Origin of the sequence: Pseudarthrobacter sp. 902506025 (genome assembly GCF_040702325.1) — a bacterium.
In the GTDB taxonomy this organism is placed as follows: domain Bacteria; phylum Actinomycetota; class Actinomycetes; order Actinomycetales; family Micrococcaceae; genus Arthrobacter.
The window spans coordinates 1-57,085 of sequence record NZ_JBFBKW010000008.1 but is presented as its reverse complement, the minus strand read 5'-3'; the positions used below and the strand labels follow the sequence as shown (position 1 = coordinate 57,085).

Sequence of the window (57,085 nt, the reverse complement as noted above, 5' to 3'; positions counted from 1 at the left end):
CCCTGGCGGTGACGTTTCTCGAAGACATGGCGCTAGCGGACTCCTGCGAGGCTGAGGGACGGCAGGAAGCCCATGCGCTGGTATACCTGGCCCAGCGTGACGGAGGCAATTTCCCGGGCCCGTTCCGCACCGAGGGCCAGCAGCCGGTCAAGCTCGGCGGGATCAGCCATCAGCTCGTTGGTCCGGTTGCGGAGCGGGGTGATGAAGTCCACCACCACCTCCGCGAGGTCCACCTTGAGGTGGCCGTACATCTTTCCCTGGTACTCGGCTTCGAGCTCCGCCACCGACTTCCCGGTCAGGGAAGAGTAGATGGTCAGCAGGTTGGAGACCCCGGGCTTCTCCTCGGCGTCGAAGCGGATGTCCGTGCCCGCGTCCGTCACTGCCGATTTGATGCGCTTGGCGGCGATCTTGGGATCCTCCAGCAGCTGGATGGCACCGTTGGGGGACTCCCCCGTCTTGGACATCTTGGCGCTGGGGTTCTGGAGGTCGTAGATCTTGGCGCTTTCCTTGACGATCGTCGCCTCGGGAACCGTGAAGGTGTGGCCAAACCGGGTGTTGAAACGCTGCGCGAGGTTCCGGGTCAGTTCCAGGTGCTGCCGCTGGTCCTCGCCGACCGGCACCAGATCGCTCTGGTACAGGAGGATATCCGCGGCCATCAGCGTGGGGTAGGCGAAAAGGCCCAGCGTTGCGGCGTCAGCGCCCGACTTCTGGGTCTTGTCCTTGAACTGGGTCATCCGGGACGCCTCACCGAAGCCGGTGATGCAGTTCAGCGCCCAGGCAAGCTGTGCGTGCTCCGGGACATGGGACTGGACAAAGAAGATGCTCTTGTCCGGGTCGATGCCGGCGGCGATGTACTGCGCCGCCACAATGCGGGTGCGCTTGGCCAGTTCGGCGGGATCGAAATCCACCGTGATGGCATGCAGGTCCGGGATGAAGAAGACGGCGTCGTATTCCGCCTGCATGTCCACCCAGTTGCGCACGGCGCCGATGTAGTTGCCCAGGTGCAGGGAATCCGCGGTGGGCTTGGCGCCGGAAAGGATGCGCTTCTTGGCAGTGGAGGGAGTCTGGGTGGTCATGGAAAACTTTCGGGCTTAGAGCTGGTAGTCCACTACCAGCGGGGCGTGATCGGAGAAGCGGGCATCCCAGGTGGCTGCACGGTCAACAACGGCGGAAATGGCGGATGCTGCCAGTCCGGGGGTGGCCATGTGGTAGTCGATGCGCCACCCGGTGTCGTTGTCGAACGCCTTGCCGCGCCAGGACCACCACGTGTATGGCCCGTCGACGTCGCCGGCAAGGTTCCGGTGGACGTCATGCCAGCCGATTTCCTCACCAAAGAACCGGTCGAAGTACGCGCGTTCCTCCGGCAGGTGGCCGGCCTTCTTGAGGTTGCCCTTGGAGTTCCTGATGTCCCTTGGCGTGTGGGCGACGTTCAGGTCCCCCACCACCAGGGCGTGGTCGCTGTGCTTGGTCAGCTCCGGAAGCCGGGTGCTCATGACGTCAAGGAAGCGGTACTTGTCGTCCTGCTTGGGAGTCCCTACCTCGCCGGAGTGCACGTAGGCGCTGGCAACGGTGAGCTGGACGGGGTTTCCCGCAGCGTCAGGGACGCGGAAATCGGCCTCCACCCAGCGCCCGGCGGTGGCGAAGTAGTCATCCCCAATGCCGTTCCTGGTTTCGAGAGGCTCCTGGCGGGAGGCGATGGCGACGCCGGCACGGCCTTTTGCTTCCGCCTCGGCGTGCAGGATATGCCAGCCTTCGCCGAGCAGCTGCCGGACGATCGCGTCAGGGGCGCGCACTTCCTGCAGGCAGAGGATGTCCACTTCGCGCGGTTCCAGCCACGCCGCCATGCCGTTTTTGTAGGCAGCCCGGAGGCCGTTGACGTTGACTGATGCGATGCGAAGGTGGTCCTTGTTCAATGCCGAGCTCACCCGCTCCACTCTAGTCGATGATGGTTCCGGTCACCGGCTCTCCGCTGCCGCCGGAGGACTTGATCATGTCCCGGGCATTGGTGGCCGTGATCTCGATCGTCTCGAGGGCGCGGTTGATGGTGTCCTGGTTGGCGGCGGCGCCCTTGGCCCGTTCCTCTTCCACGACGCGGATCTGCACCTGGACGATTTTGAAGGAGTGGTCCAGTTTCAGGTCGCGTACTTCGTCGGCCTCGGTGCGTTCGTACACTACCCGGGTGCCCCCATGGTCGGCCGATGCCTGTGCCGGGGCGCGGCCGGTTGCGGTGTGGAAGGCGCTTTGTGCCTCGGACAGCTTGGCACCGGCCTTTTTGGCGGCCCGTTGGATGCTGAAGACCACGAACGCGGCCAGTGCCAGCCAGAACGCGGCGATGACGGCAACAACCCAGCCCACGACGTCGTTCTGGTTGGCGGCGAAGATGACGGCAACAATGAACGCCGTCACCAGGACCATCAGGCCCGGCCCGCTGATCCGGAACATCGAAAAACCGGCCCTTGCGGGTTTGGCGGATGACGAGGAGCTGCCCAAAGTTCGCATGGAGCTATTGTCTCAAACCCCGGCCTGTGCTTCGGCCGCCTTCCACCCCCGGCGAACAGCCCCGGGCGGCCCGGGTCACTTCTGCCGCCGGTCCCCGCTGCGCAGGACCTCCAGCCGTTGGCGGTACTCGGTCTCGTCAACCTCGCCCCGGGCGTAGCGCTCACGCAGCACTCCTTCAGCTCCCTGGGCTGCTGCCCAGTGCTGGTTGCGGCGCCAGGTCCTGCGGGCCACGAAGATGAACAGCGCGATGACCAGGATCCAGAAGAGCGGGAACAACAGGAACCAGGGGGAAAAGGCACCGTGCCAGGGTCCGTAGACGACCGTATCGGCCGGCACCTGCGCAGCCGCGGACAGGGCGGTGGTGGACAGTGCGGTCGTGGACAGGGCGGTGGTGGACAGGGCGGTGCTCAGTGAAGCCAACATTTTTTGTTCTCCAGACTTTCTTAACCGGCCGGGGATCCGGCCTTGTATCGAGTCTCGTTGCCGCACCCCGGCCGGCGCGTCCGGCGGCGGGAGTCACCTGTACGGGGCCGCGTACTCCCTGGGGAGTCCTGCTGCTGCATCCCGTGCCGGACTCAGCCGGCCCAGCCGGGCCGGACCAGGCCGGATTCGTAGGCCAGCACCACCAGTTGCGCCCTGTCCCTGACCATCAGCTTCGCCATGATCCGCGAGACATGCGTCTTTGCCGTGAGCGGAGTGATGAACAGGCGCCCGGCGATTTCCGCGTTGTTCAAACCCTCCCCCACAAGCTGGAGGACTTCCCGTTCCCGGTCGGTGATGCGGTCCAGTGCCACCGGCGGTTCGGCGGCGCGGGAGTGCCGCGCCAGCTGGGCCATGATCCGCCGGGTCACCGAGGGCGACAGCAGCGCGTCGCCATCGTGCACAATGCGGACTGCGCGCAGCAGCTCGGCCGGTTCAGTGTCCTTGACCAGGAAACCGGCGGCCCCGGCCCGCACCGCCTCGGCGATGTAGTCGTCCAGCTCGAAAGTGGTGAGAATGACCACCCGGGTACCTGGCAGCGCCGCATCGGAGAGGATCTGCCGCGTAGCCTCCAGGCCGTCACCGTCCGGCATGCGGATATCCATCAGGACCACGTCGGGATGCCACTGGCGGGCCAGCCGCACCGCGTCGCGCCCGGTCCCGCATTCGGCCACGACCTTCATGTCGGCTTCGGCGTCCAGCAGAGCCCGGAAGCCCGCACGGATCAGGTTCTGGTCATCGGCCAGCAGGATGCTGATCATCCTGGTCCCTGCCCTGCATCAGCGGCCAGCGGGAGAACCGCGCGGACCCGCCAGCCCGTACCGGACTGCGCCGGCCCCAGCTCAAGCCTGCCGCCCAAAGCCGCCACCCGCTCCCGCATGCCGGTGATGCCGTTGCCGTCAGGCGCTGTGCCGGCCCCGGCGCCGTCGTCGTCAATGGTCACCAGCAGTTCCCCTTTCGCCGCGTGGATGGAGACCCGGGCCGTCCGCGCCCCGGAATGCCGGACCACATTGGTCAGGGCCTCCTGCACAATCCGGTATGCCGCTTCCTGGGCTGCAGCGGGAACGTGGTCCAGGTCCGGGCCGCCCTGGAACCGGACATCGAGCCCGGCCCGCCGCGCGTTGTCAACGACTTCCGGGACCCGGGCCAGGCTGGGCCGGCTGGTGGGGCTCAACGGCGCATCTTCCCGGAGCACGCCCAGCAGCTGGCGGACTTCAGCCAGTGATTCCCTGCTCGCTGCCTTGATGGTCTCCAGGGCAGGGCGGAACTGCGCCGGATCCTTCTCGCCAAGGTGCAGCGCCACCGAGGCCCGGACATTGATCAGGGACAGCGAATGTGCCACCACGTCATGGATGTCCCGCGCCAGGGCAAGCCGGTATTCATCGCGGGCAGCCTGCTCCGCCGCGGCCTCCTGGCGGCGCCGTTCGGCCACCCGTTCGCCGCGGAACCGCACCCCTTCCCCGATCAGGACGAGGATGGCCAGCCATGAGGACCCGGCGAAGGCGCGGACGAACGCCGCTTCATCGCCGCTGCGCGCGGCGGCCAAAAACAATGCCAGGATTCCCGCCGCGGCCCCGGACCATGCCACAGCGCGCTTTCCGGCCGCCGCCGTCAGGATCAGTGCCAGCGCAAAGGAGAGGACCACCGGGCCCCACGCGTAGCCCAGGGCAAGGTAGGCTGCGGTGGCCCCGGCGGCAACGGGCAGCATCACCAGCGGCGCGCGCCGGCGGAAAGCCAGCGCGGCGGGCCCCAGTAGCAGCAATGCCAGCGCCAGGGGGTCCAGCGGCGCGTGTCCAGGCTGGCGCACCGACGCGAACGCCGACCCCGCCACCTGGATCACGGCGACCACCACCACGATGACGGCGGTGGGTGGTCCCCTGAATCGGCGCTGCATGGTCCGAGCCTATTCCCGCGGGCCGCGAAAGTAATCAGATAGGCGGCGTAGCGCCCGTACTCCCCCGGGAGTAGGTGCACGGCCGCGCCTGGCTCAGCCTGCGCTGCGCTTAAACGGCCGACGGCGGCCCGGCACCTTCCCTGCGAAAGTTACCGTGCCGCCGTCGAGCGGTTTGGGCCGGGACTACTCCCCGACGCCTGCTGCGCGTTCGGCAGCCTCCACAACGTTGGTCATCAGCAGCGCCACGGTCATGGGGCCTACTCCACCGGGGTTCGGTGAGATCCAGCCGGCCACCTCGGCAGCGGCAGGATCGATGTCTCCGTAGACGCGGCTCTTGCCGGTCTCCGGATCGGTCTCGCGGGTGACGCCGACGTCCAGCAGGGCAGCGCCCGGCTTCACGTCCGCGGCCTTGACGATGTGCTTCACGCCCGCCGCGCCCACGATGACGTCCGCCTGCTTCAGCAGCTCCGAGAGGTTGGTGGTGCCGGTGTGGGTCAGGGTCACGGTGGCGTTGACGTCCCGCCGGGTGAGCAGCAGGCCGATCGAGCGGCCGATGGTGACGCCGCGGCCCACCACCACCACGTGCTTGCCGGCCAGGCTGTACCCGTTGCGCTCCAGCAGCTCGATGACTCCCCGTGGCGTGCACGGCAGCGGGGTGGTGATCTTGTTGTTGACGTTCAGCACCAGCCGGCCAAGGTTGGTGGGGTGCAGCCCGTCCGCGTCCTTGGCGGGGTCTATGCGCTCCAGGATGGCGTCCGTGTCCAGGTGCTTGGGCAGCGGCAACTGCACGATGTACCCGTGGCAGGCGGGGTCCGCATTGAGTTCGTCAATGAGGGCCTCTACCTGTTCCTGGGTGGCGTCCGCCGGGAGCTCGCGCTGGATGGAGTTCATCCCGATCTGCACCGACTGCTTGTGCTTCATGGAGACATACAGCTGCGAGGCAGGGTCGGCGCCCACCAGCACAGTGGCGATGCCGGGAGTGACGCCCTTGGCCTTGAGTGCGGCCACGCGTTCGGTCAGCTCGGCCTTGATGGCAGCGGCGGTGGCCTTGCCGTCAAGGATCTGTGCGGTTGTGGTTTCAGTCATTGCTTACCACTGCTCGTGCTGCGGGTAGAGCGGGAAGTCGGCCGCCAGCTTGTCCACGCGGGCCTGGAGGGCCTCGACGTCGGCGCTGCTGCCTGCCTTGAGGGCGGTGGCGATGATCTCGGCAACCTCGGTGAACTCGTTGGCGCCGAAGCCGCGGGTGGCCAGGGCCGGGGTGCCGATGCGCAGGCCGGAGGTGACCATCGGCGGGCGGGGGTCGAACGGCACGGCGTTCCGGTTGACGGTGATGCCCACGGAGTGCAGGAGGTCCTCGGCCTGCTGGCCGTCCAGCTGCGAGTTGCGAAGGTCAACCAGCACCAGGTGCACGTCCGTACCGCCGGTGAGGACGGAGACGCCGGCTTCGGCGACGTCGGCCTGGTTCAGGCGGTCGGCGATGATCCTGGCACCTTCCAGGACGCGCTCCTGGCGCTCCTTGAATTCCTGGGTGCCGGCGATCTTGAAGGCCACGGCCTTGGCCGCGATGACGTGCATCAGCGGGCCGCCCTGCTGGCCCGGGAAGACGCTGGAGTTGAGCTTCTTGGCCCACTGTTCCTTGGCAAGGATCACGCCCGAGCGGGGACCGGCGAGGGTCTTGTGCACGGTGGAGGTGACGACGTCGGAGTGCGGCACCGGGCTGGGGTGCAGGCCGGCTGCCACCAGGCCGGCGAAGTGTGCCATGTCGGTCCAGAGGAGCGCGCCCACTTCATCGGCGATGGAGCGGAAGGCTGCGAAGTCCAGGTGGCGCGGGTAAGCGGACCAGCCGGCAATGATCACCTGGGGCTTTTCGGCGATGGCCTGCTCGCGGAGCTTGTCCATATCGATGCGGAAGTTGTCTTCCTCCACCTGGTAGGCAGCCACGTTGTACAGCTTGCCGGAGAAGTTCAGCTTCATGCCGTGGGTCAAGTGGCCGCCGTGGGCCAGGGACAGGCCCAGGATCTTGTCGCCGGGGGTGATCATGGCGGAGAGCGCGGCGGCGTTGGCCTGCGCGCCGGAGTGCGGCTGGACGTTGGCGAACTCGGCGCCGAACAGGGCCTTGACCCGATCAATGGCCAGCTGTTCTGCAACGTCGACGTATTCGCAGCCGCCGTAGTAGCGGCGGCCCGGGTAGCCCTCGGCGTACTTGTTGGTGAGGACGGAGCCCTGGGCTTCCATCACGGCGCGGGGCGCGAAGTTCTCGGAAGCAATCATTTCCAGGGTGCCGCGCTGGCGGCCGAGCTCCTGCTCAAGGACTGCGGCAATTTCGGGGTCAAGCTCAGCCAGCGGCTGGTTGCTGACGGCTGTGGTTGAGGTGGCTGTAGTAGTCACGAAGAACTCCTGGCTAGGGATACGGGCACTGCTTAGGTCAGGCTACCGGCTGGCGCGCTTCCGCACCGCGTTGATGACAGGGCGTGAAAGCCCGGCATGGTGCTGCTGTGCTGACGCAGGGGCAACCCCAATTCCGGCAAGACATGACCCTCGGCCCAGGCGTACGATCCGTGGTCTTCGTGATTGCCGCTCCCTGGTGGTTAGCCACCCAACGCCAGTTGCGACCCTTCCAGCCTACCAAAACCGGCACCCGCGGCGCGGGTAGGCTATTACGCGTGAATCAAGAGCAGCTGAACCAAGCGTACGTCGTCACCCTGTCCTGCCCGGACCGCCCCGGAATCGTCCACGCCGTGGCCGGAGCCCTGCTGGTTGCAGGGTGCAACATCATGGACTCGCAGCAGTACGGCAGCCCTTCCACCGGCAACTTCTTCATGCGCGTGGAGGTGACCACGGCAGCCCCCAAGTCCGAGCTGCGGGCGGCGCTGGAACCGGTGGCGGAAGCGTTCTCCATGCAGTGGAACCTCGATACCGTTGGTGACAAGGTGCGCACCCTGGTGATGGCCAGCACCTCGGCGCACTGCCTCAACGACCTGCTCTTCCAGCAGCGTTCCGGCACGCTCCCCATTGAAATCCCCGCCATCGTCTCCAACCACCAGGACCTGGCAGGGCTCGCCGAGTTCTACGGCATCCCGTTCCACTACATCCCCGTGACCAGGGACACCAAGGTCCAGGCCGAGGACAAGCTCCGTGCGCTCATCGCCGAACACGACATCCAGCTGACCGTCCTGGCCCGCTACATGCAGATCCTCTCCGACGAGCTCTGCACCGACCTGACCGGCAAGGCCATCAACATCCACCATTCGTTCCTGCCGTCCTTCAAAGGTGCCAAGCCGTACCACCAGGCGCATGCCCGCGGCGTGAAGCTGATCGGCGCCACGGCACACTATGTGACCGCCGCCCTGGACGAGGGCCCGATCATCGAACAGGAAGTCATCCGCGTGGACCATGCGCGCACGCCGGAGCAGTTCGTGCAGATGGGCCGCGACGTGGAGGGCCGCACGCTGGTGCAGGCCGTGCAGTGGCATGCCGAGCACCGGGTGCTGCTGGACGGCAACCGGACGGTGGTCTTCAACTAGGTCGCAGTAGATGCCGTTTTGAAGCCCCAAAACGGCATCTTTTGCTACTCAGTTGGGTGGAGGGGTGGCTTAGGGTGAAGCCATGGCTCCTCTCTACCCTTTCGCCGGCAATTCCCCGGCTGTCCATGAATCAGCGTTCGTGGCCCCGTCGGCCTCGATCATCGGCAATGCCACCCTGGGCCCGGACGCCAGCGCCTTCTACGGCGTCTCCGTCCGGGCCGACACCGCGGCCATCACCGTGGGCGCCGGAAGCAACCTGCAGGACAATGTGGTGCTGCACGCCGACCCCGGCTTCCCCTGCACGGTGGGCCAGCGGGTCAGCGTGGGGCACGCCGCCGTCGTGCACGGCTGCACGGTGGAGGACGACTGCCTGATCGGCATGGGCGCCACCGTCCTCAACGGTGCAGTAATCGGCGCCGGCTCGCTGGTGGCCGCCGGCGCCGTGGTGCTCGAAGGTACGGTGGTTCCGCCCCGCTCGCTGGTGGCGGGCGTACCCGCCAAGGTGCGCCGCGAACTCACCGATGAAGAGTTCGACGGCGTCCGCGCCAATGCGGCGCGCTACGTGGAGCTCGCGGCGAAACACCGCGAGCTCCACGCTTCTGAAGGCTAATCCAGGCTGATCGGCCCGAACTCGTCCAGCAGGTCGCCTGGGCCCGGGTTCCCCGGCGCCGATGACCCGCCCAGGTGCTTCACCACGCCCCACACCGCGTTCAGCCCGGTGGTCACGGCGCCTTCTGCCCAGCCGGCGGTGAAGGAGACGTCGTCGCCCGCCAGGAAGATGCCGCGCTGGGATTCCGGCAGCCTGTCCTGCTTGAAGTGCGTGAACAGCCGCTGCTGGTAGCGGTAGTGTCCGGGGAGGTTGGCCTTGAAGGCCCCCATGAAGTTGGGGTCCGCCTCCCAGGACACGGTGATGGGCTGGCCCACGATGTGCCCGGCGATGTCCACGCCGGGGTAGATCTGCTCCAGCGAGTGCAGCATCAGTTCCACGCGCTCGTCCGCGTCCAGGGCCAGCCACTTCAGGGCGTCGTCATTCCAGGTGTAGGACAACAGGATGACGGCGGGCTGGTCCGGGCCGTTGTCCAGCAGGTAGGTGGCGCGGTTCAGCCTGTCCGTCAGCGTCATGGACAGGACCTCATTGCCCGTTTCGGGGTCGATGTCCTTCCAGAAGGGCCGGTCCACCATCACAAAGGTCTTGGAGGACTGCATGTAATGCGATTTCTCCATGGCGGTCCACAGTTCGGCCGGGAACAGTGCCTCCTCGGTGTGGATGCGGGTGGACAGCAGCCACGACTGGCATGTGGTAACCACGGCCGGGTAGCTGGCCTCGCGGCCCCAACGCTCCCGGACCCGCAGGTTGCCGTCAGGGTCCCGGCTGATCTTCCCCACAGCGCCGCGGGGCGAGCCGGAGTGCAGCGAGGCCAGGGAGGTGCCGGCCGGCCAGTGCGCCAGGTCCGACGGCGCGTGCTGCCAGAGTGCCTCGGGCAGCCGCTGCGCTCCCCCGCGGATGAGCCGGTGCTGGTCGTCTGCGTCGGTGTAGACCACGCGGAGGATTTCCAGGATGGAGTTGGGGAAGTCGGTGTCCCAGCCGCCGGTGCCGAACCCCACCTGGCCAAAGGCTTCACGGTGGGCGAAGCCTGCCTTTTTAAAGGACTCGCTGGCGGCGATGAAACCGTAGAAGGTCTGCTCATCCATGAGCGGGAGCAGCTCATTCCAGAGTTCCTTGATCCTGGCCATGTCCCGCGCCTTGATGGCGTCCTGCATCTCCCCGAACCTGGCGCCGTCGTTGACTGCTGCCTTCCAGGCGTCGGCCACTTCGCGGAAGAACGGCGGAAGGTCGCCCGGCTTTTCCGCGTAGTACTTCTTGCCTGCCAGTTCGATCACCGTGCTGGAGGTGGCCTCGGCCAAGGGGTTGGGGAAGTCCTGGGTCTCCAGGCCCAGCAGGTCCACGTAGTGGTAGAAGGCCTTGCCGGAGACCGGGAACCGCATGCCGCCCAGGTCCGCCACCACGCCGGGGGCCGCCGGGAAGGCTGCGGTGCGGAGACGGCCGCCGATCTGGTCCGCTTCATAGACCACGGGCCGCAGTCCGAGTTTCATCAGTTCATAGGCGGTCACCAGCCCGGACAGCCCGGCGCCGATGACGGCCACCTCCGTGCCGTACAGCTCCGGCGGGACGGTTCCCAGTCCGTCCGGGTGGGCCAGGTAGTGGTCGTAGCTGAACGGGAAATCGGGGTTCAGCATGGTGATGGGAGCTGCCTGTTCTCCGGTGCCCCGCCCTGCCGCGTCCGCCGGCGGCGTGGAGGTGCTGGAGGGGTCGGAGGCAGGCAGTTCGGTGGCGATGGTCATGATTGTTCTGCTTTCACAGGTTCCTGGCCGGGGGCCTTGGCGGTCAGTTCACGGTAGTCGAGCTCGCTCAGGGCCGCTACCTTGGAGTTCCGGCGTCCATAGCCGAAGTAGATGGCGATGCCCACGAGCATCCAGGCGCCGAACACCACCCAGGTTTCGGCGCCAAGGTTTGCCATCAGGTAGGCGCACATGAGCGTGCCCAGGACGGGGGTGATGGGGTACAGCGGCACCCGGAAGCTGCGCTTCAGGTCCGGGCGGTTGCGGCGCAGGTAGATAACGGCGACGTTGACCAGCGCGAACGCGAACAGGGTACCGATGCTGGTGGCGTCGGCCAGGGCGCCGAGCGGCACCAGGCCTGCGGTGAGGGCGACGGCGGTGCCAACGATCAGGGTACCGGCGGCCGGGGTGCCGGTGCGGGGTGAGACGCGGCTGAAGACCGCGGGCACCAGTCCGTCCCGGGACATGGACAGGAGGATGCGGGTCTGCCCGTAGAGGACGGTGAGGACGATGCTGGCGATCGCGAGGACCGCGCCGACGGAGAAGACCAGCGCTATCCACGGCTGGTGCGTGGTCTCCTCGAGGATCTGGACCAGGGCGGCTTCGGTTCCGTCGAACCAGCCCCAGGGGCGGGCGCCGATGGCGGCAACGGCCACCAGGACGTAGATGCTGGTGACGATCACCATGGACAGCAGGATGGCGCGGGGCAGGTCGCGCTTGGGGTTCCGGGCTTCCTCGCCGGCCGTGGAGGCGGCGTCGAACCCAATGTAGGAGAAGAACACCCTGGAGGCGGCGGCGGAGACGCCTGCGGCCCCCATGGGCAGGAGCGGCTCGAAGTTTCCTGCGTTGAAGGCGGTAAAAGCCACGGCGCAGAAGAACAGCAGGATGCCTACTTTGACGATGACGATGGCGGTGTTGATCCAGGCGCTTTCCCGGGCACCGCGGACGAGCAGGATGGTGGCGAGCACGACGATGGCCACCGCCGGAACGTTCACCAGGCCGCCGTCGCCGGGAGGCTGGGACATCGCGTCGGGCAGCACCTGCCCGAACACAGCCAGCGTTTCGTTGACGTACTGGCCCGCGCCGACGGCCACGGCGGCCACGGAAACGGCGTATTCAAGGACGAGGCACCATCCGCAGATCCAGGCCATGCCCTCCCCCATGGTGGCGTAGGAATAGGAGTAGCTCGACCCTGCGGCCGGGACCAGGCCGGCCATCTCGGCGTACGACACCGCGGAGAGCAGCGCGGCCAGGCCGGCGATGATGAATGAAATCCAGATGGCCGGTCCGGCCAGCGGAACCGATTCGCCGAGGATCACCAGGATGCCCGTCCCCAGGGTGGCACCCACGCTGATCATCGTCAGGTGCAGGACGCCGAAGCTGCGCACCAGGCCGGTTCCCCCACCGGCGCCTTCGGCTTCGCTGACCATGTGGCCTATCGGTTTACGCCGGAGCAGCTGGGCCCGGAGGCCGGGCCGTCCGATGGTTGGCGCGATGGGTTTTTCGGTGGTTACAGGCACAGTCACCGTTGACGTCCCTTCAGAGTAGTTGTCGGTTTCCCGTGACCAACATTGGCATGTGAGCCAACTCTCAACCTGGTGCAAAATGACTTATAGTGATCCACCGTGAGACTTTATGCACAAACGCAGCGGATCCCGCAATCCGGCGCCTGCGGCGGCCGGGTGCGCCGGCTGCCGGGTGCCGGTCGATGCCGGTGCGAGCCATGACCGTTGGACCCGCGGAGTCCGGACGGCTGAGCTTCGTCACCCTCCAGCAGTTCCTTGACCAGCTGCCTCCGCTGCTGAAACCGCTCCACGACGGCGGCAGCGGCGGCCGTCTGTTGCGGTGGGTTGAACCCAGCGAACTGGAGGACCCCACACCCTATTTGCCGGAGGGTGAGTTCCTGCTCACCGCCGGGCTTCCCTTCCTGGGCGACGGCGGCACTCCGGCCAGGGTGGATGCGTATGTCCGGCGGCTGGTGGAGGCCGAGGTGGCGGCCCTCGGGTTCGGGATCAGGCCCTACTTCGATGCCGTCCCGGACGTGGTGCTGGACGCGTGCCGGCGGCACAATCTGACCCTGTTCGAGGTGCCTGAGTCGCTTCCGTTCGCGGCGATCGGCCTCCAGTTCTCACAATTCCTGGAGACCGACAATGCCCGGGTTTTCCGGCAGCTGGCGGAGACCAACCGGCAACTCATGCGGGCCGTCCTCTCCCCCAGGCCGGAGCATGAACTGCTGGCCGCCCTGGTCCAGCGCGTGCCTGTATGGGCGGTCATGGTGGGGGCGGACGGCCGGGTCCGGGCACGCGGCACCAGTGCCGGCGGCAGCACCGCCGTCGAACTTTCCCTGCTGGAACCGATGCTGGAACGGCTGCTGTCCGGCCGCGGCCCCCGGGTGGAGATGGACGGCTTTGACCTGCCGGGCTCGGCGCTGGTGGTGGGCCATCCGCTGCGCAGCACCAAGGATGCCAATCTTGGCGCCCTGGTTCTGGGCTCCGACGTTCCGCTGACCCCCGCACAGAACAACGTGGTCCAGTCCGCGGTCGGATTGCTCGAACTGCTGGTGCGGCAACGCACCAGCGGGTCGCTGGCTCCAAGCCAGCTGGCCACCGCCGTCCTGCTGCACCCCGAAAGCCTCACCGCGGGCGGGACCAGGCATGTGAACGGGCTCAAGGACCTGCTGGCGCAGAGCCTTTCCTCCACCCGGTCCGCGCCCATGCGGGTTGTGCAGGGCATCAACGTGGAAGCGCCCCAGTGGCCGGCAGGTGACGGCCCCGTCCGGGAACTGCTGCAGTGGCGGCGGATGCTCGACACAAAACTGGTGGAGATCACTGACTACGGCTTCGCCGCCGTGACCCGGCTCAGGGTGGATGATGCCCTGCTTGCCGATGTGGAGAAGCTCGGGTGGCGCCTGGTGGTCGGTGAACCGACCGAGCTTGCCGGCTTGTCCGCCGCCTACCAGCGGGCCACCTCCCTGCGCGGCCAGGTCCAGAGAAGCGGGCAGAGCATCCGGGCCGAGGAGGTGTCCTGGTCCGTCACCGGCCTGCTGGGCCGTGAGGCCGGGACTTTGCTGGCCGAACGCCTCCTGCAGCCGGTCCTGGCGCTGGAGCCGGACCGGCGCCATCCGCTGCTGGCTGTCCTCCGCGGCTGGCTCAGCGAGAACGGCAGCTGGGACGCGTCCGCCAAACTGCTGGGCCTGCACCGGAACAGCGTCCGGCGGCAGATCGGCGTCCTTGGCGAGTTGCTCCAGATGGACCTGAACCAGGCACAGGTGCGGGCGGAGCTGTGGATTGCGCTGCAGTACGCAGACAGCCTGGCGGGCAGGGCTGACTGAGGGACGGGACTGGCTGACGGGCTGACGGGCAGCGGTTAGGCGCCGCTGCCCCCGGGGTGGCCCGGTTCCCGCAGCAGGGCTGCCTCCCACTCCCGGTACAGCCCGGGCCGGCGTTCCCGCAGGTAGGGGACTGCATTGCGTGCTGCCCGGACGGCGTCCGTGCCCACCTCGGCAAACAGCAGCGCCGGGGCGTCGCCGGCCTCGGCGAGGAGCGTCCCGTCGGGCCCCGCTACCACGCTTCCGCCACCAAAGGCGTAGGCGTCCTCGTTTCCGCAGTGGTTGGCGTACGCCACAGTGAGCTGGCTTTCCAGCGCACGGGCGCGGACAAGCACCTGCGGTACTGCCTCGAAGCCGGCCGACAATGCGGTGGGCACCAGGAGCAGCTCGGCGCCCCGGGCAGCAGCCGCCCGTGCGGCCTCGGGGAACTCGATGTCGTAGCAGATCAGCAGGGAGGTAGGGATGCCGTGGAAATCCACGACGGCGGGAGGTTCCGCGGCTGCGACAAATGCCTCGCGTTCTTCGTTGCCAAAGAGGTGCACCTTGGCGTAGTTGAGGATTTCCATGCCGTGGGCGTCCACCAGGGTGGCTGAAATGTGCCATCCGGCCGCACCGGCGGATGGTGGTTCAGTGCGCACCGGGGCGGGCAGGCTGTAGACGAGCGCGATCCTGTGCCGGCGCGCGGTGTCCGCCAGGCGGGCGCGGATGGCGGGGAGGGCCGCCGGATCCAGTTCGCTGCGCAGCCGCAGCGGGGCATAGCCCACGGGAAACAGTTCCGGCGTGAGCAGCACGTCGGCACCGGCCTGCGCGGCCCGGCGGGCGGCATCGTCCACGGTGCGCAGGTTGGCCCCAATATCCAGGACCACCGCATTCGCCTGCAGGACGGAGAGCAGCATCGTTACCACCTTCTTCATGCCCGGCCACGGGAACAGGGCTGGGCTGGATTGTTTCCGCCTACCAGCCTAGCCAGCCGCAGGCGGCGGATGACGGGTCGTTTGGACCCACCCGCAGGCATGCCGGGACGGAATGCACGGCGATCCGGCGTGGGCCCTGCGTACCGTTGCCAACGGCATTCGACGCAGCCATGCGTTAACTTCTTGACTACAAGCGCAGCGGTAGGGCAATCTTCTTAGCATGTCCGCAACTACGCGCTCAACGAGGAGCAAACCTAAAAATCCCGGATCGCAGTCCGCCCTGCGGCAGCTGAACCAGCAGCGGATTATCGAGACCCTGATGGGCGGCCCGTCCACCCAGGCGGAACTGGCCCGGCAGACGGGGCTGTCCACCGCCACCGTCTCCAACATCGTCAAGATCATGCTCGATTCCGGCCTGGCATCCACCGAGCCGATCACCAGCTCCGGGCGGCGGGCACTGAACGTGCGGCTGAACAGCAACGGCGCCGTGGCCGTGGGCATCGACTTCGGCCGGCGGCACCTGCGGGTGGTCCTCGCCTCGCTCAGCTACCACGTCATCGCCGAAGAATCGATAATGCTCCCCCTGGGCCACCAGGCGGATGACGGCATCCAGGCCGCGGTGGCGCTCCTGGAGAAACTGTTGCGGGAAAGCGGGGTGGAGCGCTCCTCGGTCGTGGGCGCCGGCGTCGGAATTCCGGGCCCCATCGACCGCCGGACAGGGACGGTGGCCCAGGGCGCAATCCTTCCCGAATGGGTAGGCATCAACATCCTCCAGCACCTTGAGGAAACCTTGAGAATCCCCGTCTTTGTTGACAATGACGCCAACCTCGGCGCCTGGTCCGAGGTGACGTGGGGGCAGCACTCCGGGGTCAGCAACCTGATGTTCATGAAGATCGGATCGGGCATCGGTGCCGGCCTGATCCTCAACGGCGCCCCCTACTACGGCAACGTGGGAATCACCGGCGAAATAGGGCACGCGACCATCCATGAGCAGGGCCTGGTGTGCCGTTGCGGCAACCGCGGCTGCCTGGAAACCATCGCCTCCACCACCACCATGATCGAGCTCCTCAGCCGCGGCGAAGACCCGCCGATGACTCCGGCCGACATTGTCCGCAAGGCCCTGAACCGCGACTCCGCCACCCTTAGGGTCGTGGACGATGCCGGACTGGCCGTGGGCCGCGCACTGGGCAATGTGGCCAACCTGATCAACCCTGAGGTCATCGTGGTGGGAGGGCCCTTGGCGGGCCTGGGCGACATCCTGCTGGACCCCATCCGCAGAGGATTGATCCGCCATGCAGTGCCCGTGATCGGCGAGACGACAACCCTCACCATGTCCTCGCTCGGGGACCGGGCGGAGGCGCTTGGCGCCGCCGCCCTGGTGTTCCAGCACGCCGGGATCCGCAAGGCGTAGACCATTTCGTTATCCAGCAATTGCGTTAAAGACTTGACGACAATAGCTGTGATCCAGTTTACTTTTGGTTCAGACGGCCCTGCGCTTTGCCGGCCGGACAAAGAAGTCATTGCATTGGAGGGTTAGGGCTCATGACGTCCCAGACCACGCACGCGGACCCGGTCATTCTCGAGATGCGGTCCATCACCAAGGAATTTCCCGGCGTTAAAGCCTTGTCGAACGTGAGCCTCCGGGTGAAGGCAGGCGAAATCCACGCCATCTGCGGCGAAAACGGCGCCGGCAAATCCACCCTTATGAAGGTCCTGTCCGGCGTGTACCCGTACGGAAGCTACGACGGCGACATCGTCTACCAGGGGCAGGTCCAGCAGTTCCGGGACATCAGGGCCAGCGAGCACGCCGGCATCGTGATCATCCACCAGGAACTGGCGCTGATCCCCGAACTGTCCATCATGGAGAACATCTTCCTGGGCAACGAGCCCACCAAGCGCGGCATCATCGACTGGGGCGAGGCCCGCCTGCGGTCCCTGGACCTCCTGGCCAGGGTCGGCCTGCGGGACGACCCCGATACCCCCATCAAGGAAATCGGCGTCGGCAAGCAGCAGCTGGTGGAAATTGCCAAGGCCCTGAACAAGTCCGTGAAGATCCTCATCCTGGACGAGCCCACCGCAGCCCTGAACGAATCGGATTCACAGCACCTGCTGGACCTGATGCTGGGCCTGAAGGCCAAGGGCATCACGTCGATCATCATCTCCCACAAGCTCAACGAGATCGAGCAGATCGCCGATTCCATCACCATCATCCGCGACGGCAAATCCATCGAGACCCTTGACGTCAAGGCAGACGGAGTTGACGAGGACCGCATCATCAAGGGCATGGTGGGACGCACCCTCGAGTCCCGGTTCCCGGAGCACACGCCCAAGATTGGGGAAGTGTTATTCGAGGTCAAGGACTGGACCGTGGGGCACCCGGCCATCCAGGACCGCCTCGTCTGCAAGGGATCCAGCTTCTTCGTCCGCCGGGGCGAAATCGTCGGGTTTGCCGGCCTCATGGGCGCAGGGCGGACGGAACTGGCACGCTCCGTCTTCGGACGGTCCTACGGCAGGTTCATTAGCGGCCATATCTACAAGGACGGCCGCGAGGTCACCCTCAAGAACGTCCGGCAGGCCATCGATGCCGGGCTGGGCTACGTCACCGAGGACCGGAAGTCCCTGGGCCTGAACCTGCTCGACGACATCAAGACCACTACGGTTGCGGCCAACCTGAGAAAGATCAGCCACAACTACGTGGTGGACCCCAACCAGGAGTTCACGGTTGCTGAGCAGTACCGCAAGTCGCTGCGCACCAAGACGCCGTCCGTGGAGGAAGGCGTGGCCAAGCTTTCCGGCGGCAACCAGCAGAAGGTGGTGCTCGCCAAGTGGATGTTCACCGACCCGGACCTGCTGATCCTGGATGAACCCACCCGCGGCATCGACGTCGGGGCCAAGTACGAGATTTACGGCATCATCCAGCAGCTGGCCAACCAGGGCAAAGGGGTCATCGTCATCTCCTCGGAGCTCCCCGAACTCCTGGGACTGTCTGACCGCATCTACACGATCTTCGAAGGCGCCATCACGGGCGTCCTGAACAAGGACGAGGCCACTCAGGAAAGCCTGATGAAACTGATGACCTCCGCCGCGCCCCGAAAAGCCGCCTGATCCCCTGGCCATTCCAGAACCTTCCGGACACAAGGACTGACACCATGAACGCCCTCAAAAAGCTGTTTGGCGGAAACACCCGCCAATTCGGCATGATCTTCGCCCTGGTGGCCCTGATCATCTTCTTCCAGATCGCCACCAGCGGCCGGACCCTCACCCCCGGCAACGTCATCAACCTCTTCAACGGAAACTCCTACATCCTCATCCTGGCCATCGGCATGGTGCTGGTGATCATTGCAGGACACATCGACCTGTCCGTCGGCTCTGTCGCGGCCTTCGTCGGCGTCACCGTGGCCCTTGCCATCCGTGACTGGGGCATCCCCTGGTACGCAGGGGTCCTGCTGGGTCTGCTGCTAGGCGCGGTAATCGGCGCCTGGCAAGGCTGGTGGACGGCGTACGTCGGAATCCCGGCGTTCATCGTGACGCTGGCCGGCATGCTCCTGTTCCGTGGTTTCAACCAGTTCGTTGGCAAATCCAACACCATCCCGGTCCCTGCCGATTTCCAGTACCTTGGCTCCGGCTACCTCCCCGAGGTGGGCCCCAACTTGGGCTACAACAACCTGACCCTGCTGCTTGGCCTTGCCGCCGCCGTCTTCGTGGTTGTCAGCGAGCTGCGGTCCCGCTCCAGGGCCAATGCCCTCGGTGCCGAAGTTCCCGAAATGTGGGTTACCGTCCTGAAGCTGGTCCTCGTCTGCGCCGCCATCCTGTACGCCACGTACCTGTTCGCCACGGGCCGCCCTGGTACTTCCTTCCCCATCCCCGGCCTCATCCTGGCCGTCCTTGTCCTGATCTACGGCTTCATCTCCTCCCGGACGATCATCGGCCGCCACGTTTACGCAGTGGGTGGCAACCGGCATGCGGCAGAGCTGTCCGGCGTCCAGTCCAAGAAGGTCAACTTCCTGGTGATGATGAACATGTCCATCCTGGCCGGCCTGGCCGGCATGATCTTCGTTGGCCGTTCCACTGCATCGGGTCCCTTCGACGGCGTGGGTTGGGAACTTGATGCCATCGCCGCAGTCTTCATCGGCGGCGCGGCCGTTACCGGCGGCGTGGGCACGGTGATCGGGTCCATCATCGGTGGCCTGGTCATGGCCGTCCTGAACAACGGACTCCAGCTTCTCGGCGTCGGTGCCGACCTGACCCAGATCATCAAGGGCCTGGTGCTCCTGATCGCGGTCGCATTCGATGTTTACAACAAGTCCCAGGGCAAGACGTCGATCATTGGCATGCTGACCAGGAACTTCAACCGCTCTTCCGGCGGCGGCCCCAGTAATCCTCTCCAGCCCGACGAAACCACCTCCACCAAGGAAGCGATCGCCAGGGAAGCCTGAGCTCTGCAACCTGACCTTTTAACACCAAATAGAGAGAGAACCAACAATGCGAATGATTGGTAAAGCAGGAAAGGCCGCGGCAGTCGCTGCCATCGCAGCACTGGCGCTGACGGGTTGTGGACGCTCCGAGTCCGGTGGCGGCTCCAGCGGCAGCGCAGCCGGATTCCCGCAGGACTCGTCCATCGGCGTGGCATTGCCCCAGAAGACCAGTGAAAACTGGGTTCTGGCAGAGAAGCTCTTCAACGACGGCCTCAACGGCGCCGGGTTCAAGGCCGATGTCCAGTTCGCCAACGGCGGCGTTTCGGAGCAGCAGAACCAGATCAGCGCCATGGTCACCAAGGGTGCCAAGGTCATTATCGTGGGCGCCATCGACGGCTCCCAGCTGGGAACCCAGCTCAAGCAGGCCAAGGACAGCGGCGCCACCATCATCGCCTATGACCGCCTGCTGCTGAACACCGAGAACGTCGACTACTACGTGGCCTACGACAACTTCAAGGTCGGTGTCCTCCAGGGCCAGGCCCTGCTCGACGGCATGAAGGCCAAGAAGCCGTCCGGCCCGTACAACATCGAACTGTTTGCCGGTTCCCCTGACGATGCCAACGCCAAGGTGTTCTTCGACGGCGCCATGAGCGTCCTGAAGCCGAAGATCGACGACGGCACCCTCAAGGTCCTGTCCGGCCAGACAGGTTTTGAGCAGGCTGTAACCCAGGGCTGGAAGGCAGAGAACGCCCAGCGCCGTGCCGACACCTTACTCACGGGCAGCTATGGCAGCGCAACCCTGGATGGCGTGCTCTCCCCCAACGACACCCTGGCCCGCGCCGTCCTGACCTCGGTCAAGGCAGCTGGCAAGCCGATTCCGGTCATCACCGGCCAGGACTCCGAGGTTGAGTCCGTCAAGTCCATCCTTGCGGGCGAGCAGTACTCCACCATCAACAAGGACACCCGCAAGCTCGTTGAGCACGCCATCACCATGGTTAAGGACCTTCAGGCAGGCAAGAAGCCGGAGATCAACGATGACAAGTCCTACAACAACAAGGTCAAGACCGTTCCGGCATACCTGCTGGAGCCGGTCATCGTGACCTCTGCCAACGTCAAGACGGCCTACAAGGACGATCCCGTACTCGGCCCGATCACCAAGTAACACAGTCGGTAACTCCGGGTAAACCCCGGCAAGCGGAAAGCCCGGTCCTTCAACAGGACCGGGCTTTCCTGCGTCCTGCCTCAACAGCAACATCCTTCACAGGCCAAACACAGGTCCGGCCGGATTGCGGCACAGGATGCCCGGCGAGGGTTGATGGGAAGCCGGCCTCCCGCGCCGGCACCTGAGCCATAGGAGTAACGTGAGCGTCCTTGCCCGAAGCGTAGGCAATGCCTTCAGAAACAAGGTCCGCACCGCAGCTGTTGTTGCGGTGCTGGCCGTCGCCATTGGCCTGGCACTGGCCATGCTGGTGGCGAACCAGGCAGTCGGGGCGAAAGTGCAGGAGCTCAACGCCTCCGTCGGCACCGTCCTGACCGTCAACCCCGCCGGCGGCCAAGGCTTCGAAGGCGGCGGAGAGCCGCTGACAGCCGCCCAGGCAGCCACCGCCGCCGGCATCCCCAACGTCAGCGCCGTCGTCGGGACCTCATCCCTGCGGTTGCGGAACGCGGCGGCTGCCGCGGCACAAACGGCGCAGGCTGGACAAACCGCACCGGGCGGCCAAACCGGGCAGGCGGGCCCCGGCGGCCAGGCCGCAGCGCCCCTGACCACGAGCCTTACCGCCGCGGTGGATGCAGGCACCCTGGGCAACCGCAACCAGCAGGCCAACGGAACCACCGGATCCACCGGAAGCACGCAGCAGCCGGTCCGGTCCCTGCCGATCACCGCCACGGGTATCGGCGCTGAAGTGGACACCACGGGCAAGGCACTGAACATTACGCAGGGCACCGGACTGGGCGACTACTCGGCAGCGTCCACGGGAGCACTGCTGGGCACCACGCTGGCGGAGAAAAACAGCCTCACCGTTGGGTCCACCTTCACCATCAACGACCAGACCTACACGGTGACCGGATTGTTCGACGCCGGTACGGCGTTCGGGAACAACGCCGCCTACCTCACGCTCCCCACCGCCCAGTCGCTCGCCGGGACACCGGGCGAACTGTCCAGCATGATCGTCACGGTCAATTCCATGGACAACGTCGCCACCACCAAGACGGCCCTGCAGGCCGCCCTGGGCAGTGGCAAGGCCGACGTCACCCAGGGGCAGAACCTGCAGACCGCCGTCAGCTCCCTGGACAGCGTCAAGAACATCTCCTTCATCGCCTTCATTGCCGCCCTCGGAACCGCTGGCCTGATCATCCTGCTCATCATGGTGATGCTGGTCCGCGAGCGCCGCCGCGAAATCGGGGTCCTGAAAGCCATCGGCGCCCCCAACCGCACCATCGGCCTGCAGTTCGTCCTCGAAGCCCTGGTCCTCGCGGCCCTGGGCAGCGCAGTGGGGGCAGCAATCGCATCCTTCGCCAGCGGGGGGATCGCTTCGGCCCTGATCAGCAGCAACACCACCACAACCACTGCCAGCACGGGCCGCGGCCCCGGCGGGGCGGGCGGCTTCCCGGGCGGCCAGGGCGGCCCCTTCGGCGGCGCCTCCCAGCTCCTGAACTCGGTCACCGCGAGCGCATCGCCGGGCGTGATCGCCGGTGGCATCGCCGCCGTGTTCTGCGTGGCCATTATCGGCGCCCTGGTGCCCGCGCTGCTTACCGCGCGCATCCGTCCCATCGAAGTCCTGCGAGGAGAATAGCCATGATTGAAGTCAAGAACCTGGTCCGCACCTTCAACTCCGGTGACCGCACCATCAAGCCGGTCAACGATGTCAGCTTTGTCCTGGAGCAGGGCACCCTGGCCTCCATCGTGGGCAAGAGCGGCAGCGGCAAGAGCACCCTGCTGTCCCTGCTGGGCGCGCTGGACAAACCCACCAGCGGGGACGTCGTGGTGGACGGCGTGAACCTGGCAAGCCTGCCGGACACCAAGCTGACGGAATACCGGCGCAGGGACATCGGCTTCGTGTTCCAGCAGTTCAACCTGATCCCCAACCTGTCCGCCGTGGACAACGTCATGCTGCCCATGGAGTTCGCCGGGGTCCGCAAGGCCGCGCGGCTGCAGCGCGCCAAGGACCTGCTGGAACAGGTCCAGCTTGATCCGTCCAAGCACGACCGGCGGATCAACAGGCTCTCCGGCGGCGAGCAGCAGCGCGTGGCCATTGCCCGCGCCCTGGCCAATGAGCCGAAACTGATCCTGGCGGACGAGCCCACCGGCAACCTGGATGAGCAGACCGGCGACCACATCATCGAGCTCCTCAGCTCGCTGAGCCGCGACCACAACACCACCATCCTGGTGGTCACCCACGACAGGATCCTGGCGAACAAGACCGACCGCCGGTTCCGCCTGCAGCAGGGCCAGCTGACGGAAGAGCCGGTCCGGGGACGGAGCGCCGTCGCCGCCACGGCCTGACCCGGAGAAGACGGGCCCGGCAGGGCCGTCGGCGGGGGAAGCGCCCAAAGCGTCCTCCCGCCGTCGGCCTCTTTCCGCTGTTAGCCACCGCACGGGGCGCGGAATTCCGGGGCCGTCCGGCGGCCCTGTGACAGGATTGCAGCTATGACTGCTCCGATCGCAAAGCCGTGGCTTTCCAGCCAGCCCAACCAGGATCCCCGGTCCGCCACCGGGGCTCCCCTGCGCTGGGGAATCATCGCCACGGGCAGCATTGCCCGCGCCGTCTCGCAGGATCTCGCGCTGCTTGAAGATGCCGAGCTGTATGCGGTCAGTTCCAGGGCGCAGGACACCGCGGACGCGTTTGCCGTGGCGTATGACTTTTCCAAGGCGTACGGGGACGACGGCGGGGTGCCCGGCTACCAGCGGCTGCTGGCCGATGACGCCGTGGATGTTGTGTACGTCGCGACGCCGCACGCGCAGCACCACGAGATGGTTCTCGCTGCCCTCAACGCCGGCAAGCACGTGCTGTGCGAGAAGGCTTTCACCATCAACGCCCGGGAAGCGGCGGAACTCATCGAGGTGGCGCGCAGCCGCAAGCTCTTCCTCATGGAGGCGGTCTGGAGCCGGTTCCTGCCCTCGATGCAGCGTGCCTTCGACATCGCTGCTTCCGGAGAGCTGGGCGACATCCATTGGGTGACCGCTGACCTTGGCTTCCCGGCACCGTACTCCCCCACCGCCAGGCTGTGGGCCCGGAAGGACGGCGGGGGCGCACTGCTGGATCTGTCCGTGTACCCGCTCCTGTGGGCGCTCGGCACGCTTGGCTTCCCGCAGACCGTCAGCGCCACGGGCTTCGTCAACGACGACGGCGTCGATGCGCAGAACGCCCTGAGCCTTGGCTACGGCCACGCCGCCCAGGTCCAGCTCACCTCCTCCCTGCTGGCCCACGGACCCCGCACTGCCACGGTGGCCGGCAGCCTGGGCTTCCTGCAAAGCGTGGGCTCCATCAACAACCCCCGCGAACTGGTCATCACCAAGGGGTGGGAGGACCGCCGGACGGAGACCTTCGACGTCGTGGGAAAGGGCTACGCCTACGAGCTGCGCGAGGTGATGAGGTGCGTCCAGCAGGGGCTGACCGAGAGTCCGGTCATGCCGCTTGAGGACACCCTGAACACCATGCGCCTCTTCGACGGTGTGCGCGCACAGCTCGGCGTGACCTACCCCAACGACAGCCACTAGCAGGATCATCAAAGGCTGCGTTCGACGGCGGCGGGCAGCTTTTGCCCGCTGGTCACGCCACTGTGACTGCCCGATTCTGCCTTGACAGTTTCTGCACCCGTTTCCGGCATTTGTAAATTCCCTTTAGTGAATGCTGGACTTCAGGCGATAAGCAGTCTTAGCATTTAGAAAGCATCGATTGCGCCGGTCACTGGGGGGTGGTACGCATGGCTCGTAGTAGTTCGCCATGGCATGCCCTGCGCCCGCTGCTCCTGGCAGGAGCAGCCGCGGCCACCTGGTTGACTCTTTCATCAACGGCTGCAACTGCCGATGCCGGGACCGATTCCACTTCACTGCTCGGCGGCGCCACCAGTTCGGTGTCTTCCCTGAGCCAGGATCTTGCAGCTGCGGTTTCACCGGTCCCTGCCGGGTCGGCGGCTGGACCAGCAGCGTCCCCCGGGCTGCTGCAGCCTGTCGTAACGCCGGTTGCCGGCCTCGCGGACAACCTTATTGCCGCCGTTCCCGTGGTGGACCAGGTGGTTCCGGCCGGAACGGTTTCAGAGGTCTCGGCTCCCCTTGCTGAGCTGGCCGATACTGTGGCTGCCGGTGTAGCCCAGGAAGTCGCAGCCCCTGCAGCCGAGGCGGTTCCGGTCCTGGAGCCTGTGCTCCAACCGGTTTCAGATCTTTTGACCGGAACTGTTCCGTTGCCCGTCCCGCCCTTGGATGCCGTGCAAGTGGACGTTCCCGCCGAGGTGGTCCCTGCTCCCGCGCAGGATCAACCGGCAGCCGTGGACGATGCGCCGGGTGCCATGAACACGGCCCCGGAATCTGACCAGGCTGTTGAAGTCTCATCCACGGCACCAGCAGCCCACCCCGGCGCGTTCATGGAAGCCGCGGGCGCGGGCATCCTGGCCCATACGGCGGCGCCGCAGTCCGGGGAATCCGTGACGGCTGGCGCCGTCCAGGAGCAGCCCCTGCCGGACACGTTGCCCCTGCGTGCCCAGGCTCCGGCAGCCCCGGCGTCCGGCACGGGCAGCGGAGGATCAGCGGGCGGAGCGTCCCCTGCCGCTGCGTGGCTCGACCCTTTCGACTTCGATTTTGACCGGGCCGGAAGTGTTCGCGCCGACCGGTCCTCCGAGCATGCCCCTGCGCCGGTGTCGTTCGACCCCGGCTCTTCCCCTGACTAGTTGAGGCCCTCTGCCCTCCCGAGGGCAGCACGCGGCTTTACGGGCAGCTGTCCAGCGCCCGGACACTCAACTATTTCAGGAGTAAACACCATGAACTGCACCCTTCGCAGGGGGTTGCTGAGCACCCTCTTTGCCGGCGGCCTCCTGGCCTTCGGCTGCGCCACCGCCAACGCGGCGGACACCACCAGCGGGACGGACCTTTCCGCCTCCGCCCTTATCTCGGCGGCGGCACCCGCTGACTCGACGTCGTTGGGCCTGCTGGGTGACCCAACGCCGGCCGGATCAACAGGTGTCGCCGCCGCAGTGGACGTCAACCTCGGGCTGGGGACTGTGGCGACCACCGATCCCGCCGCCACCGGCACCGGCATGACGGACGGCACCACGGCGAACCTCGCCGTCGGCGCCGCCGTGGACCTCGGCCTCGGCACGGTGACCACCACCGACCCCGCAACCACCGGCACCACCGACCTGGCAGCCGCAGCAGACGTCAACCTCGGCCTCGGCACAGTGACCACCACCGACCCCGCAACCACCGGCACCACCGACCTGGCAGCCGCGGCAGACGTCAACCTCGGCCTCGGCACCACCGGCACCGGGACTACGGACGGCACCGTGGCAGACCTCGCGGTCGATGCAGCCGCAGGCCTGGGCCTGGGCGGCCTCACCGATGGTGACGCCACCGGTGCCGGCAGCACGGTGGACGCAGCCCTCGACATCACCCTCGGGGCTGTCACGGACGGTGCCACGGCAGGGGCCATCGATGCAGCCGCAGACCTTGGTGCTGCTGTGGGCGCCGGGACAGCAGACGGCAGCGGCCTGGATGCTGTGGTCGATCTTGGCATTGACCTCGGGCTCGGCGGCGACAACACCACAGGAACGCCGGGAACTTCCGATCCCGGCACCACCCCGGGTGACGGAACCACGGGCGACACCGGCACCCTTGACCCGGGAACAGTTGATCCCGGAACAGCTGATCCCGGAACGATGGATCCCGGCACCAGCACCCCGGGCTCGGACACCACGGGCGGCGACTCCAGCGGTGGCGCCGGTGATACAGGAACAGAGGGCTTCGCGGCAGCACCGGCCGGCTCAACCGCGGTGAGCGGGGCAATCGGTACCGTAACGGTCCCCCGCGGCACCACGGCCGCCGGTAATGCCGCCCTTGCCAACGGAGGCGCTGCCCACACCGGCCTCGCCAAGACCGGCTGGGACGGATCGCTGGTCCCCCTGGCCCTGCTGCTCCTGGCCGCCGGACTCCTGGCGCTCCGCAAGCGCAAGGTGTCCTAGCGGCCCCACGCCAGAACAGTAACCGCCCGCGACTGTGCGCCTGAAGCGGCAGCACCCGGCGGGCTGACGGAAGGAGGACAGCAGCCCCGAAACACAACAACAGCACAAGAAACATGTCGTCAGCACACATGTCCTTGAAGCCGGTGGTCCGGCGCCGAAGGTTCGTAAAATCGCCGCCGGGCCGTCGGCGTGCCGGAACGGGAAAGCCTGGTCAATCGCTGCTTCCACGTCACCGCCCGTATAATTTGAGGTACGACAGTGCCGCAGCGCACCGGGAGGAACGGTCATGGTGGCGGAATCGCCTAGCTCCATCAAGAATGAAGTTGTCGGCGGTCGCTACCGGTTGGGTGATGTCATCGGCCGCGGCGGAATGTCATCGGTGTACTGTGCGCGGGACGAAAACCTGGGCCGCGACGTCGCGTTGAAGCTCTTCGCCCCGCAGGCCCCGGACGCGGATGAACTCAAGCGCCAGGAAGCGGAGATCCAGCTCCTCGCCACACTCAACCACCCCGGTCTGGTAACCCTCTTCGACGCCGGTATCGATGACCGCATTCCGGATGAGCCCCGGCCGTTCCTGACCATGGAGCTCGTGGAGGGCCAGGACCTGCGCGCCCGTATCCGGCACAGCAGGGTACCCCTTGAAGAGCTGAGCGTCATCGGCGCGGGCATCGCGGACGCGCTGGCCTATGTGCACGGTCTGGGCATCATTCACCGCGACATCAAACCGGGCAACATCCTCCTGGTCCAGATCCGGCCCGGCGAGCCGCTGCGGCCCAAGCTCACGGACTTTGGCATCGCCAGGATCGTGGATTCCACCCGGCTCACTGCCACGGGCACCATGGTGGGCACCGCCGCCTACCTCAGCCCGGAACAGGCCCTGGGCAAGCCGCTGTCGTCCGCCACGGACATCTACTCCTTCGGGCTGGTGCTGCTGGAATGCATCAAGGGCACCGTGGAATACCCCGGCAGCGCGGTGGAATCCGCGGTTGCCCGGCTTCACCGCGCCCCGGAAATTCCCGACGACGTCCCCGCGGAGTGGGCCGACCTCATCCGTTCCATGACCACCATCGAGCCGCTGGAGCGGCCATCGGCCGCCGACATCGAGACCGCCCTCCGCCAGGCGTTGGTTTCCCCGGCCTCAACGCCCGGAGAACTGGTGCCGGAGACCACGCGGGTACTGCCGGCCATGCCCTTCCACCCTCCGACCATCACTGCCGAAGAGTCGGTGGATGACGTCCGGGAGGCAGCCGGGGCCACCGGAGCGACGGGGTCCTCTGACGATCCGTCGGCCCAGGCTCCTGCGACCGCATCTGATCCTGCGCCCGCATCTGATTCTGTCCGGCAATCCGGTTCCGGGACGGCGGCCACCCCCTCCCCTGCCAAGGCTTCCGGCAAGCCCCGCCTCTCACGGAACCAGCGGATCTGGCTTGCCGTGGTGCTCGCTGCCCTGGTGATTGCCGCAGCCGCTGCCGCGGTGATGATGAGCATCTCCGCCCGGCCCGCCGACGTCGTCCCCTACCCCACGGTAACCGGTGTCCTGGGCGACCACCTGCAGGAACTTCAAAAGAGCGTGGCGCCGTGACCCTTCGGCAGGCCGTGCCGGGCCGGCTGCTGCTGGCCTGCGCGGCGGCCCTGCTAGCGACCACCTTCCTCAACGCCTGTGCCGCCCCCGGAAGCGGGCTGCAGCGCGAAGCGGCAACACAGCTCCAGGCGCGGGTCCTTGAGGTGACCCAGGCTTCCTCCCAAAACGATCCCGCAGCCGCGCTCAAGGCACTGGAGGGCCTCGAAGCGGACCTTTCGGCTGCCCAGGCGAAGGGCCAGGTCTCCGAAGAGCGGCGCCGCAGCATCACCACCGTGGCCACCGCCGTCCGGGCAGACCTCACTGAAGCGGTTGCCGCTCAGGCGGCGGCCGCGAAGGCTGCCGAAGACGCCCGCGTTGCCGCCGCCCAGGCAGCCCAGGATCCCTCCCCCGCACCTGCGTCGCAGGCAGCTCCCGCACCGGCCCCGGCACAGGGCAGTGCCGCCGGCAACGGAGCGGACGGCGGCAAGAACAACGGCGACAAGGGCAAAGGCAAGAACTGAACCGCGCCCAGGCTAAGTGACAAAGCAAAAGAAGCGGTGCTCCGGTGGAAACCGGGGCACCGCTTCTCTCTGCCTTACCAGCCGGTACTAGGCCAGGCTGGCGATGACCTTGTTCAGGGTGGCGGAAGGACGCATCACGGACGAAGCCTTGGCGTCATCCGGGCGGTAGTAGCCCCCGATGTCCACAGGTGAGCCCTGGACCTCGGCCAGCTCGCCCACGATCGTTTCCTCCTTGGAGGAAAGCTCGTTGGCGACCGAGCTGAACGCGGCGGCCAGGTCGGCGTCGTCCGTCTGCTTGGCCAGTTCCTCGGCCCAGTAGCGGGCCAGGAAGTAGTGGCTGCCACGGTTGTCCAGTTCGCCGGCACGGCGGCTCGGGGACTTGTTCTCCAGCAGGAAGGTGCCGGTGGCGCGGTCCAGCGTGTCGGCCAGGACCTGGGCGCGGGCGTTGCCCGTGGTGGTGGCCAGGTGTTCGAAACTCACGGCCAGGGCCAGGAACTCACCCAGGCTGTCCCAGCGGAGGTGGTTTTCCTTGAGCAGCTGCTGGACGTGCTTCGGGGCCGAGCCGCCGGCGCCGGTCTCGAAGAGTCCGCCGCCGTTCATCAGCGGGACGACGGAGAGCATCTTGGCGCTGGTGCCCAGTTCCAGGATGGGGAACAGGTCCGTCAGGTAGTCGCGGAGCACGTTGCCCGTGACGGAGATGGTGTCCTGGCCCTTGCGGATGCGCTCCAGGGTGAAGGCAGTGGCCTTGACCGGGGCCATGATCTGGATGTCCAGGCCCTCGGTGTCGTGGTCCTTCAGGTATTCGTTGACCTTGGCGATCAGGTTGGCGTCGTGGGCACGTTCCTCGTCCAGCCAGAACACGGCGGGGGTCTGGGAGGCGCGGGCGCGGGTGACGGCCAGCTTGACCCAGTCGCGGATGGGGGCGTCCTTGGTCTGGCAGGCGCGCCAGATGTCGCCCTCGGAGACTTCGTGCTCGATCAGGACGTTGCCGGAGCCGTCAACGACCTGTACCTTGCCGGCTTCCTGGATCTCGAACGTCTTGTCGTGGCTGCCGTATTCCTCGGCCGCCTGTGCCATGAGGCCGACGTTGGGCACGGTGCCCATGGTGGTGGGGTCGTAGGCGCCGTTGGCGCGGCAGTCATCGATGACCACCTGGTAGATGCCGGCGTAGGAGCTGTCCGGCAGCACGGCCAGGGTGTCCGCTTCCTTGCCGTCCGGGCCCCACATGTGGCCCGAGCTGCGGATCATGGCGGGCATGGAGGCGTCCACGATGACGTCGCTGGGGACGTTCAGGGTGGTGATGCCCTTGTCAGAGTCCACCATGGCCAGGGCGGGACCGTCTTCCAGGCCCTTCTTGATCAGGTTCTGCACGCCGTCGCGGACGTCTTCCGGCAGGTCCTCGAGGCTGCTGAGGATGGCGGCAAGGCCGTTGTTGGGGCTGATGCCGGCGGCGGAGAGCTGCTTGCCGTAAGTCTGGAACAGTTCCGAGAAGTAGGCCTTGACCACGTGGCCGAAGATGATGGGGTCCGAGACCTTCATCATGGTGGCCTTCAGGTGCGCGGAGAACAGCACGCCTTCTTCCTTGGCGCGGGCAACCTGGGCCTTCAAAAACTCGTCCAGGGCGGCGGCGCGCATCACGGTGCCGTCGATGACCTCACCGGCCAGGACCGGGAAAGCCTTCTTCAGGACCTTCACGGACCCGTCTTCACGGACCAGCTGGATGGCGATGGTGCCGTCTGACTCGATGACCACGGACTTCTCGTTGGAACGGAAGTCGTCCTGGCCCATGGTGGCCACGTTGGTCTTGGAGTCGGAGGTCCAGGCGCCCATGGAGTGGGGGTTCTGGCGTGCGTAGTTCTTGACGGACAGCGGCGCGCGGCGGTCCGAGTTGCCTTCACGCAGGACCGGGTTCACGGCGGAGCCCTTGATCTTGTCGTAGCGCGAGCGGATGGCGGTTTCCTCGTCGGAGGAGGGGTTGTCCGGGTAATCCGGCAGGGCGTAGCCCTGGCCCTGCAGCTCGGCGATGGCCGCCTTCAGCTGCGGGATGGAGGCGCTGATGTTGGGCAGCTTGATGATGTTGGCTTCCGGCGTCTTCGCCAGCTCACCGAGTTCAGCAAGGGCGTCACCGATCTGCTGCTCCGGGGTGAGGTAGTCACCGAACACAGCAATGATGCGGCCGGCGAGCGAAATGTCGCGGGTCTCCACCTCCACACCTGCAGTCGAAGCGAACGCCTCGATGATGGGCAGGAACGAATAGGTAGCCAGCATCGGCGCTTCGTCGGTGTGGGTGTAGATAATCTTGGACATGCGCGGGCGTCTCCCTGTGGGTCGGCTTGATTGTGAAAAATTCGGTCTATTTCACCATGTACAACTTACCCGAGGACATGGCGTTGAACCGTACCGGAGTCCCAGCGTTACCCCGGCGGTGGGCAGGATTACAGCGATGGAGAACGGCCGACGGCGGGACACGCCCGGGTGCCGGGGCCGCCGTCGCCACCAAGGGGCGGCCGGGGCAGTGAAAGGGTCCTAAGCCGGTATTTGATATCTCACTACTGTGTACAAACTTGTCCGGTGGCGATAAATTCGCTAAGTCACTCCCGATCCAGGGCCCAAACCCCGTTCAGACAGGACAACAATGACACGCACCAGGTCTCTGGCTTCCGGCCTCCTGACTTTCTCGGCTGCCGCCGTGCTGGCACTCACCTCGGCCGGCGGGGCCTCAGCCGCGCCCGCACCATCGGATGGACATGAAGCCCCGTCCGTGGCCGGCGTCACGCTCAATGCCGACGGCGCAGCGGATTACTGGACTCCGGAGCGCATGCAGAGCGCCGTCTCAGGTGACACCCTGGCCGGCAAGGCGCTGGGCCGCGGCAACCGCTCCAGCGCCGCCCTGGTCGAGAAGGGCAAGCCTTCCTCCACCAAGGGGACCAAGGGCAAGCCCACCATTGCCCAGAGCGAGAATCCCGTCTCCCACATCGGCAAAGTCTTCTTCACCATGGGCGGCACCAACTATGTGTGCTCGGGCAACGCCGTCGCCTCGACCAACGGCAGCACCGTGGCTACCGCCGGTCACTGCGTAAACGAGGGCCCGGGCGCGTACGCCACCAACTTCGTCTTCGTGCCCGCCTACGACAACGGCGCGGCACCCTACGGCAAGTGGACCGCCAGGGCCCTGTACGCCCCCACCCAGTGGGCCTCCAACGGCGACATGACCTACGACACCGGCTTCGCCGTCGTGAATACGGACAGCAACGGTGACCGGCTCACCGATGTTGTCGGCGGCTCTGGCACAGCCTTCAACCAGGCACGGGGCCTGACCTACACCTCGTACGGCTACCCGCAGGCCTCGCCGTTTAACGGCACGTCACTGTTCAGCTGCACCGGTACGGCCACGGATGACCCGAACAACCCCCAGTTCGGTACCCAGGGCATCCCGTGCGACATGACGGGCGGCTCCTCAGGTGGCCCGTGGTTCATCGGCATCGGCTCAGACGGCGTACAGAACTCCATCAACAGCTATGGCTACAACGGCTCAGCCGTGATGTACGGCCCGTACTGGGGCAAAGTCATCCAGGCAACCTTCAACAGTGCAGCAAAGTCCTAAGGCACCTGATCCGAAGGAGGATCCCGTCAGCCACGTGGACCTGACCCAGTCCCCCGAGGAAGTCCTCGAGTACTGGACAGAGGAGCGGATGGCGGCGGCGAAGCCCCGGGAGATTCAGCTCCCGGAGCCCGGCTCCGGCCAAGACGACCAGGACTGAACCAGCACAACGACGACGGCGCCCGTCCCCTGCGCAGGGGACGGGCGCCGTCGTCGTTAATCCGGGCCGGCGATGAAGCGTGGCTATCAGTGGAAGAAGTGGCGGGCTCCGGTGAAGTACATCGTGATACCGGAAGCATTCGCCGCCGCAATCACTTCCTCATCCCGGACAGAACCGCCCGGCTGCACCACGGCGCGGACGCCGGCGTCGATCAGGATCTGCAGGCCGTCAGCGAAGGGGAAGAACGCGTCGGAGGCGGCCACGGCACCGCGGGCACGCTCAGGTGCGCCGCTCGCGTCCGCGTTGGAAGCGCCGCCGGCACCTTCGACGTCGGACTCCACCGTGACACCCAGGGTGTTGGCCCGCTCCACGGCCAGGCGGCAGGAATCCAGGCGGTTGACCTGGCCCATACCGATGCCCACTGCGGCGCCGTTCTCTGCCAGGAGGATGGCGTTGGACTTCGCGGCCCGGCAGGCGGTCCAGGCGAAGGCGAGGTCCGCGAGGGTCTTGTCGTCCGCGGCTTCACCGGCGGCGAGGGTCCAGTTGGCGGGGTTGTCGCCTTCAGCGTCCACCTTGTCCGTGACCTGGACCAGCATGCCGCCGGAAACCTGGCGGAACTCCGTGGGGTAGCGGCCGTAGCCCTCGGGCAGGGCGAGCAGGCGGATGTTCTTCTTCTTGGAGAGGATCTCCACTGCCTCGGGCTCGAAGCCGGGGGCGATGACCACCTCGGTGAAGATGTCCTTGACGGTGTTGGCCATGCCGGCAGTCACGGTCCGGTTCGCGGCGATGACGCCACCGAACGCCGAGACCGGATCGCAGGCGTGCGCCTTGGCGTGGGCATCGGCGATGGGGTCCGCGGCATCGGCGGAGCCGACGGCCACGCCGCACGGGTTGGCGTGCTTGATGATGGCGACGGCGGGCTCAGCGAAGTCGTAGGCGGCGCGCAGGGCGGCGTCGGCGTCAACGAAGTTGTTGTAGCTCATGGCCTTGCCGTGCAGCTGGTCCGCCTGGGCGATGCCCATCGGCGCAGCCTTGTCCACGTATAGGGCGGCCTGCTGGTGCGGGTTCTCGCCGTAGCGCAGGACCTCGGAACGCTCCAGGGACAGGCCGGCGTAGGCGGGCCAGTCGATGACGCCGTCGCCATCCTCGTCCAGGAACTGGCTGGCGGTCCAGGTGGCCACCGCGTTGTCGTAGGCAGCGGTGTGGGCGAACGCCTTGGCAGCGAGGCGGCGGCGTGTCTTCAGGTCGAAGCCACCGGCGGCGGCAGCCTCCACCACCTGGCCGTAGAAGGACGGATCCACCACGATGGCGACGGCGGCGTGGTTCTTCGCGGCCGACCGCACCATGGCGGGGCCGCCGATGTCGATCTGCTCCACGACGTCATCCTGCGCGGCACCGGACTTGACGGTTTCCACGAACGGGTAGAGATTCACCACCACCAGGTCGAAGGCTTCGATGTCCATGCTGGCGAGGGTTTCCATGTGGGCGGGGACGCGGCGGTCCGCCAGGATTCCGCCGTGGACGCGCGGGTGCAGCGTCTTGACGCGGCCGTCCAGCATCTCGGGCGAACCGGTGACTTCCTCAACCTCCTGCACGGGAATGCCCGCGGCGGCGATCTTCTTGGCCGTGGAACCGGTGGAGACGAGCTTTACGCCCGCGGCGTGCAGGCCCGTTGCGAGCTCCTCCAGACCGGTTTTGTCGTAAACCGAGATCAGGGCCCGGCGGATGGGTACACGGTCAATGGATACGCGCTCATGCTGCGTGAAGCTCACAAATGTCTCCGTCTTATCTCGCGGAACAGGGCCGCGGTTGGTGGGGATAGGGCCAGTTTATCGCGAAGGCGCGGTTGGCCGGTGTGTCAGCCGGAGTGTGAACGCCGTGGGGGGCGGGCTAGAGTTTTGAACAGGAGGCGGCGATGAACACTTACACCACTGTGCCCAGCGGCGAACAGGTGGTCCAGGAACTGCCCTGGCGATGGAAAGTCCAGGGCAGGATCTTCCTGATCGGGGGCCTCGGCTTCATGTTCGACGCCTGGGATGTGACCCTGAACGGCATCCTGATTCCGTTGCTGTCCAAGCACTGGTCGCTCTCCGCGGGAGAGGCCGCCTGGGTGGGTACCGCAAACCTGATCGGCATGGCCCTGGGTGCCTTCATCTGGGGAACGATCGCGGACACCGTGGGCCGCAAGAAGGCCTTCACCGCCACCTTGCTGCTGTTCTCGGTCTTCACCGTCCTGGGCGCGTTCGCCCCTGACTTCATCTGGTTCTGCGTCTTCCGGTTCATGGCCGGGTTTGGCCTGGGCGGCTGCATTCCCGTGGATTACGCCCTGGTGGGTGAGTTCACCCCCCGGAAGCAGCGCGGCAAGGTGCTGACAGCCATGGACGGCTGGTGGCCCATCGGCGCAGCCCTGGCGGGGTTCGTCTCCGCCGGACTGGTGGCCCTCTACGGCGACTGGCGCCTGACCATGCTGGTGATGGTGCTTCCCGCCCTGCTGGTCTTCTGGATCCGGCGGAGCGTGCCGGAATCCCCGCTGTTCCTGATCAGGAAGGGGCGGCGGGAAGAAGCCGCCAAAATCATCGATGGGCTGGTGGAAGCCACCGGGGCGGAACCCCGCGCCTACAGCCTTCCCGACGCCCGGGACGTTCCCCGGCTTTCCGCCGGCAGCGCCTGGACCCAGCTGCGCTCGGTGTGGCAGTTCAACTGGAAGATCACGGCTGCCGCCTGGGCCCTGTTCTTCAGCATCCTGCTGGTGTACTACCTGTCCCTGACATGGATGCCGAGGATCCTTATCGGCGCAGGTTTCGCCGAGTACAAGGCGTTCGTCACCACGGCGTCCATGGCCGCCGTCGGTTTCCTGGGCGTGGTGGTGGCGGCGCTCCTGGTGGAACGTGTGGGGCGCAAATGGATCCTTGCCATCACCGGTCCGCTGTCCGCGCTGACCCTGGTGATCGTGGCATTCGTGGTGGACATCCCCACGGCCGCCGTGTTTTGGCTGCTGGTGTTCGGGTTCGTGGTGCAGGTGGCCATTCCGGTGCTCTATGCGTATGTCTCCGAGCTCTATCCCACCGAACTGCGCGGCACCGGATTCGGCTGGGCGTCCACATTCTCCCGGCTCGGTGCGGGTTTTGGGCCGCTGATCTTCGCCAACTACTTCTGGCCGGAACTCGGGCTGGCCACATCCTTCGCCCTGGCCGGTGCCCTGGTGCTGGCCTCGGTGCTGTGGATGGCGTTCTTCTCCCCCGAAACCCGCCAGGCCCGCCTGGAGTAACCTTTCCCAACCAGGTAGCGCCAAGTGTCGTTCTGGAGCTTCAATACGACACTTGGCGCTACCTGGTTCTAGCCTCCGGGCAACCAGCCGCGGGCCAGCATTGTCCGCCGCACTTTTGCCACCGCCAGCTTCGCGTCTTGTTCCATGTGCCGCTTTGAGATTCGCACAAGAATCCATCCACCGCGTCCGAAATCCTCTTCGCGGGCAATGTCCCGCTCAATCTGTCCCGCTGCCGAATGTCCCTCACCGTCGTATTCCACCGCCACCTTCTGTTCGGGATAGCTCAGGTCGGGTTGACGTACGACGCCGGGGGCCAGCGGCGTGGGCACGTTCAGTAGAGGTTCGGGCAAGCCGGCATACTCCAGAGCCAGCCGCAGCCTGGTTTCCTGTGCGGAGTCGGAACCCACCCTGGCCAAATCAAGGGCAAGACGGGCCTTGCGTATTCCGGGTGTTCCCTTGTGCCTGTCCAGCATCTCCGCCAGATCTTCAAGCGTTGCATAGGGTTCGAATCTGCCTTCGAATTCCGGGCGCGGGTATCGGATCAGATGGTCTGCAACAACGGTCAATTCCTCGATGCCCATCTTGCGGGAGCAATCCAGCCACGTCCGGGTCCGCGACGTGACCAGCAGGCCCTGGTGGCTGACAATCTCGTCGTCGAAGAACTGTCCCCGGTGGCCCCTCACACCGGGCCGGCGCATGATGGCCACCGTGTCGGGACGGGAGACATGCAACAGCGGTTCGTTGCAGCCTGGCAGGAACCCTGGAAACTGCCACAACAGAAAAGCGGATGCGTAGGAAGCCGCGGCAAATTCCGTCACCAGGGTGTAGGGCCGGAGGCAAGCGGCCAAATCCGTTCGGCCGCAGGAGTCCGGCACCCGGACGCCCCTGCTGGGCCGCTGCAAGCCCCGGTGACGCAGCCGGCGGCGGCTGATGCCGGCGTCGACTGCCTCCCGGAAGGTGAACGGCAGCGACTCAAATTGTCCGGGCATGGGACGAGGAACCTTCATCAGCCCATGGTGGCAGCCGCAACTGTCCTTGCTGGACGTTATCCACAGGCTCGGCCCACTCAAACAATGTAGGTAGCGCCAGCTGTCGTTTTGAGGGGGTAAAACGACACTTGGCGCGACCTAGTTGGGGTGGGGCGCGGCGGAGTACGCGGGGTCTGCCGCCAGGGCGGCCAGGGTGGAGACCAGCAGCCGGCGCTCCACCACCTTGATGCGCTCGTGCAGGGTTTCCTCGGTGTCCGTGTCCTCGATGGCCACGGCTTCCTGGGCAATGATGGGGCCGGTGTCCACGCCGGCGTCTGCCCAGTGCACGGTGCAGCCGGTGACCTTCACGCCGTACGCCATGGCATCCCGGACGCCGTGCGCACCGGGGAAAGCGGGGAGCAGTGCCGGGTGTGTGTTGAGGTATTTGCCGTGGAAAGCGTCGATGAACTCCGGGCTGACGATCCGCATGAACCCGGAAGAAACCACCACGTCCGGCTTGTAGGCGGCCACAGCCCGGGTCAGCGCTGCGTTCCAGTCCGCGCGGTCCGGGTAGGCCTTGAAGTTCACCACGAAGGTGGGGATCCCGGCGGCAGCGGAACGCTCGACGCCGTAGGTTCCCTCGCGGTCCGCGCCCACCGCTGCGATGTCCACGTCGAGGTCCCCCGCCTTGACGGCGTCGATAACTGCCTGGAGATTGGACCCGGTTCCGGAAACGAGGACGACGATACGCATTGGTCCAGCTTAGGTGCAGGCTCGCGTACGCTGGAAAACATGAACAGCGAACCGGGCCGGAGCGGGCAGCAGCAGGTCAGGCCCCCGCTCAGCGAGGCGGCGAAAGCCTCCCTTGCCAAGACCCGCACCCTGTTCCGGATGTTCGTGGTCTCGGTCCTCGGATCGTTCTTCGTGTACCAGCTGGACGTCGGCTACCTGTGGCTGGCGACCGTGCTGACCGCCGCGGGCCTGGTCCTGGGGATCGTCCTGCTGGTCCGGTCAATCCGCCTCAAGGAATCCAGGCTGGTTCTCCTCGGCACCATTTCCGGACTGGTGGTGGCCGCCGTCATGGTGCTGCTGATCGTCACCACCATGGTCCTGTTTGACCAGGTGCGCGAGTACCAGGCGTGCCTGGGCCGGGCGCTGACGGACCGGGCCACCCATGCGTGCATGGCCCAGTTCCAGGACCTCCTGCCCACCAAGGTCCGCTAGCGGCGGCCTGGTCCTAGTGGACCAGCTCCGCATCGTGTTCCGCCGCCCCGGTGTTCTCCCGCTCCAGCCACGGTCCGGCAGCGTAACCGACAACGACGCCGATGCCTACCTCGGCAGCCACCCACAGGCCGGTCCACAGGGGGTCGGGCCCAATGGCCGTCAGGCGGCCAAGGCCGGCTGACCCCCTGGCGATCCAGGCCAGGCAGGCCGTCAGCAGGCCCGCCGCCACGCCCACGAGCACGCCGAGCACCAGCGTGGAGACGGTGGCGGTGAACCAGCGGGCATGCACCTTGATGGCGAGCCACTCGTCGAAGTGGTTTTCGCCCTCCCGCAGGAACCACCATCCCGCCATGACACCTGCCAGCACCGGAACAACCAGGGCCACGAAGGCGTAGTCCAGGGACCCCGACGGGATGGCAGCCAGGACCGGTATGGACGGAAGCGGCCCGACGGCGGTCCCCAGCGCCCCGGCCTGGGAGCCCGCCCCCATCGCAAACCCGGCGCCCGACGTCCAGGCGAGGGCGAACACCACAAGGTTGGGCAGGAAACCCAGCTGCGCGATGGTGAGGGCGGCACCTCCCACCGGGCCGGCGTCGAGCGCTTCATAAACGGAAACCACCAGGTTCCAGTGGATGAACAGGTCTGCCGCCAGCAGGACTGCGGCGAGGGTGAGGGCGGACAGCACGGCGACGGACCCCGCTTTCGCCGCGGATGCGAAGTACGATCCGGCCCAGCGTGAGTGCTGGCTGGTGCGCGAGATCCAGTCCACCGCGTCAACGCCGATGAGCCGGCTCCAGGACCCGGCCTCCCTCCGGGCGCCAACCACCATTCCCAGCCCGAACGGGACAAGGGGAACCAGCATGGCGAACCAGAGGTTGATGCCGACGTCGGCGCTGCGGCAGACGAACCCGGTAGCGGCGCCGAACGCTGCATACACTGCCCACGAGCCAAGCAGCGCCTGCCACAGCTGGTCCGTATAGGAGGCGCGGGCCAGCCGCCGGCCGGCCCGCCAGGCCAGAAGGAAAGGGATGAGGGTCAGGCCCAGCGGAATCAGGCTCAGGATGCCGGACCCGCCGTGGGTGGCAGTCCCGGGTCCTGTGCCGGCAAGTTCCAGCGGCACCCCATGGACCAGGAGCCAGGACTGCCCGGCCAGGCGGGCCAGGACTTCGAACTGCCCGTTCTGGAATCCGGCAGTGGCCCAGACGGCAACGATGGGCGCCACGACCACCAGGGCCGAAATGATGGCCGCCTGCGCCGCTTCAAGGGCACCCTGCAGCCACAACGGCATGGGTAGGCCACGGTCTCCGGTCTGATCAGCGCGCAGTTTCATCGTGTTCCATGGTGTCACGCCGGGCGTGCCGGACCCGCGAACGACAGGCTCCGGGGAGCCACTGATCACCAATCAAATGCCCCGGCGTGCGGCGCTTTTTGCCCTGCCCCGCCGTAAAATTGGTAGAAACCACAACCCGCCGCCCCGCTGAGGGCATGGTGTGATTTCTGCTGGCTGCCGGACGTGGACACTGCCAGCCGTGTACCCGGATACCGTCAACCGGGAAAACAGGAGCCGCGAATGAGAGATGAACCGTAAGTTCTGAAGATATTCGTCCTACTGGCTGGTGCAGCCACCGCTTCCGGCGCGGCTGCACCAGCGTTTTAAACAGTGCGGCGCCGGGAGCCTCCTGGAGGCTCCCGGCGCCGTTCACCGTGTCAGGGCAGCTGATTCATCCGGGCTGCCCGCGGAACTGGGGGCCGGAGCCCCGGGTCCCGATCAGCGACGGGTGTCGCCGTCTGTTTCGATGTTTTCCTTGCGGACTTCCTCATTGACCGTGACATCGTCACGGACAACTTCCTTGTCCAGGCGGACCCGCTCCACGGGAACGGCTTCCTTCTCAACAACGGGGCGTTCCTCGTGCAGGACCACCTCGTGCTCTTCTTCGCTGATGGCCGGTCCGTCGAAGGCTGCACCGCGGTTGCCGTCCGTGATGGGCTCCCGCTCGATGCGTACTTCTTCACGCTCCACCGGGATGGTCTTGGTGACGTTTTCGGTGGTGACGTACTTACGCAGCCGTGCCCGGCCGGTGGCCTCACGTTCCTTGCCCACGTGCAGCTGCTCCTCGGACCGCGTCATGGCGTCGTCCGTGGTGGGGCCGGAGGTGTCGTGGCCAACGGTTCCGCGTGCGGTTTCGTCGCGGTCATAGGTGTCGCGGCCTGCACCGATCCCGGCGGTGGGGGTGCCTGCGTTCAGGTCGGCGTCGCCCTGCAGGTCAACGTCCCCGGCGGTGCCGGAACGGGCCTCGGTGTAGGTCCGGGCACCGCGGTCGTAGTACGTGTAGAGCCGGTCCTCTTCCTCCGGGGTGAGGTGGCCGTCCGCATCCACGCGGGGAGCGTCCTTGACGTGCTCCTTGGTGAAGGGAACCACCAGGTCTTCGCCCTGGTTGTGCGCGCCCTCCACCGGAACGAAGGACTCGGAGGTACCGAAGAGCCCCGTCTTCACGGTGACCCATGTGGGCTCGCCCGTGTCATCGTCTGCGTACAGCTGACCGATCGAACCGATTTTCGTGCCGTCGGAACCGACGACGTTGCCGCCCTTGGTGAGCAGGTTTTCAAGGTTTTCCCTGTTGAGCATGACGTCTCCTTTGGATGGTCTTTGCACTGGGTCTGCCAGCAGTGGATGTTCCGGACCGGGGCATTCTCCCGTCATCCGGCTTCCGCCCCGGCTGCTTGAGGCTCTGCGCTGACTGCCCCACTACCGTAAGCATGCTTAGCATCAAATGCAAAGCCTACTTAGTAATTTTTTTTGGCGGGCCGCTGCAGTTGTTCACCCGGCCTTCTCCTCGAGGTAACGCTTCCTCCCCCGTCATTTCAAGGAAGGCAACCACGGTGGAGGGGTGAGGATCGCAATCGTTGCCGAATCTTTTTTGCCGCTGATGAACGGCGTCACCCATTCCATCCTGCGGGTCCTGGACCACCTCCAGGAGCGCGGCGACGAGGTGCTGGTCATCGCGCCTTCCGGACATGACGGGGAGGCCGCGGGCCGGGTCAAGGGGGCGGAGGTGCACAGGCTGCCCGCGGTCCCGCTGGCCGGCTATACGAATGTGCGGGTGGCGCTGGGAGGTGTGTACCGGGTCAAGCGAATCCTTGCCGAGTACGCGCCCGACGTTGTCCACCTTGCCTCGCCGTTCGTGCTGGGCTGGCGTGCCGCACAGGCTGCGCACCAGCTGGGCATCCCCACCGTGGCCATCTACCAGACCGAAGTTCCCAGCTACGCCGCCCGGTACGGCGTTCCCTTCCTGGAAAACTGGGCCTGGAACAGGGTGGAGAACATCCACCTGCTCTCCTCACGCACCTTGGTGCCCTCAACCTTCGCGCTGAACCAGTTGCGCGGCCGGGGCATTCCGCGGGTGCGCATGTGGCGCCGCGGCGTGGACACCGCGAGGTTTTCGCCGGCAAAGCGCGACGACGGGTGGCGGGCTTCGGTGGCTCCGGGCGGGGAACGGATCATCGGCTACGTGGGCCGCCTGGCGGTCGAAAAGCAGGTGGAAGACCTTGCCGCCCTCGCCGGCATTCCCAACACCAGGCTTGTGGTTGTGGGCGACGGCCCGCAGCGGGCAGCCCTTGAGGCGGCACTCCCCCGGGCAGTCTTCACCGGATTCCTGGGCGGTGATGACCTGGCACGGGCGGTGGCATCGTTCGACCTGTTCGTCCATCCCGGCGAGTTCGAAACCTTCTGCCAGACCATCCAGGAGGCCATGGCATCGGGTGTACCGGTGGTGGCCACAGGGCGGGGCGGCCCGTTGGACCTGGTGGAGAACTCGCGCACCGGGTGGCTCTACGAACCGGGCGACCTGTCCGCCATGCGGGCCCGGGTGCAGGACCTGGTGGGCGACGACGCCAAACGGCGGGCATTTGCGGCCGCAGCACACGCCTCGGTCCAGGACAGGACCTGGCCCGCGCTCTGCACGGAACTGGTGCAGCACTATGCGGACGTTATCGCGGGGGCGCCCGCACCAGCACAAAAGGTTTCAAAGGCAGGAGCATCATCATGAAGATTTCCGTGATCGGCTGCGGCTACCTGGGCGCGGTCCACGCAGCAACCCTGGCCTCCATGGGCCACACCGTGGTGGGCATCGACGTCGACCCCGGCAAGGTGGCGCAACTGGCGCGGGGAGCTGCACCGTTCCACGAACCTGGACTGGATGAACTCCTGGAGCACGGCCGCGCCACCGGACGGCTGCGCTTCTCCACCGATCCCGCCGACGCAGGGGACGCCCAGGTGCACTTTCTGTGCGTGGGGACGCCGCAGGACAAGACGTCCGACGCCGCCGACCTTTCCTTCCTGGTCTCCGCCGCGGCGGCCTTGCTGCCGCACCTGGCCGCGGGCGCCGTCGTCGTCGGTAAATCCACGGTGCCCGTTGGCACCGTGGGCATGCTTCAGGATGTCCTGGCCGCACGGCCTGATGTGCTGCTCGGCTGGAATCCCGAGTTCCTCCGGCAGGGCACCGCCGTCAAGGACTCCCTGGTCCCGGACCGGCTGGTCTACGGCGTGGACGGCGGCCGGGCCGCCGCCTTCCATCCCGCCACCGGCGCACCCCTGGGGGTGACGGCGGCCCTGGACGGCGTCTATGAGCCGCTGCTGGCTGCCGGGATCCCGCGGCTGGTCTGCAATTTCGCCACGGCAGAGCTCATCAAATCGGCCGCGAACGCCTACCTGGCAACCAAGGTCAGCTTCATCAACGCCGTCGGTGGACTGTGCGATGCCGCGGGCGCTGACGTCACCGAGCTCAGCGAGGCGATGGGGCTGGATCCGCGGATCGGTGGCCGGTACCTGCACGCGGGTCTTGGTTTCGGCGGCGGCTGCCTGCCCAAGGACATCCGCAGCTTCCGAACCCAGGCAGCCACCCTGGGCGTGCCCGCGGTGGAGGACTGGATGCGGCTGGTGGATGCAGTGAACCTGGGCCAGCGGGAACGCACGGTGCGCCTGGCGGCGGAACTGTGCGGCGGGGCGCTCGCCGGGCGTTCCATCACCGTGCTGGGTGCATCCTTCAAACCGGATACCGATGACATCCGCGACTCCCCGGCACTGGATGTCGCGGACCGGCTGGCCGCCGCCGGTGCCCATGTGACCGTCACGGACCCCAAAGCGGTGAACCTTGCGTGGCGCCGCTACCCACGCCTCCGGTTCGAGTCCTCCGCGGCGCGGGCGCTCCAGGACGCCGAATTGGTGCTGCTCCTCACCGAATGGGACGAGTACCGGCAGCTGTGCCCCGCCTCGGCCGGGCAGCAGGTACGACGCCGGGTGGTCCTGGATGCGCGCAATGTGCTGGATGCTGCCGCCTGGCAGGAACAGGGCTGGGTGGTGCGAGGACTTGGGACCGCCGCGGGGGCCTTGGCGGCGGCCGCACACTGAGGTTCAGCCCAGGAGCCCCAGCTCGGCGAAGGCCAGCGCAACGCCGCCACCGGCCGGCGCGGCGGTAACCCTGTCCGCTACGGCAAGAACGGAGGGATGGCCACCTTCCACGGCGATGCCCACGCCCGCGTACTCGAGCATCTCCACGTCGTTGGCGCTGTCGCCGATGGCCACGATGTCTGCCCGGTCCAGGCCGAGCCGGGCCTCCACCACCTGGATACCCACGGCCTTATGGGTGCCCGCCATGTAGATCTCCCCGGCACGCTCGCCCAGCGCCGACAGCGAGCTGGGAATCAGCCCCACCCCGGGGCCGAAGGTTTCCATCAGGCGGCCCAGCGGCACCGGCGAGTCGAAGCAGGAGATTTTGGCGTAGGACGTGGCGCGGAGGTCGTCGCTGTACTGCATGGGCCCCAGGATGTCCTCGAGCGGATCAACGTCCGTGCTGAGGACGCCGTCATGCTGCGGCCGGCCGGCAAAGATGGGCCCGAGGACCTCCCGCAGCCGCCGGTCCACGCCCGTCCGGCCGTGCAGGGCCTCCGGCGCTTCCAGGATGTAGGCCGCACCGTGCGCGTCGAGCGTTTCGACGATGCGTGCCGCCAGCTCCGGCTCAAAGCGGGTGTCCTTGAGGACTTCACCGCTGACCTCCACCCTGGCGCCGGCGCCGGTAATGGTGCCGTCGAATCCTGCTTCGAGGATGTGCCCGGGCACCATGGACAGGGGACGTCCGGTGCAGACGAACACCAGGTGGCCCAGCTTCCGTGCGGTCCGGACGGCATCCACGTGGGCCTCCGGAGCCAGCCCGTGGTCAGCGTAGGTGCCGTCGATGTCAAGGAAGATGGCACGCGGCCGCTGGGTGTGGCTGGACATGCCGGAGCTCCTTCAACAGATGCAGGGACACCCAATCCTACCGGCAGCCGCTTTACCGCCGGAGAAAAGTTCGCGGAATTCGGGTCAAACTGATAGTCATCCTGTGATATTGAAAGCCTTGCAGAGTAGTAAGCCTGCTGATTGAATGAGGGAACCGGAAATGGGGGCCCGGCACAACTTACTGACAAGGAGTGGCAACATGGGCATTATCGGATTTCTCATTTTGGGCCTGATTGCTGGAGCCATTGCAAAGGCCATCCTGCCGGGACGCCAAGGCGGCGGCTGGGTGATCACCATGGTCCTTGGCGTTGTCGGGGCCATCCTGGGCGGCTGGATCGGATCACTGATCTTCGGCGGCGGACTGGCCGAATTCTTTGACATCAGGACCTGGCTGCTGGCCATCCTCGGCTCGATCATCGTGCTGCTGATCTACGGCGCCGTCACCAACCGCAGCGGCCGCCGGGTGTAGCGGCTTTCCCCTATTCATCAGTAAGAGGCGCCGGACCCCATTGTGGGGTCCGGCGCTTTTTACGTCCGGGGCCAGGTCCGTGCTGGACCAAAATGAAGGTATGGGTACCGGCCCAATTTCCCCCTGCGGCCTTTATGATGGCGAAGGGGTGGTGTGATGACCGGTTTTTCGGGCCGTGACAACAATGTGGCATTACAAACTTTTGGCGGGGTCATGGACGCAAGTCCGGATGCCCTTTTGGCCCTGGCTGCGGACGGCACCGTCCTGGCGGTAAACGCGGCAGCGGCACGGCTGTTTGCCCTGCACCGGGACGCCTTCACCGGCCTGGACCACCGGCTGCTGATCGGCGAGGGTTTCCGCGACGACGTGGCCCATCTGCTGCACCAGCTCCTCACCCACCCGGAAGAGCATCCCCCGCCGCTGGAAATCAGCGCCCTGCGCGGGGATGGCACCGAGACCGCCGTCGAACTAGCCGTGGCCGTCCTCCCCGGGCTGGACCCGGACGGCACCCAACCAAACGGCGCCGGCATAAGTGGCCCGGCCGGCGCACGGCTGCTGCTCTCTGCGCGCGGCACTGCGCACCGCAAGACAGCCGACGCCAACCTCCGCGAGGCCATGTCCCTGTTGACGGCCACCCTTGAATCAACTGCAGACGGCATCCTGGTCATCGCCACCGACGGCAGCGTGGCCGGATTCAACGACCAGTTCCTCACCATGTGGGGCATCCCTCCCGAGATGATGGAGGCCGACAGCGAGGAGCCGGCGCTGAGGCTGGTCATGGCGCAGATTGCAGATCCCGTGCCCTTCGCCGCGCGGCTGGGCGAAGTCCAGGAGGACCCGGCAGCCGAAAGCCACGACGTGGTGGAACTCCGCGACGGCCGTACCCTGGAACGCTATTCCCGCCCGCAACGCGTCGGCGAGAAAATCGTGGGCCGCGTATGGAGCTTCCGCGACGTGACGCCGCGGCGGAAAGCGCAGGAGCAGGCACAGCAGGCCCTGATGGACCTCGCCGTGCAGGCTGAGAAGCTGCGCGCCATGGCCTTCCAGGACCCCCTGACCGGGCTGGCCAACCGGGCCGTCTTCAACGATGCCCTGGCCGAATCCCTGCAGGAACCGCGGCTGAAGACCGTGGATGTCCTGCTCCTGGACCTCGACGACTTCAAGGAAGTCAACGATATCCTTGGCCACCAGGCGGGCGACGACATGCTCATCGAGGTGTCACGCCGGCTCCGCGGCTGCGTTCCCACCGCCGACGTCGTGGCCCGGCTGGGTGGCGACGAGTTTGTGGTGCTCCTGACGGCCTGCCCCGACGCCGACGCAATCGCCGCGTGCATCGTGCGCTGCCTGCACGTCCCGGTGACCATCGGCGGCACCGTCCTGCGCCCCAGCCTGAGCCTGGGGCTCGCCTCCCTGGGCCAGGACAGCGTCGGCCCTTCCGAACTGCTGCGGCATGCGGACATCGCGATGTACGCCGCCAAGGCCGCCGGCAAGAACCGGTTCCTGCGGTTCCACCCGGACATGATGCAGGCCCTGGTGCAGCGGACGCACATGGAAAGCGGGCTCCAGCTGGCCGTGCCCCGCGGCGAAATCACCGTGGACTTCCAGCCGATTGTCTCGCACCGCATGGGGCAGGTGGTCCAACTGGAGGCGCTGGCCAGGTGGGACCGGGGCGGCGAGCGGATACCGCCGTCGATCTTCATCCCACTCGCCGAGCGCACCGGGCTGATCGGCGAGATCGGGGCCGAGGTAATGGCCACCGGAATGGTGCAGCTGTCCCAGTGGCTCAGCGAGGATCCGTCACGGTCCCTGGCCGTGAACGTCTCCGGCGTGCAGCTGCAGGAACCCGACTTCGCCGAAAACGTCCTGCGGCTGGCGGAAGCCAGCGGGGTGGCGCCCTACCAGCTGGTCGTGGAAGTTACCGAGAGCGTGTTCTTCGACGCCGACTGCAGCCTGATCCAGCAGCTCAGCGCGCTGCGGGATACGGGCGCCCGGGTGGCGCTGGATGACTTCGGCACCGGCTATTCCTCGCTGGGCCGGCTGCAGGACCTGCCCGTGGACACCGTCAAGATCGACAAGACCTTCGTCTCCATGGTGCGGACCGGCAATGAGCGCCTGCCCATCCTCAGCTCCATGATCAACATGGCGCACAGCCTGGGCCTTACCGTGACGGCGGAGGGCATCGAGACAGCAGCGCAGGCGGACTACCTGACGGCACTGGAGTGCGATTCACTCCAGGGGTACCTTTTCTCGCTGCCGGAACCCGGTGACAGGCTGCACCAGGCTTTGCACCACGCGGAAGAAGCCCTCAACGCGCTGAAGGGCAGGTAGCCGGAAGGCTCCGGGATCAGGCTGCTTCCTGGCGGCCCGGGCGCTGCGGCTTGGCCGGCGCGGGCTGGGAGTTCTGGGGCTGGGAAGCCTGCGGCTGGGAGTTTTGCGGCTGCGCGGGCTGGGCTGGTTCCCCGGCACCGGCAGGAACGCTGGCCGTGCCGGCGGGCGTGGAGGCGGCCGGGACGGCAGCGCGGTCGCGGCGCCAGCGGCGCACCAGGTCGACGGCGGCCAGCAGTCCCGCGAGGGGCGTCAGCACGGCTGCGGCGTAGACGAACAGCATCCAGGTCAGGGTGGTCAACGGCGGCTGGTTGTTGTTGAGCAGCGACAGGCCGCCGAGCATGGCGACGACCCAGAACAGCAGGACGGCCGTCAGCACGGCGCCGGCAGGAAAATACTGGTTGGTCACGACTTTTTTCAGGGTTTCCATGCACTTCCTCCTGCCTGGCCGGGGGGACGGCGAAAGCCGTTCACTCACCAGTATGGGGCCCGGCAGGTTCGAAACCGCGCAAGACAACACGGCGAGTGATGAAGCTAACGCGGCTTCCGGCGTCGTCCGTATCCGGGGGCCGAAACGGCCGCCCCAAAACCCTTCCCGCAAAGGACCTGACCGAATACCGTAGGGCGTGTCCGCACATTATCTGGAGGCTCCCATGCGCAAAGTCACTGCCGGCCTGTTCCACTCCGTGGACGGGGTGGTGTCCGAACCTTTCAAGTTCCAGTTCGACAGCTTCGATGAGGAACTCGGTGCGGGCCTGGCCAGGATGATCAACAGCGTGGACACCGTCATCCTGGGCCGCGTGAGCTATCAGGAGTGGGCGGATTACTGGCCCACCGCTCCGCAGGACCAGGACTTTGGCGCGTTCATCAACCCCGTGGAAAAGTTCGTTGCGTCGCGCACGTTGACGGGACCGCTGGAATGGCAGAACTCGCGGGTGATGGACGCGCCGCTGACGGAATTCGTCGGCGCGCTGAAGGAACGCGACGGCGGCGAAATCGCCGTGTGCGGAAGCATCTCCGTGGTGCGGCAGCTGCTGTTCGCCGGGCTGCTGGACTCGCTGCAGCTGATGACCCACCCCGTAATCGCCGGCAGCGGCCGCCGGCTGTTCGAGGACGGCGACCCGCTGACACGCCTGGTGCTGCAGGAGCAGTCGGCAACCAGCAAGGGCAACGTGCTGAGCACCTACGGGGTACGCGCCAGCGACTAGGCGGCCAACGCCCCGAAAAGCTCCTCCACGAGCCGCTCCAGGTGCTCGGGGATGTCTGCCTCGGTGCCGTGTTCGCCGCGGCCCAGGAAAACTGCGGTGCCGCGGATCCCGTCAAGGTCCAGGCCGCATTCGTGCATCAGCTGCCCCGCGCGGAAGTTGACCGGCAGGAGCCTCGTGACGCTTTCCGCGTTGAGGTAGACATGCCAGTCGCCGCGGATCACGGATTCCAGCGGGCCACCCACCAGGGCTTCAAGGGCCTTCAGGTCCGCGTCAACCTGTTCCAGGCGGATGGGCTCGGCATTGCCGGCCGGTATGACAAGTGCTGTGTAAGTTCTGGTGTCCATTGTTCGCTTCTCCACTGGGTTTAACACCCGTGGAGTCGGCAGTGTTCCCGGAAGGCTACGCCTGCGCGGCCAATGCGGCGATGTCCCGGGGAGTGGTCCGGCAGCAGCCGCCCAGGATGCGCGCGCCCGCTTGCTGCCATTCCCCGGCACCCGCGGCCAGGCTTGCAGGCGCCCCTCCCCCGGCCGCGCCGCCCTCGTCTCCGCTTGCCTGGCTCCACGTCTTGGTTGCGGAATCGTATGTCTCCCCCGAATTCGGGTAGGCCACCAGGGGTATGTCCGTGTGCGGGCGCAGGGCGGCCAGCGCCGGCCGTACCAGGCCAAGGGGCACGCAGTTCACTCCGACCGCCGCAACGTGCGGGTGCCCGTTCACGCGTTGCGCGACATCGGCCAGCGGCGTGCCGTCGCTGATGTGGCCGCCGTCGCGAAGGGAAAAGGAGAACCAGGTGTCGACGCCGTGTTCCCGGCTGAGTGCCAGCAGGGCCTCCGCCTCGGCGAAGGAGGGCAGCGTCTCGAAGGCGAGGAAGTCCACGCCGGCCTTGACCAGTGCCGCTACGCGGGGAGCATGGAACTCCTCGAACTCCCGGGGGGCGAGGCTGTAGTCCCCCCGGTATTCCGAGCCGTCCGCGAGATAGGCGCCGTATGGGCCCACGGAGCCCCCCACCAGCAGCGGCCCGGCGTCCGGATGCTCCATCAGGTGCTCCCGCCGTGCTTCATCCGCCAGCCGGACGGACAGTTCAACCAGGTCCAGGGCTTCCTCCTCAGCCATGCCCCGTGCCGCAAACCCCCGGGGCGTTGCCTGGTAACTGGCTGTGGTGGCGATGTTCGCACCCGCCGCGAAGTAGTCGCGGTGCACGTCCCGGATAAGCCCGGGCTGCTCCAGCAGGACTTTGGCAGACCACAGGGGGTCGTCCAAGTTGCAGCCTCGCGCCTCCAGTTCGGTGGCCAGGGCGCCGTCGGCAGTCAGGGTGCGGCCGGATTCCAGTGCGGCGGAGAGGGAAGAAAGGGGAGGCATAAGTTCACTATAAGCATGGACTAATGCTCTTACTGAGTGTTACAGGCAACGGCAACCGGCCGTACCGGAGGGCTCCTTTGGGATCGCTAGACTCCCTTTTATGTCGAAGACCTCCAGCATGGGCCGCGGAATCCAGGCCTTGCTTGCCGTGGGGGAACGCCACGCACGGGGGTTTCCCGGCGGCAGCGCCGCCGAGGTCGCCGCCGATCTGGACCGGGACCGGAGCCAGGTGTCCCGCAGCCTGCGGACCGGCGGACAGGAAGGCTTCCTGGCCCGCAGTGCGGCCCGCACCTACGTCCTGGACTGGTCGGTCTTCACCGACGCGCAGCTGCTGACCGAACGCCGGCTCCAGGCCGACGGCGCCACCGCCCTGGACGCCCTGGCCGCCGGGACCAATGAGGCGTGCTTCCTTGGAGTGCTGCGCGGTGACAGCACGGTGACCATCGGTGAGAGTGTCCCGGCCGGCAGCAACCTGGTGGGTTCATGGCTTGGCCGCCCTTATCCCGCCTACTGCAGTGACGCCGGCCAGGCGGTCCTGTGGGAGGCGCCGGAAGAGGAGGTCCGGAGCGTGTTTTCACAGGTCGTGTTCACGCGCCACGGTCCCAACACGCCTGCAAATGTGGATGAGTTCCTGGCGCGGCGGGAGGCCGCGCGCGTCCGCGGCTACTCGATCGTGGATGAAGAGGCAGAGCCCGGGCTTTACTCCCTGGCCGTGCCGGTCCGCGACTTCAAGGGTGACGTGGTGGCGGCCCTGCAGATCGTGGGCATCAAGGACCGGCTGGAGCCGCGCCGGGAACCGTGCGCAGCCGCCCTGGCGGCCCAGGGATCCTGGCTCGAAGCGAGGCTCGGCTACCGGAGCTGAGCCTCAGGTTCCGGGTGCACCGAGGCGCGTGGCGGCGGCCGAAAGCACAGCTGCCGCGGCGGCGGAATCAGCTCCGAACTCTCCGCGGCTGCCCAGCACGCTGAGCGACCCCAGGATGGAACCGCCGGCGTCCCGCACGGGCACGGCGAGCTCCACCACGCCGTGTTCAAACTCCTCCTCGGCGGCGATGAACCCGGCAGTGCGGTCCCGCTCCATGAGATCCCAGATACCGTCGGTAGTGTGGGCAGCGCCGGGTCCGCCGATGCCGATGTAATTCACGTCCGCGAGCAGTTCGGCCAGGGCGGACCGGTCGAAGTCCCACAGCAGGGCCCTCCCGGCGCCGGTGCACCAGACGGGCGTGACCATGCCGGGCACCACGAAACTGCCGGGCACGGCTTCATTGCTCGAGGCGCGGAGCAGGATGACCCGGTATCCGTCGCGGACCGAAAGCCGTGCCCGCACCCCCAGCCCGGCGACCAGCTCCTCGAGCAGCGGCTTCGCCTCCCGGACCCAGCCCGTGTTCAAGGCGGCGGCCAGGCTGAAGAAGCGGGGGCCTGTCCGGAACGGCCCGCGGTCAAAGCGCTCCAGCAGTTCCAGGCCGCACAACTCCTGGGCCAGGCGCGACACCCGGCTTTGTTCCATGCCAAGCTCCGCGGCGAGCTGCGAAACACCCAGCGGCGCCTGCCCCCGCTTTTCCCGTTCCACCACGTGCCGCAGGATCCGCAGTCCCTGCGCCATCGAGGACGCCTCGGCGGTTGATTCCACGCTTTCCTGACCTCCCGGGCTGCTGACAACGGCCCCATTGTTCCACGGGCGCTGCCTGTTGCACCCAGGGCGCTGCCGTCGTCGTCCGTGCCCTGCCTACCGGCCTGCCCGCGCGGCGCTGCGTCCGTGCCGGAAGTGGAAGTAGGCGTAGCAGGCGGCGACAAAGGGGATGCCGAAGTAGAGCGCCGCCGCCTGGGCGGGGTCGAGCGCGATGCCGACCAGGGAGATGACGCAGAGGGAGAACGCGAGGATGGGGACCAGCGGGAACAGGGGCGCCCGGTAGGCAAGGGTGGAGACGCCGCCGCCGTCGCGGACGAAGGCGCGGCGGTGGAAGTAGTGCGAGGCGGTGATGGACATCCACACACCCACCACGGCGAAGCCTGCCACCGAGACGAGGACCAGGTAGACAGTTTCCGGGGCCACCACGCTGCTGAGCAGGGATGCGAGGCCGCCCACCATGCTCACGGAGAGGGCCACCATGGGAATGCCGCGGCGGTTCAGCTTCTTCAGGGCGCGGGGTGCATGCCCTTCATCGGCGAGCGAATACAGCATCCGGGCGCAGGAGTAGAGGCCGCTGTTTCCGGCGGACAGCAGGGCCGTGATGATGACGAAGTTCATGATGTCCGCGGCGAACGGGACACCGATGGCGGAGAAGACAGTGACGAATGGGCTTTCGTCCAGCCCCACTTCGGTGTAGGGGATGGTGGCGGCGATTACGGTGATGGCACCCACGAAGAAGATCAGCAGCCGGATCACGGTGGTGCGCATGGCCTTGGGAATGGCGGTTGCGGGGTCCTTGGTCTCACCGGCGGCGACGCCGATCAGTTCCGACCCGGAGAAGGCATAGAAGACGGCCAGCACCGTGACCAGGATGCCGGTGAATCCGTTGGGGAAGAGGCCCGATTCCGTGGCGAAGTTCTGGAGCAGGAGCGGGTGGTTGCCGCCGCTGTTGAGCGGGTGGAAGCCGAACAGCGCCGCCCCGCCCAGGACGATCAGGCCGATGATGGCGGCCACCTTCACGATGGCGAACCAGAACTCGGCCTCGCCGAAGAACCGGGAGGAGACGGCGTTGAAGCCAAAGAGGATGGCGGCAAAGACCAGGCACCAGACCCACACCTCAACGTCCGGGAACCAACGCTGCATGAGGAGCCCGGACGCGGTGAACTCGGAGCCGATGGCCACGGCCCAGCACAGCCAGTACAGCCAGGCGGTGGCGAACCCCGTGGCCGGGCCGATGGAGCGGGCGGCGTAGATGTGGAAGGCGCCGGATACGGGATAGGCGATGGCCAGTTCGCCCAGGCATGCCATGACCAGGTACACCACGAAGGCGCCCACCAGGTACGCGATGACGGCGCCAAGCGGGCCGGCCTGGGAGATGGTGTAGCCCGAGCTGACGAAGAGGCCGGAGCCGATCACCCCACCCATGGCGATCATGACCAGATGGCGAGGCCCCATGGAACGGCGGAGGGCGGACTCCACGGGCTGCGGTGCCGCAGGCCGTGGATCGAGGGTGAGCGGGGGTGTGGGTTCCACGGGTCTCCAAACGAAGAAATGCACGGTGTCAGTGCCGAAAGTAGCACGGCTGCCGAATTTCTCAGCATCAAAAGCATGGAAGCATGCGCATATTGCACGGGGTTACGTTTGCGGCCGTGCTGGAAGGTACGACGGCGGCACCTGGCCGGGTGCCGCCGTCGTACCTTCCCGTCCCGGCCGGGAAGGCGACCGGGTAAACTTGACCAGTCATGCGCTGTTCCTACTTTGATGCCGGCACCTGCCGCTCCTGCACCCAGATGGGCAGGCCGTACAGCGAACAGCTGGCCGGCAAGCAGCTGCACTGCCAGGGCCTCCTGTCCGACCACACCTCGCTGGAGTGGCTGGAGCCTGTGGCCAGCCAGGAGTCCGGCTTCCGCAACAAGGCCAAGATGGTGATCGGCGGGACGGCGCAGAACCCCACGATCGGAATCCTCGACGCCGACGGCCACGGCGTGGACCTGCGCAAGTGCGGCGTCTGCTCCCCCGGCCTGCGGGCCGTCTTCCCGGTGCTGGCCACCTACATCCGCCGCCTCCGCCTGACGCCCTACGACGTTCCGCGCCGGACCGGCGAACTCAAGCACGTCATCATCACCGAATCCCCGGCAGGTGAGGTCATGCTCCGCCTGGTCCTCCGCTCCGAGCAGACCCTGCCGCGCATCCGGAAGCACCTTCCGGAGCTCCTGGCCGACCTGCCGCAGGTCAAGGTGGTCTCCGTCAACCTGCTCCCGGAGCACAAGGCCGTCCTCGAAGGCGACCGCGAGATCCTGCTGACGGAGCAGTCCACGCTGGAGATGCGGGTCAATGACATCAACCTGCACCTGAGGCCGCAGAGCTTCTTCCAGACCAACACCGGCATGGCCGCGGCCCTGTACCGGCAGGGGCGCGAGTGGGTCAACGAACTGGCGCCGGCCTCGGTGTGGGACCTGTACTGCGGTGTGGGCGGCTTCGCCCTCCACAGCGCCGCCCCGTCCCGCACGGTCACCGGCATTGAAGCCAGCAGCGAGGCCATCGTCTCGGCCCGGCTCAGCAGTGACGAGGCCGGCCTCGCGGGCATGGATTTCCACGCCGGGGACGCCACCGCGTTCGCCCTCGCGGCGGAGCAGTCGCCGGAGCTGGTGATCGTGAACCCGCCCCGCCGCGGCATCGGCAAGGAGCTGTGCGGCTGGCTCGAGTCATCCGATGTCCAGCATGTGGTGTACTCCAGCTGCAACGCCCAGTCGCTGGCCCGCGACCTGGCCGCGCTCCCGTCCTTTACAGCCCGGCGGGCACGGGTTTTGGACATGTTCCCGCAGACCACGCATTACGAGGTGATGGTGCTCCTGGAACGGACGGCCTAGCGCCCGCCGGTTTCCCGGGAGTCAGGGGCGGACGCGTTCGACGGCGGCCGCTCCTGCTTCCCGCCCGATGGCCCGGAGTCCCGCCGCCACCCCTGCGGCGTCGGCATCGGAGCGGTTCTGGCTGAGTTTCTCCTTCGCCTCGATCCTGGTGATCACCAGTTCCACGCCCACAATCGCGCGCAACTGCCCGGCGATGAATTTCTCCGGGGCGTCGTCCACTGCCCACGGATCCGGCCGGCCGCCCTCGTGCAGGCCGGTCAGGTGCCGGACATGGCGTGCCAGCCAGCCGGCGTCGTCATGGACCACCAGCTCGCCGTAGACGTGTGCGGTGCTGTAGTTCCAGGTGGGAACCACGCGGCCATGCTCTGCTTTGGCGGGATACCACGACGGCGAGATGTAGTCATCGGGGCCCTGGATAATGGCCAGCGCTTCACCGGCTGGCGCGGTGGACCACTGTGGGTTGTTCCGCGCCATATGCGCCTGCAGTGCGCCGTGCTCCCCCACTCCCGGATTGAAGGCGACGGGCAGCAGCGTTGCCAGCAGGCCGGCGTCGGTCATGGTGACGAGATTGGCGGCACCGGCGTGTGCCAGGAGGTTCCGGATGGCGCCGGGCTGGGCGGCGAAGTGGGCTGGAATGTACATGGGAGTCCTTTCGGGTGGTCAGGTGGTCTTGAGCCGGACGCGGACCGCAGCACCGGCGCAGAGGATGACGGCAAAGGCGCCGATGGCGGTGGTCCACGTCAATGCCTCGCCCAGCAAGAGTGCGGCCCAGCAGATACTTAGGACGGGCTGGAGCAGCTGGACCTGGCTCACCTGCGCCATCGGGCCGGTGGCCAGCCCGCGGTACCAGGCGAAGAAGCCAAGGAACATGCTGACCACGGCCAGATAGCCGAACGCGGCCCATTGGGTGGGGGTGGCCGGGGGCGGCTGGCCCTGGACGGAGACAACGGCCAGGACCAGCATGGCCGGCGCGGCGAGGACCAGCGCCCAGGCGATGGTCTGCCACGAGCCCAGTTCGCGGGCCAGCAGGCCACCCTCCGCATACCCCACCGCGGCACAGGCAACGGCGCCAAGCAGCAGGAGGTCCGCCCAGTGCAGCTGTCCCGCTCCCCCGGACTGCAGGACGGCAAAGGTTATGGCTGCCAGCGAGCCTAGCACCGCCACGGCCCAGAAGAGGGCCGGTGGACGCTCGCCTGTGCGCAGCACGGCCACCGTGGCCGTGGCGGCGGGCAGGAGGGCGATAACCACGGCGCCGTGGGCGGCCGGCACGGCGGTGAGGGCGTAGGACGTCAGCAGCGGAAAGCCTGCGACGACGCCACCGGCCACTAGCGCCAGCCGCAGCCAGGTGTCTGGATGCGGCAGCCGCTGGCGGTTGATGGCGAGCGCTGCGGCGGCAAGGACAGCGGCCACCACGGCCCGGCCGGAACCGATGAACAACGGCGGGAACCCGGCGACAGCCAAACGGGTGAAGGGAACGGTGAAGGAGAAGGCCGCAACGCCCAGCAGGCCCCACCAGATCCCGGTGGACGGCCGGGACAGTATCACTGGGCCATCCAGGACAGTAGCGCTACTATGTTGTTTCATGAACAACGATAGCAGTTCACGGATCGTGGCGGCACTCCGGCAATGGGTTGCGGGAGCGGCGCCCGGAGCCAAACTGCCGTCCACCCGCTCGCTGGTGGCCGAGTACCAGGCGAGCCCCGTGACGGTCCAGAAGGCTCTGCAGGCGCTGGCCTCGCAGGGCCTGATCGAAAGCCGGCCCGGCGTCGGGACGTTTGTCCGTGCCGTCCGCACCGCACGCCCGTCGGACTATGGCTGGCAGACCGCAGCGCTGCGCTCGCCGTCATCTCCGCTGCCGCCGTCGTCGGACACCATGCGCAACGTCCCCGGCGACGCCATCTGGTTCCACTCCGGCTACCCGGACCGCGAGCTGCTGCCGGAACGGCTGGTCCGCTCCGCGCTGTCCCGCGCCGCCCGCGGCGACGCGGCCCTGTCCCGGCCGCCCGCCGCCGGCATGCCCGAACTGCAGCAATGGTTCGCCCAGGAACTGGGCGCGGCAACCCCCGTGGGGATCACGCCCCCAACGCCAAACGACGTCATCGTCCTGCCCGGCAGCCAAAGCGGACTCAGCTCCATCTTCCGGGCGCTGGTGGGCGCGGGACAGCCTCTGCTCATGGAGTCGCCGTCGTATTGGGGTGCCATCCTGGCCGCCGCCCAGACCGGGGTGCGGGTGGTCCCGGTGCCCACAGGGCCCGAAGGCCCGGACCCCGCCGACGTGGACCGCGCCTTTGCCGAGACCGGGGCCCGGGCGTTCTACGTGCAGCCCAACTATGCGAATCCCACCGGGGCCCAGTGGGCGGCGGGCCGGGGCGCCGAGATCCTCGACATAGCCCGCCGGCGTGGTGCCTTCCTGGTGGAGGACGACTGGGCCCACGATTTCGGCATCACCTCGAACCCCGTCCCGTTGGCCACGCAGGATGATTCCGGCCATGTGGTCTACATCAGGTCGTTGACCAAGAGCGTGTCCACGGCCATCCGCATTGCCGCCGTGATCGTGCGCGGGCCTGCGCGGGAACGCATCCTGGGCCACCGCGCCGCTGAGTCGATGTACGTCAGCGGACTCCTGCAGGCAGCGGCGTTGGACGTGGTGACGCAACCCGGATGGCAGACCCACCTGCGCAGCCTCCGCCAACAACTGCAGGCCCGCCGGGACCTGCTGGCCACCAGCATCCGGGAGCACGTTCCGCAGGCACACCTCGACAACCTGCCAAGGGGCGGGCTGAACCTGTGGCTGCGGCTGCCGGACACCACAGACCTTCCACGGCTGGTGCGTGACTGCGGGGACGCCGGCGTGATCATCGCCGCCGGCACCGGGTGGTTTCCCGCCGAGCCCGCCGGCGCGTTCATCCGCCTCAACTACTCAGGACCGAACCCCGGTGCCTACCCGGAAGGTGCCCGCATCATCGGAGAGGCGCTCGCGCGCAACAGCCGCTAGGTGTACTGAGTCAGGACGTTGGTTACATCGTGAATAGGTGAAGACCTCTTAGGTTGGTGGTTACCACACACAGCCAACGACTAAGAGGTCT

51 protein-coding genes and 1 riboswitch are annotated in these 57,085 nt (G+C 67.0%); of the genes, 26 read left to right on the top strand and 25 right to left on the bottom strand.

What is annotated here, in order from left to right; translation table 11 throughout:
* Window positions 1-32 precede the first annotated feature (32 nt).
* From trpS to glyA, 8 genes are all read right to left on the bottom strand, one after another.
* Window positions 33-1,076, bottom strand: coding sequence for a tryptophan--tRNA ligase (gene trpS, locus AB0280_RS14835; RefSeq protein WP_159632575.1), 1,044 nt, complete (start codon window positions 1,074-1,076; stop codon window positions 33-35).
* A 15-nt stretch (window positions 1,077-1,091) separates the two neighbouring features.
* Entirely contained in the window at window positions 1,092-1,925 is an 834-nt protein-coding gene (locus tag AB0280_RS14830) for an exodeoxyribonuclease III (protein ID WP_307488584.1), read from the bottom strand.
* 10 nt (window positions 1,926-1,935) lie between these two features.
* Complete coding sequence (locus tag AB0280_RS14825) at window positions 1,936-2,499, bottom strand: hypothetical protein (RefSeq protein WP_224025426.1); 564 nt, start codon at window positions 2,497-2,499, stop codon at window positions 1,936-1,938.
* A 75-nt stretch (window positions 2,500-2,574) separates the two neighbouring features.
* Window positions 2,575-2,922, bottom strand: a complete 348-nt coding sequence (locus AB0280_RS14820; RefSeq protein ID WP_275180436.1) for an SHOCT domain-containing protein — start codon at window positions 2,920-2,922, stop codon at window positions 2,575-2,577.
* Between the two features lie 152 nt (window positions 2,923-3,074).
* Window positions 3,075-3,740: a response regulator gene (locus tag AB0280_RS14815; protein ID WP_275180437.1), complete on the bottom strand. Its 666-nt coding sequence runs from the start codon at window positions 3,738-3,740 to the stop codon at window positions 3,075-3,077.
* On the bottom strand, window positions 3,737-4,873 hold the full coding sequence (locus AB0280_RS14810; protein ID WP_307488585.1) for a sensor histidine kinase: 1,137 nt from the start codon (window positions 4,871-4,873) through the stop codon (window positions 3,737-3,739). Before AB0280_RS14810 ends, AB0280_RS14815 begins: the two co-directional genes overlap by 4 nt.
* A gap of 183 nt (window positions 4,874-5,056) precedes the next feature.
* A complete protein-coding gene (locus tag AB0280_RS14805) occupies window positions 5,057-5,959 on the bottom strand; it encodes a bifunctional methylenetetrahydrofolate dehydrogenase/methenyltetrahydrofolate cyclohydrolase (protein ID WP_159632580.1) in 903 nt (300 codons plus the stop codon).
* Between the two features lie 3 nt (window positions 5,960-5,962).
* Window positions 5,963-7,261 carry a serine hydroxymethyltransferase gene (gene glyA / locus AB0280_RS14800; RefSeq protein ID WP_224025422.1) on the bottom strand — a complete coding sequence of 433 codons (1,299 nt, stop codon included), beginning with the start codon at window positions 7,259-7,261 and terminating at the stop codon, window positions 5,963-5,965.
* A gap of 146 nt (window positions 7,262-7,407) precedes the next feature.
* Window positions 7,408-7,493, bottom strand: a riboswitch (ZMP/ZTP riboswitch).
* A gap of 43 nt (window positions 7,494-7,536) precedes the next feature.
* On the opposite strand from glyA, the gene purU reads away from it, so the two are divergent.
* Window positions 7,537-8,397 carry a formyltetrahydrofolate deformylase gene (gene purU, locus AB0280_RS14795; RefSeq protein ID WP_159632582.1) on the top strand — a complete coding sequence of 287 codons (861 nt, stop codon included), beginning with the start codon at window positions 7,537-7,539 and terminating at the stop codon, window positions 8,395-8,397.
* An 82-nt stretch (window positions 8,398-8,479) separates the two neighbouring features.
* Entirely contained in the window at window positions 8,480-9,007 is a 528-nt protein-coding gene (locus AB0280_RS14790; protein WP_366367677.1) for a gamma carbonic anhydrase family protein, read from the top strand.
* Here AB0280_RS14790 and AB0280_RS14785 read toward each other — a convergent pair.
* A complete protein-coding gene (locus AB0280_RS14785) occupies window positions 9,004-10,740 on the bottom strand; it encodes a flavin monoamine oxidase family protein (protein ID WP_307488587.1) in 1,737 nt (578 codons plus the stop codon). The genes AB0280_RS14790 and AB0280_RS14785 overlap by 4 nt on opposite strands.
* Window positions 10,737-12,263, bottom strand: a complete 1,527-nt coding sequence (locus AB0280_RS14780; protein WP_275180441.1) for an amino acid permease — start codon at window positions 12,261-12,263, stop codon at window positions 10,737-10,739. The genes AB0280_RS14785 and AB0280_RS14780 overlap by 4 nt, the downstream gene beginning before the upstream one ends.
* Window positions 12,264-12,460: 197 nt before the next feature.
* On the opposite strand from AB0280_RS14780, the gene AB0280_RS14775 reads away from it, so the two are divergent.
* Entirely contained in the window at window positions 12,461-14,068 is a 1,608-nt protein-coding gene (locus AB0280_RS14775; RefSeq protein WP_307488588.1) for a PucR family transcriptional regulator, read from the top strand.
* A gap of 35 nt (window positions 14,069-14,103) precedes the next feature.
* On the opposite strand, the gene AB0280_RS14770 is transcribed toward AB0280_RS14775, so the two are convergent.
* Window positions 14,104-14,961, bottom strand: a complete 858-nt coding sequence (locus AB0280_RS14770; RefSeq protein WP_307488589.1) for a nitrilase-related carbon-nitrogen hydrolase — start codon at window positions 14,959-14,961, stop codon at window positions 14,104-14,106.
* Between the two features lie 238 nt (window positions 14,962-15,199).
* Here AB0280_RS14770 and AB0280_RS14765 point away from each other — a divergent pair, with 238 nt between their 5' ends.
* The 11 genes from AB0280_RS14765 (at window position 15,200) to AB0280_RS14715 (ending at window position 28,649) form a co-directional block, all read left to right on the top strand.
* Entirely contained in the window at window positions 15,200-16,390 is a 1,191-nt protein-coding gene (locus tag AB0280_RS14765; protein WP_159632586.1) for an ROK family transcriptional regulator, read from the top strand.
* A gap of 131 nt (window positions 16,391-16,521) precedes the next feature.
* Complete coding sequence (mmsA, locus tag AB0280_RS14760) at window positions 16,522-18,084, top strand: multiple monosaccharide ABC transporter ATP-binding protein (RefSeq protein WP_307488590.1); 1,563 nt, start codon at window positions 16,522-16,524, stop codon at window positions 18,082-18,084.
* Between the two features lie 44 nt (window positions 18,085-18,128).
* Window positions 18,129-19,415, top strand: coding sequence for a multiple monosaccharide ABC transporter permease (gene mmsB, locus AB0280_RS14755; protein ID WP_018770240.1), 1,287 nt, complete (start codon window positions 18,129-18,131; stop codon window positions 19,413-19,415).
* Between the two features lie 46 nt (window positions 19,416-19,461).
* Window positions 19,462-20,556 carry a sugar-binding protein gene (locus tag AB0280_RS14750; RefSeq protein WP_142068097.1) on the top strand — a complete coding sequence of 365 codons (1,095 nt, stop codon included), beginning with the start codon at window positions 19,462-19,464 and terminating at the stop codon, window positions 20,554-20,556.
* A gap of 199 nt (window positions 20,557-20,755) precedes the next feature.
* Window positions 20,756-22,189 carry an ABC transporter permease gene (locus tag AB0280_RS14745; RefSeq protein ID WP_307488591.1) on the top strand — a complete coding sequence of 478 codons (1,434 nt, stop codon included), beginning with the start codon at window positions 20,756-20,758 and terminating at the stop codon, window positions 22,187-22,189.
* A gap of 2 nt (window positions 22,190-22,191) precedes the next feature.
* The gene (locus tag AB0280_RS14740) at window positions 22,192-22,899 is read left to right on the top strand and encodes an ABC transporter ATP-binding protein (RefSeq protein ID WP_307488592.1); all 708 of its coding nucleotides are present in this window, start codon (window positions 22,192-22,194) and stop codon (window positions 22,897-22,899) included.
* A gap of 144 nt (window positions 22,900-23,043) precedes the next feature.
* Window positions 23,044-24,114, top strand: a complete 1,071-nt coding sequence (locus tag AB0280_RS14735; protein ID WP_364400844.1) for a Gfo/Idh/MocA family protein — start codon at window positions 23,044-23,046, stop codon at window positions 24,112-24,114.
* A 206-nt stretch (window positions 24,115-24,320) separates the two neighbouring features.
* Window positions 24,321-25,280, top strand: coding sequence for a hypothetical protein (locus tag AB0280_RS14730; RefSeq protein ID WP_307488594.1), 960 nt, complete (start codon window positions 24,321-24,323; stop codon window positions 25,278-25,280).
* 90 nt (window positions 25,281-25,370) lie between these two features.
* Window positions 25,371-26,567: a hypothetical protein gene (locus AB0280_RS14725; protein ID WP_307488595.1), complete on the top strand. Its 1,197-nt coding sequence runs from the start codon at window positions 25,371-25,373 to the stop codon at window positions 26,565-26,567.
* Window positions 26,568-26,853: 286 nt separating this feature from the next.
* Window positions 26,854-28,149 carry a serine/threonine-protein kinase gene (locus tag AB0280_RS14720; protein ID WP_307488596.1) on the top strand — a complete coding sequence of 432 codons (1,296 nt, stop codon included), beginning with the start codon at window positions 26,854-26,856 and terminating at the stop codon, window positions 28,147-28,149.
* Window positions 28,146-28,649: a hypothetical protein gene (locus AB0280_RS14715; protein WP_307488597.1), complete on the top strand. Its 504-nt coding sequence runs from the start codon at window positions 28,146-28,148 to the stop codon at window positions 28,647-28,649. Before AB0280_RS14720 ends, AB0280_RS14715 begins: the two co-directional genes overlap by 4 nt.
* Before the next feature lie 87 nt (window positions 28,650-28,736).
* Here the strand turns inward: AB0280_RS14715 and AB0280_RS14710 are convergent, their stop codons facing one another.
* On the bottom strand, window positions 28,737-30,956 hold the full coding sequence (locus tag AB0280_RS14710) for an NADP-dependent isocitrate dehydrogenase (RefSeq protein ID WP_224025405.1): 2,220 nt from the start codon (window positions 30,954-30,956) through the stop codon (window positions 28,737-28,739).
* 328 nt (window positions 30,957-31,284) lie between these two features.
* Here AB0280_RS14710 and AB0280_RS14705 point away from each other — a divergent pair, with 328 nt between their 5' ends.
* A complete protein-coding gene (locus tag AB0280_RS14705; protein WP_159632598.1) occupies window positions 31,285-32,253 on the top strand; it encodes a trypsin-like serine peptidase in 969 nt (322 codons plus the stop codon).
* Complete coding sequence (locus tag AB0280_RS14700; RefSeq protein ID WP_275180445.1) at window positions 32,237-32,410, top strand: hypothetical protein; 174 nt, start codon at window positions 32,237-32,239, stop codon at window positions 32,408-32,410. Before AB0280_RS14705 ends, AB0280_RS14700 begins: the two co-directional genes overlap by 17 nt.
* An 86-nt stretch (window positions 32,411-32,496) precedes the next feature.
* On the opposite strand, the gene purH is transcribed toward AB0280_RS14700, so the two are convergent.
* Window positions 32,497-34,182 carry a bifunctional phosphoribosylaminoimidazolecarboxamide formyltransferase/IMP cyclohydrolase gene (gene purH, locus AB0280_RS14695; protein ID WP_275180446.1) on the bottom strand — a complete coding sequence of 562 codons (1,686 nt, stop codon included), beginning with the start codon at window positions 34,180-34,182 and terminating at the stop codon, window positions 32,497-32,499.
* 143 nt (window positions 34,183-34,325) lie between these two features.
* Here purH and AB0280_RS14690 point away from each other — a divergent pair, with 143 nt between their 5' ends.
* On the top strand, window positions 34,326-35,678 hold the full coding sequence (locus tag AB0280_RS14690) for an MFS transporter (RefSeq protein WP_159632600.1): 1,353 nt from the start codon (window positions 34,326-34,328) through the stop codon (window positions 35,676-35,678).
* A gap of 68 nt (window positions 35,679-35,746) precedes the next feature.
* Here the strand turns inward: AB0280_RS14690 and AB0280_RS14685 are convergent, their stop codons facing one another.
* Together AB0280_RS14685 and purN are read right to left on the bottom strand one after the other, a co-directional pair.
* Window positions 35,747-36,496, bottom strand: coding sequence for a hypothetical protein (locus AB0280_RS14685; RefSeq protein WP_366367673.1), 750 nt, complete (start codon window positions 36,494-36,496; stop codon window positions 35,747-35,749).
* Window positions 36,497-36,805: 309 nt separating this feature from the next.
* Complete coding sequence (purN, locus tag AB0280_RS14680; protein ID WP_307488600.1) at window positions 36,806-37,399, bottom strand: phosphoribosylglycinamide formyltransferase; 594 nt, start codon at window positions 37,397-37,399, stop codon at window positions 36,806-36,808.
* A gap of 39 nt (window positions 37,400-37,438) precedes the next feature.
* Here purN and AB0280_RS14675 point away from each other — a divergent pair, with 39 nt between their 5' ends.
* Complete coding sequence (locus AB0280_RS14675; RefSeq protein ID WP_159632602.1) at window positions 37,439-37,870, top strand: hypothetical protein; 432 nt, start codon at window positions 37,439-37,441, stop codon at window positions 37,868-37,870.
* Window positions 37,871-37,883: 13 nt separating this feature from the next.
* On the opposite strand, the gene AB0280_RS14670 is transcribed toward AB0280_RS14675, so the two are convergent.
* Both AB0280_RS14670 and AB0280_RS14665 read right to left on the bottom strand, forming a co-directional pair.
* Window positions 37,884-39,200: a DUF6350 family protein gene (locus AB0280_RS14670; RefSeq protein ID WP_159632603.1), complete on the bottom strand. Its 1,317-nt coding sequence runs from the start codon at window positions 39,198-39,200 to the stop codon at window positions 37,884-37,886.
* A 438-nt stretch (window positions 39,201-39,638) separates the two neighbouring features.
* Complete coding sequence (locus AB0280_RS14665) at window positions 39,639-40,496, bottom strand: PRC and DUF2382 domain-containing protein (RefSeq protein WP_307488601.1); 858 nt, start codon at window positions 40,494-40,496, stop codon at window positions 39,639-39,641.
* Between the two features lie 262 nt (window positions 40,497-40,758).
* Here AB0280_RS14665 and AB0280_RS14660 point away from each other — a divergent pair, with 262 nt between their 5' ends.
* Window positions 40,759-41,916, top strand: coding sequence for a glycosyltransferase family 4 protein (locus tag AB0280_RS14660; protein ID WP_201302448.1), 1,158 nt, complete (start codon window positions 40,759-40,761; stop codon window positions 41,914-41,916).
* Complete coding sequence (locus AB0280_RS14655) at window positions 41,913-43,277, top strand: UDP-glucose dehydrogenase family protein (protein WP_307488602.1); 1,365 nt, start codon at window positions 41,913-41,915, stop codon at window positions 43,275-43,277. Before AB0280_RS14660 ends, AB0280_RS14655 begins: the two co-directional genes overlap by 4 nt.
* 3 nt (window positions 43,278-43,280) lie before the next feature.
* Here the strand turns inward: AB0280_RS14655 and AB0280_RS14650 are convergent, their stop codons facing one another.
* Entirely contained in the window at window positions 43,281-44,144 is an 864-nt protein-coding gene (locus tag AB0280_RS14650) for an HAD family hydrolase (protein ID WP_159632606.1), read from the bottom strand.
* Window positions 44,145-44,343: 199 nt separating this feature from the next.
* Between AB0280_RS14650 and AB0280_RS14645 the strand changes: the two genes are divergently transcribed.
* Together AB0280_RS14645 and AB0280_RS14640 are read left to right on the top strand one after the other, a co-directional pair.
* Window positions 44,344-44,613: a GlsB/YeaQ/YmgE family stress response membrane protein gene (locus tag AB0280_RS14645; protein WP_043452229.1), complete on the top strand. Its 270-nt coding sequence runs from the start codon at window positions 44,344-44,346 to the stop codon at window positions 44,611-44,613.
* Window positions 44,614-44,826: 213 nt separating this feature from the next.
* Window positions 44,827-46,941: a putative bifunctional diguanylate cyclase/phosphodiesterase gene (locus AB0280_RS14640; RefSeq protein WP_307488603.1), complete on the top strand. Its 2,115-nt coding sequence runs from the start codon at window positions 44,827-44,829 to the stop codon at window positions 46,939-46,941.
* Between the two features lie 16 nt (window positions 46,942-46,957).
* On the opposite strand, the gene AB0280_RS14635 is transcribed toward AB0280_RS14640, so the two are convergent.
* Window positions 46,958-47,368: a hypothetical protein gene (locus tag AB0280_RS14635; protein WP_159632608.1), complete on the bottom strand. Its 411-nt coding sequence runs from the start codon at window positions 47,366-47,368 to the stop codon at window positions 46,958-46,960.
* Between the two features lie 223 nt (window positions 47,369-47,591).
* Here AB0280_RS14635 and AB0280_RS14630 point away from each other — a divergent pair, with 223 nt between their 5' ends.
* Entirely contained in the window at window positions 47,592-48,146 is a 555-nt protein-coding gene (locus AB0280_RS14630; RefSeq protein WP_224025392.1) for a dihydrofolate reductase family protein, read from the top strand.
* Here AB0280_RS14630 and AB0280_RS14625 read toward each other — a convergent pair.
* A complete protein-coding gene (locus tag AB0280_RS14625; protein ID WP_159632610.1) occupies window positions 48,143-48,490 on the bottom strand; it encodes a DUF3846 domain-containing protein in 348 nt (115 codons plus the stop codon). The genes AB0280_RS14630 and AB0280_RS14625 overlap by 4 nt on opposite strands.
* Before the next feature lie 55 nt (window positions 48,491-48,545).
* Window positions 48,546-49,502 carry a homocysteine S-methyltransferase gene (gene mmuM, locus AB0280_RS14620; protein WP_366367670.1) on the bottom strand — a complete coding sequence of 319 codons (957 nt, stop codon included), beginning with the start codon at window positions 49,500-49,502 and terminating at the stop codon, window positions 48,546-48,548.
* Between the two features lie 100 nt (window positions 49,503-49,602).
* Between mmuM and AB0280_RS14615 the strand changes: the two genes are divergently transcribed.
* Entirely contained in the window at window positions 49,603-50,364 is a 762-nt protein-coding gene (locus tag AB0280_RS14615) for an IclR family transcriptional regulator (protein ID WP_307488604.1), read from the top strand.
* Window positions 50,365-50,367: 3 nt separating this feature from the next.
* Here the strand turns inward: AB0280_RS14615 and AB0280_RS14610 are convergent, their stop codons facing one another.
* Window positions 50,368-51,129 (bottom strand): IclR family transcriptional regulator, encoded by a 762-nt coding sequence (locus AB0280_RS14610; RefSeq protein ID WP_307488605.1) that lies wholly within the window; start codon window positions 51,127-51,129, stop codon window positions 50,368-50,370.
* A 96-nt stretch (window positions 51,130-51,225) separates the two neighbouring features.
* On the bottom strand, window positions 51,226-52,662 hold the full coding sequence (locus AB0280_RS14605; protein WP_307488606.1) for an amino acid permease: 1,437 nt from the start codon (window positions 52,660-52,662) through the stop codon (window positions 51,226-51,228).
* A 209-nt stretch (window positions 52,663-52,871) separates the two neighbouring features.
* Between AB0280_RS14605 and rlmC the strand changes: the two genes are divergently transcribed.
* Complete coding sequence (gene rlmC, locus AB0280_RS14600; protein ID WP_307488607.1) at window positions 52,872-53,999, top strand: 23S rRNA (uracil(747)-C(5))-methyltransferase RlmC; 1,128 nt, start codon at window positions 52,872-52,874, stop codon at window positions 53,997-53,999.
* Between the two features lie 21 nt (window positions 54,000-54,020).
* Here the strand turns inward: rlmC and AB0280_RS14595 are convergent, their stop codons facing one another.
* Window positions 54,021-54,641 carry an FMN-binding negative transcriptional regulator gene (locus AB0280_RS14595; protein ID WP_307488608.1) on the bottom strand — a complete coding sequence of 207 codons (621 nt, stop codon included), beginning with the start codon at window positions 54,639-54,641 and terminating at the stop codon, window positions 54,021-54,023.
* 18 nt (window positions 54,642-54,659) lie between these two features.
* Complete coding sequence (locus AB0280_RS14590; protein ID WP_366367667.1) at window positions 54,660-55,583, bottom strand: DMT family transporter; 924 nt, start codon at window positions 55,581-55,583, stop codon at window positions 54,660-54,662.
* Between AB0280_RS14590 and AB0280_RS14585 the strand changes: the two genes are divergently transcribed.
* Window positions 55,582-56,994, top strand: a complete 1,413-nt coding sequence (locus AB0280_RS14585) for a PLP-dependent aminotransferase family protein (protein WP_159632618.1) — start codon at window positions 55,582-55,584, stop codon at window positions 56,992-56,994. The two genes, AB0280_RS14590 and AB0280_RS14585, sit on opposite strands and share 2 nt — an antisense overlap.
* The last annotated feature ends 91 nt before the right edge of the window (window positions 56,995-57,085 follow it).

Bases quoted from the DNA above. Each gene is read 5' to 3' on its own strand.
- trpS (WP_159632575.1), bottom strand. From the start codon at position 1,076: ATGACCACCCAGACTCCCTCCACTGCCAAGAAGCGCATCCTTTCCGGC.
- AB0280_RS14825 (WP_224025426.1), bottom strand. From the start codon at position 2,499: ATGCGAACTTTGGGCAGCTCCTCGTCATCCGCCAAACCCGCAAGGGCC.
- AB0280_RS14820 (WP_275180436.1), bottom strand. From the start codon at position 2,922: ATGTTGGCTTCACTGAGCACCGCCCTGTCCACCACCGCCCTGTCCACG.
- AB0280_RS14815 (WP_275180437.1), bottom strand. From the start codon at position 3,740: ATGATCAGCATCCTGCTGGCCGATGACCAGAACCTGATCCGTGCGGGC.
- AB0280_RS14810 (WP_307488585.1), bottom strand. From the start codon at position 4,873: ATGCAGCGCCGATTCAGGGGACCACCCACCGCCGTCATCGTGGTGGTG.
- AB0280_RS14805 (WP_159632580.1), bottom strand. From the start codon at position 5,959: ATGACTGAAACCACAACCGCACAGATCCTTGACGGCAAGGCCACCGCC.
- AB0280_RS14790 (WP_366367677.1), top strand. From the start codon at position 8,480: ATGGCTCCTCTCTACCCTTTCGCCGGCAATTCCCCGGCTGTCCATGAA.
- AB0280_RS14785 (WP_307488587.1), bottom strand. From the start codon at position 10,740: ATGACCATCGCCACCGAACTGCCTGCCTCCGACCCCTCCAGCACCTCC.
- AB0280_RS14775 (WP_307488588.1), top strand. From the start codon at position 12,461: ATGACCGTTGGACCCGCGGAGTCCGGACGGCTGAGCTTCGTCACCCTC.
- AB0280_RS14770 (WP_307488589.1), bottom strand. From the start codon at position 14,961: ATGCTGCTCTCCGTCCTGCAGGCGAATGCGGTGGTCCTGGATATTGGG.
- AB0280_RS14765 (WP_159632586.1), top strand. From the start codon at position 15,200: ATGTCCGCAACTACGCGCTCAACGAGGAGCAAACCTAAAAATCCCGGA.
- mmsA (WP_307488590.1), top strand. From the start codon at position 16,522: ATGACGTCCCAGACCACGCACGCGGACCCGGTCATTCTCGAGATGCGG.
- mmsB (WP_018770240.1), top strand. From the start codon at position 18,129: ATGAACGCCCTCAAAAAGCTGTTTGGCGGAAACACCCGCCAATTCGGC.
- AB0280_RS14750 (WP_142068097.1), top strand. From the start codon at position 19,462: ATGCGAATGATTGGTAAAGCAGGAAAGGCCGCGGCAGTCGCTGCCATC.
- AB0280_RS14740 (WP_307488592.1), top strand. From the start codon at position 22,192: ATGATTGAAGTCAAGAACCTGGTCCGCACCTTCAACTCCGGTGACCGC.
- AB0280_RS14735 (WP_364400844.1), top strand. From the start codon at position 23,044: ATGACTGCTCCGATCGCAAAGCCGTGGCTTTCCAGCCAGCCCAACCAG.
- AB0280_RS14730 (WP_307488594.1), top strand. From the start codon at position 24,321: ATGGCTCGTAGTAGTTCGCCATGGCATGCCCTGCGCCCGCTGCTCCTG.
- AB0280_RS14725 (WP_307488595.1), top strand. From the start codon at position 25,371: ATGAACTGCACCCTTCGCAGGGGGTTGCTGAGCACCCTCTTTGCCGGC.
- AB0280_RS14720 (WP_307488596.1), top strand. From the start codon at position 26,854: ATGGTGGCGGAATCGCCTAGCTCCATCAAGAATGAAGTTGTCGGCGGT.
- AB0280_RS14710 (WP_224025405.1), bottom strand. From the start codon at position 30,956: ATGTCCAAGATTATCTACACCCACACCGACGAAGCGCCGATGCTGGCT.
- AB0280_RS14705 (WP_159632598.1), top strand. From the start codon at position 31,285: ATGACACGCACCAGGTCTCTGGCTTCCGGCCTCCTGACTTTCTCGGCT.
- AB0280_RS14690 (WP_159632600.1), top strand. From the start codon at position 34,326: ATGAACACTTACACCACTGTGCCCAGCGGCGAACAGGTGGTCCAGGAA.
- purN (WP_307488600.1), bottom strand. From the start codon at position 37,399: ATGCGTATCGTCGTCCTCGTTTCCGGAACCGGGTCCAATCTCCAGGCA.
- AB0280_RS14675 (WP_159632602.1), top strand. From the start codon at position 37,439: ATGAACAGCGAACCGGGCCGGAGCGGGCAGCAGCAGGTCAGGCCCCCG.
- AB0280_RS14670 (WP_159632603.1), bottom strand. From the start codon at position 39,200: ATGAAACTGCGCGCTGATCAGACCGGAGACCGTGGCCTACCCATGCCG.
- AB0280_RS14665 (WP_307488601.1), bottom strand. From the start codon at position 40,496: ATGCTCAACAGGGAAAACCTTGAAAACCTGCTCACCAAGGGCGGCAAC.
- AB0280_RS14655 (WP_307488602.1), top strand. From the start codon at position 41,913: ATGAAGATTTCCGTGATCGGCTGCGGCTACCTGGGCGCGGTCCACGCA.
- AB0280_RS14650 (WP_159632606.1), bottom strand. From the start codon at position 44,144: ATGTCCAGCCACACCCAGCGGCCGCGTGCCATCTTCCTTGACATCGAC.
- AB0280_RS14645 (WP_043452229.1), top strand. From the start codon at position 44,344: ATGGGCATTATCGGATTTCTCATTTTGGGCCTGATTGCTGGAGCCATT.
- AB0280_RS14640 (WP_307488603.1), top strand. From the start codon at position 44,827: ATGGACGCAAGTCCGGATGCCCTTTTGGCCCTGGCTGCGGACGGCACC.
- AB0280_RS14635 (WP_159632608.1), bottom strand. From the start codon at position 47,368: ATGGAAACCCTGAAAAAAGTCGTGACCAACCAGTATTTTCCTGCCGGC.
- AB0280_RS14630 (WP_224025392.1), top strand. From the start codon at position 47,592: ATGCGCAAAGTCACTGCCGGCCTGTTCCACTCCGTGGACGGGGTGGTG.
- AB0280_RS14625 (WP_159632610.1), bottom strand. From the start codon at position 48,490: ATGGACACCAGAACTTACACAGCACTTGTCATACCGGCCGGCAATGCC.
- mmuM (WP_366367670.1), bottom strand. From the start codon at position 49,502: ATGCCTCCCCTTTCTTCCCTCTCCGCCGCACTGGAATCCGGCCGCACC.
- AB0280_RS14615 (WP_307488604.1), top strand. From the start codon at position 49,603: ATGTCGAAGACCTCCAGCATGGGCCGCGGAATCCAGGCCTTGCTTGCC.
- rlmC (WP_307488607.1), top strand. From the start codon at position 52,872: ATGCGCTGTTCCTACTTTGATGCCGGCACCTGCCGCTCCTGCACCCAG.
- AB0280_RS14595 (WP_307488608.1), bottom strand. From the start codon at position 54,641: ATGTACATTCCAGCCCACTTCGCCGCCCAGCCCGGCGCCATCCGGAAC.
- AB0280_RS14585 (WP_159632618.1), top strand. From the start codon at position 55,582: ATGAACAACGATAGCAGTTCACGGATCGTGGCGGCACTCCGGCAATGG.
- AB0280_RS14590 (WP_366367667.1), bottom strand. From the start codon at position 55,583: ATGAAACAACATAGTAGCGCTACTGTCCTGGATGGCCCAGTGATACTG.